The organism is Chryseobacterium limigenitum (assembly GCF_900114875.1).
GTDB classification, from domain to species: domain Bacteria; phylum Bacteroidota; class Bacteroidia; order Flavobacteriales; family Weeksellaceae; genus Chryseobacterium; species Chryseobacterium limigenitum.
In genome coordinates, this window is the sequence record NZ_FPKW01000009.1 from 1 (window position 1) to 55,685 (window position 55,685).

70 protein-coding genes and 2 pseudogenes (1 of these 72 running past the window's edge) are annotated in these 55,685 nt (G+C 35.3%); 46 read left to right on the forward strand and 26 right to left on the reverse strand.

All coding sequences use genetic code 11. From position 1 onward, the window contains the following. A partial coding sequence (locus tag BT156_RS12030) for an ISAs1 family transposase (RefSeq protein ID WP_139255461.1) occupies positions 1-314 on the forward strand: 314 nt, incomplete at its 5' end. Between the two features lie 100 nt (positions 315-414). Then, positions 415-591, forward strand: coding sequence for a histone H1 (locus tag BT156_RS12035; RefSeq protein ID WP_072410396.1), 177 nt, complete (start codon positions 415-417; stop codon positions 589-591). Between the two features lie 57 nt (positions 592-648). On the opposite strand, the gene BT156_RS12040 is transcribed toward BT156_RS12035, so the two are convergent. The 7 genes from BT156_RS12040 to BT156_RS12070 form a co-directional block, all read right to left on the reverse strand. Further along, positions 649-2,175, reverse strand: a complete 1,527-nt coding sequence (locus tag BT156_RS12040) for a recombinase family protein (protein WP_072410397.1) — start codon at positions 2,173-2,175, stop codon at positions 649-651. Positions 2,176-2,595: 420 nt separating this feature from the next. Then, on the reverse strand, positions 2,596-3,447 hold the full coding sequence (locus BT156_RS12045) for a relaxase/mobilization nuclease domain-containing protein (RefSeq protein ID WP_072410398.1): 852 nt from the start codon (positions 3,445-3,447) through the stop codon (positions 2,596-2,598). Between the two features lie 73 nt (positions 3,448-3,520). Continuing rightward, positions 3,521-3,979 (reverse strand): TraB/GumN family protein, encoded by a 459-nt coding sequence (locus BT156_RS12050; protein ID WP_072410400.1) that lies wholly within the window; start codon positions 3,977-3,979, stop codon positions 3,521-3,523. Positions 3,980-3,991: 12 nt separating this feature from the next. Then, positions 3,992-4,624, reverse strand: a complete 633-nt coding sequence (locus tag BT156_RS12055; protein WP_072410402.1) for a hypothetical protein — start codon at positions 4,622-4,624, stop codon at positions 3,992-3,994. A gap of 14 nt (positions 4,625-4,638) precedes the next feature. Next, positions 4,639-4,953, reverse strand: a complete 315-nt coding sequence (locus BT156_RS12060; RefSeq protein ID WP_170857305.1) for a DUF2958 domain-containing protein — start codon at positions 4,951-4,953, stop codon at positions 4,639-4,641. A gap of 35 nt (positions 4,954-4,988) precedes the next feature. Continuing rightward, the gene (locus tag BT156_RS12065; RefSeq protein ID WP_072410406.1) at positions 4,989-5,402 is read right to left on the reverse strand and encodes a hypothetical protein; all 414 of its coding nucleotides are present in this window, start codon (positions 5,400-5,402) and stop codon (positions 4,989-4,991) included. Positions 5,403-5,414: 12 nt separating this feature from the next. Continuing rightward, positions 5,415-6,830 (reverse strand): type IV secretory system conjugative DNA transfer family protein, encoded by a 1,416-nt coding sequence (locus BT156_RS12070; RefSeq protein WP_072410408.1) that lies wholly within the window; start codon positions 6,828-6,830, stop codon positions 5,415-5,417. 386 nt (positions 6,831-7,216) lie between these two features. On the opposite strand from BT156_RS12070, the gene BT156_RS12080 reads away from it, so the two are divergent. The 8 genes from BT156_RS12080 to BT156_RS12120 all read left to right on the forward strand — a co-directional run bounded on the left by BT156_RS12080 (position 7,217) and on the right by BT156_RS12120 (position 15,427). Then, positions 7,217-7,666 (forward strand): hypothetical protein, encoded by a 450-nt coding sequence (locus tag BT156_RS12080; RefSeq protein ID WP_072410412.1) that lies wholly within the window; start codon positions 7,217-7,219, stop codon positions 7,664-7,666. Between the two features lie 2 nt (positions 7,667-7,668). Further along, positions 7,669-9,186, forward strand: coding sequence for a hypothetical protein (locus tag BT156_RS12085; RefSeq protein WP_072410414.1), 1,518 nt, complete (start codon positions 7,669-7,671; stop codon positions 9,184-9,186). Between the two features lie 119 nt (positions 9,187-9,305). Next, positions 9,306-9,692: a hypothetical protein gene (locus tag BT156_RS12090; protein ID WP_139255462.1), complete on the forward strand. Its 387-nt coding sequence runs from the start codon at positions 9,306-9,308 to the stop codon at positions 9,690-9,692. A gap of 540 nt (positions 9,693-10,232) precedes the next feature. After that, a complete protein-coding gene (locus tag BT156_RS12095; RefSeq protein ID WP_083582337.1) occupies positions 10,233-12,329 on the forward strand; it encodes a tetratricopeptide repeat-containing sensor histidine kinase in 2,097 nt (698 codons plus the stop codon). Beyond that, positions 12,326-12,979: a response regulator transcription factor gene (locus BT156_RS12100; RefSeq protein WP_072410420.1), complete on the forward strand. Its 654-nt coding sequence runs from the start codon at positions 12,326-12,328 to the stop codon at positions 12,977-12,979. The genes BT156_RS12095 and BT156_RS12100 overlap by 4 nt, the downstream gene beginning before the upstream one ends. 407 nt (positions 12,980-13,386) lie before the next feature. Continuing rightward, complete coding sequence (locus tag BT156_RS12110; protein WP_072410424.1) at positions 13,387-13,743, forward strand: aminotransferase class IV; 357 nt, start codon at positions 13,387-13,389, stop codon at positions 13,741-13,743. After that, on the forward strand, positions 13,740-14,513 hold the full coding sequence (locus tag BT156_RS12115; RefSeq protein ID WP_139255463.1) for a hypothetical protein: 774 nt from the start codon (positions 13,740-13,742) through the stop codon (positions 14,511-14,513). The genes BT156_RS12110 and BT156_RS12115 overlap by 4 nt, the downstream gene beginning before the upstream one ends. A gap of 2 nt (positions 14,514-14,515) precedes the next feature. Next, positions 14,516-15,427, forward strand: a complete 912-nt coding sequence (locus BT156_RS12120; protein ID WP_072410428.1) for a hypothetical protein — start codon at positions 14,516-14,518, stop codon at positions 15,425-15,427. Between the two features lie 30 nt (positions 15,428-15,457). Here BT156_RS12120 and BT156_RS12125 read toward each other — a convergent pair whose 3' ends face one another. The 3 genes from BT156_RS12125 to BT156_RS12130 all read right to left on the reverse strand — a co-directional run bounded on the left by BT156_RS12125 (position 15,458) and on the right by BT156_RS12130 (position 16,800). Next, positions 15,458-15,700, reverse strand: coding sequence for a hypothetical protein (locus tag BT156_RS12125; protein ID WP_072410430.1), 243 nt, complete (start codon positions 15,698-15,700; stop codon positions 15,458-15,460). 170 nt (positions 15,701-15,870) lie between these two features. Next, the gene (locus BT156_RS22090; RefSeq protein ID WP_170857306.1) at positions 15,871-16,023 is read right to left on the reverse strand and encodes a hypothetical protein; all 153 of its coding nucleotides are present in this window, start codon (positions 16,021-16,023) and stop codon (positions 15,871-15,873) included. Between the two features lie 249 nt (positions 16,024-16,272). Continuing rightward, the gene (locus tag BT156_RS12130) at positions 16,273-16,800 is read right to left on the reverse strand and encodes a hypothetical protein (protein WP_072410432.1); all 528 of its coding nucleotides are present in this window, start codon (positions 16,798-16,800) and stop codon (positions 16,273-16,275) included. A 348-nt stretch (positions 16,801-17,148) separates the two neighbouring features. On the opposite strand from BT156_RS12130, the gene BT156_RS12135 reads away from it, so the two are divergent. From BT156_RS12135 to BT156_RS22095, 6 genes are all read left to right on the forward strand, one after another. Then, positions 17,149-17,550, forward strand: a complete 402-nt coding sequence (locus tag BT156_RS12135) for a hypothetical protein (RefSeq protein WP_072410434.1) — start codon at positions 17,149-17,151, stop codon at positions 17,548-17,550. Further along, the gene (locus BT156_RS12140; protein WP_072410436.1) at positions 17,543-18,313 is read left to right on the forward strand and encodes a hypothetical protein; all 771 of its coding nucleotides are present in this window, start codon (positions 17,543-17,545) and stop codon (positions 18,311-18,313) included. The genes BT156_RS12135 and BT156_RS12140 overlap by 8 nt, the downstream gene beginning before the upstream one ends. Before the next feature lie 95 nt (positions 18,314-18,408). Continuing rightward, on the forward strand, positions 18,409-18,777 hold the full coding sequence (locus BT156_RS12145; RefSeq protein WP_072410438.1) for a hypothetical protein: 369 nt from the start codon (positions 18,409-18,411) through the stop codon (positions 18,775-18,777). A 10-nt stretch (positions 18,778-18,787) separates the two neighbouring features. After that, the gene (locus BT156_RS12150) at positions 18,788-20,806 is read left to right on the forward strand and encodes an AAA family ATPase (RefSeq protein ID WP_072410440.1); all 2,019 of its coding nucleotides are present in this window, start codon (positions 18,788-18,790) and stop codon (positions 20,804-20,806) included. Continuing rightward, the gene (locus tag BT156_RS12155; RefSeq protein ID WP_072410442.1) at positions 20,803-21,108 is read left to right on the forward strand and encodes a hypothetical protein; all 306 of its coding nucleotides are present in this window, start codon (positions 20,803-20,805) and stop codon (positions 21,106-21,108) included. The genes BT156_RS12150 and BT156_RS12155 overlap by 4 nt, the downstream gene beginning before the upstream one ends. 19 nt (positions 21,109-21,127) lie before the next feature. Further along, positions 21,128-21,289: a hypothetical protein gene (locus tag BT156_RS22095; RefSeq protein WP_170857307.1), complete on the forward strand. Its 162-nt coding sequence runs from the start codon at positions 21,128-21,130 to the stop codon at positions 21,287-21,289. A 60-nt stretch (positions 21,290-21,349) separates the two neighbouring features. On the opposite strand, the gene BT156_RS12160 is transcribed toward BT156_RS22095, so the two are convergent. Then, positions 21,350-21,556 (reverse strand): hypothetical protein, encoded by a 207-nt coding sequence (locus BT156_RS12160; RefSeq protein ID WP_072410444.1) that lies wholly within the window; start codon positions 21,554-21,556, stop codon positions 21,350-21,352. A gap of 292 nt (positions 21,557-21,848) precedes the next feature. On the opposite strand from BT156_RS12160, the gene BT156_RS22100 reads away from it, so the two are divergent. The 3 genes from BT156_RS22100 to BT156_RS12170 all read left to right on the forward strand — a co-directional run bounded on the left by BT156_RS22100 (position 21,849) and on the right by BT156_RS12170 (position 22,586). Then, positions 21,849-21,986 (forward strand): hypothetical protein, encoded by a 138-nt coding sequence (locus tag BT156_RS22100; RefSeq protein WP_170857308.1) that lies wholly within the window; start codon positions 21,849-21,851, stop codon positions 21,984-21,986. A gap of 12 nt (positions 21,987-21,998) precedes the next feature. Continuing rightward, entirely contained in the window at positions 21,999-22,184 is a 186-nt protein-coding gene (locus BT156_RS12165) for a hypothetical protein (RefSeq protein ID WP_072410446.1), read from the forward strand. 171 nt (positions 22,185-22,355) lie between these two features. Continuing rightward, positions 22,356-22,586, forward strand: a complete 231-nt coding sequence (locus tag BT156_RS12170) for an Ogr/Delta-like zinc finger protein (RefSeq protein WP_072410448.1) — start codon at positions 22,356-22,358, stop codon at positions 22,584-22,586. A 996-nt stretch (positions 22,587-23,582) separates the two neighbouring features. Here the strand turns inward: BT156_RS12170 and BT156_RS22105 are convergent. The 4 genes from BT156_RS22105 to BT156_RS12200 all read right to left on the reverse strand — a co-directional run bounded on the left by BT156_RS22105 (position 23,583) and on the right by BT156_RS12200 (position 27,134). Continuing rightward, the gene (locus tag BT156_RS22105; protein ID WP_170857309.1) at positions 23,583-23,723 is read right to left on the reverse strand and encodes a hypothetical protein; all 141 of its coding nucleotides are present in this window, start codon (positions 23,721-23,723) and stop codon (positions 23,583-23,585) included. Positions 23,724-25,136: 1,413 nt separating this feature from the next. Next, positions 25,137-25,331: a hypothetical protein gene (locus BT156_RS12185; protein WP_072410455.1), complete on the reverse strand. Its 195-nt coding sequence runs from the start codon at positions 25,329-25,331 to the stop codon at positions 25,137-25,139. 828 nt (positions 25,332-26,159) lie between these two features. Continuing rightward, positions 26,160-26,360 carry a hypothetical protein gene (locus BT156_RS21905; RefSeq protein ID WP_139255464.1) on the reverse strand — a complete coding sequence of 67 codons (201 nt, stop codon included), beginning with the start codon at positions 26,358-26,360 and terminating at the stop codon, positions 26,160-26,162. Between the two features lie 261 nt (positions 26,361-26,621). Further along, positions 26,622-27,134 (reverse strand): tail fiber domain-containing protein, encoded by a 513-nt coding sequence (locus BT156_RS12200; RefSeq protein ID WP_072410459.1) that lies wholly within the window; start codon positions 27,132-27,134, stop codon positions 26,622-26,624. On the opposite strand from BT156_RS12200, the gene BT156_RS12205 reads away from it, so the two are divergent. Then, a complete protein-coding gene (locus BT156_RS12205; RefSeq protein WP_170857310.1) occupies positions 27,118-27,399 on the forward strand; it encodes a hypothetical protein in 282 nt (93 codons plus the stop codon). The two genes, BT156_RS12200 and BT156_RS12205, sit on opposite strands and share 17 nt — an antisense overlap. A gap of 110 nt (positions 27,400-27,509) precedes the next feature. Here the strand turns inward: BT156_RS12205 and BT156_RS12210 are convergent, their stop codons facing one another. The 3 genes from BT156_RS12210 to BT156_RS12225 all read right to left on the reverse strand — a co-directional run bounded on the left by BT156_RS12210 (position 27,510) and on the right by BT156_RS12225 (position 30,363). After that, positions 27,510-27,995, reverse strand: coding sequence for a hypothetical protein (locus BT156_RS12210; RefSeq protein ID WP_139255465.1), 486 nt, complete (start codon positions 27,993-27,995; stop codon positions 27,510-27,512). Positions 27,996-28,521: 526 nt separating this feature from the next. Then, on the reverse strand, positions 28,522-29,256 hold the full coding sequence (locus BT156_RS12220) for an SEL1-like repeat protein (RefSeq protein ID WP_072410463.1): 735 nt from the start codon (positions 29,254-29,256) through the stop codon (positions 28,522-28,524). Between the two features lie 162 nt (positions 29,257-29,418). Further along, positions 29,419-30,363, reverse strand: coding sequence for a T9SS type A sorting domain-containing protein (locus BT156_RS12225; RefSeq protein ID WP_170857311.1), 945 nt, complete (start codon positions 30,361-30,363; stop codon positions 29,419-29,421). 462 nt (positions 30,364-30,825) lie between these two features. On the opposite strand from BT156_RS12225, the gene BT156_RS12230 reads away from it, so the two are divergent. Both BT156_RS12230 and BT156_RS12235 read left to right on the forward strand, forming a co-directional pair. Next, a complete protein-coding gene (locus tag BT156_RS12230; protein ID WP_139255466.1) occupies positions 30,826-31,551 on the forward strand; it encodes a sensor histidine kinase in 726 nt (241 codons plus the stop codon). After that, positions 31,548-32,282, forward strand: a complete 735-nt coding sequence (locus BT156_RS12235; RefSeq protein ID WP_072410467.1) for a LytR/AlgR family response regulator transcription factor — start codon at positions 31,548-31,550, stop codon at positions 32,280-32,282. Before BT156_RS12230 ends, BT156_RS12235 begins: the two co-directional genes overlap by 4 nt. A 28-nt stretch (positions 32,283-32,310) precedes the next feature. Here the strand turns inward: BT156_RS12235 and BT156_RS22110 are convergent, their stop codons facing one another. Further along, entirely contained in the window at positions 32,311-32,451 is a 141-nt protein-coding gene (locus BT156_RS22110) for a hypothetical protein (RefSeq protein WP_170857312.1), read from the reverse strand. Positions 32,452-32,543: 92 nt separating this feature from the next. Between BT156_RS22110 and BT156_RS22115 the strand changes: the two genes are divergently transcribed. After that, the gene (locus BT156_RS22115; RefSeq protein WP_170857313.1) at positions 32,544-32,693 is read left to right on the forward strand and encodes a hypothetical protein; all 150 of its coding nucleotides are present in this window, start codon (positions 32,544-32,546) and stop codon (positions 32,691-32,693) included. Between the two features lie 133 nt (positions 32,694-32,826). Continuing rightward, positions 32,827-32,949 carry a hypothetical protein gene (locus BT156_RS22485; protein ID WP_262484308.1) on the forward strand — a complete coding sequence of 41 codons (123 nt, stop codon included), beginning with the start codon at positions 32,827-32,829 and terminating at the stop codon, positions 32,947-32,949. A 3-nt stretch (positions 32,950-32,952) separates the two neighbouring features. Here BT156_RS22485 and BT156_RS12245 read toward each other — a convergent pair whose 3' ends face one another. From BT156_RS12245 to BT156_RS22610, 4 genes are all read right to left on the reverse strand, one after another. Then, positions 32,953-33,168 carry a hypothetical protein gene (locus BT156_RS12245; RefSeq protein ID WP_139255467.1) on the reverse strand — a complete coding sequence of 72 codons (216 nt, stop codon included), beginning with the start codon at positions 33,166-33,168 and terminating at the stop codon, positions 32,953-32,955. A gap of 194 nt (positions 33,169-33,362) precedes the next feature. Further along, positions 33,363-33,872 carry a TraM recognition domain-containing protein gene (locus tag BT156_RS22605; RefSeq protein ID WP_083582338.1) on the reverse strand — a complete coding sequence of 170 codons (510 nt, stop codon included), beginning with the start codon at positions 33,870-33,872 and terminating at the stop codon, positions 33,363-33,365. Positions 33,873-33,971: 99 nt separating this feature from the next. After that, positions 33,972-34,151, reverse strand: a complete 180-nt coding sequence (locus tag BT156_RS12255; RefSeq protein WP_072410475.1) for a hypothetical protein — start codon at positions 34,149-34,151, stop codon at positions 33,972-33,974. Positions 34,152-34,352: 201 nt separating this feature from the next. Continuing rightward, positions 34,353-34,517, reverse strand: a complete 165-nt coding sequence (locus BT156_RS22610) for a hypothetical protein (RefSeq protein WP_139255468.1) — start codon at positions 34,515-34,517, stop codon at positions 34,353-34,355. A 703-nt stretch (positions 34,518-35,220) separates the two neighbouring features. On the opposite strand from BT156_RS22610, the gene BT156_RS12265 reads away from it, so the two are divergent. The 15 genes and pseudogenes from BT156_RS12265 (at position 35,221) to BT156_RS12335 (ending at position 43,503) form a co-directional block, all read left to right on the forward strand. Next, positions 35,221-35,466: a hypothetical protein gene (locus BT156_RS12265; protein WP_072410477.1), complete on the forward strand. Its 246-nt coding sequence runs from the start codon at positions 35,221-35,223 to the stop codon at positions 35,464-35,466. Continuing rightward, positions 35,466-36,074, forward strand: a complete 609-nt coding sequence (locus BT156_RS12270) for a hypothetical protein (protein WP_072410479.1) — start codon at positions 35,466-35,468, stop codon at positions 36,072-36,074. Before BT156_RS12265 ends, BT156_RS12270 begins: the two co-directional genes overlap by 1 nt. Positions 36,075-36,127: 53 nt before the next feature. Next, positions 36,128-36,712 (forward strand): hypothetical protein, encoded by a 585-nt coding sequence (locus tag BT156_RS12275; RefSeq protein WP_139255469.1) that lies wholly within the window; start codon positions 36,128-36,130, stop codon positions 36,710-36,712. Positions 36,713-36,743: 31 nt separating this feature from the next. After that, entirely contained in the window at positions 36,744-37,181 is a 438-nt protein-coding gene (locus tag BT156_RS12280) for a hypothetical protein (protein ID WP_072410483.1), read from the forward strand. A gap of 68 nt (positions 37,182-37,249) precedes the next feature. Next, positions 37,250-37,474 (forward strand): hypothetical protein, encoded by a 225-nt coding sequence (locus BT156_RS12285; protein WP_139255470.1) that lies wholly within the window; start codon positions 37,250-37,252, stop codon positions 37,472-37,474. A gap of 28 nt (positions 37,475-37,502) precedes the next feature. Continuing rightward, complete coding sequence (locus BT156_RS12290; protein ID WP_072410487.1) at positions 37,503-37,715, forward strand: hypothetical protein; 213 nt, start codon at positions 37,503-37,505, stop codon at positions 37,713-37,715. A gap of 262 nt (positions 37,716-37,977) precedes the next feature. Then, positions 37,978-38,523, forward strand: coding sequence for a hypothetical protein (locus tag BT156_RS12300; RefSeq protein WP_072410490.1), 546 nt, complete (start codon positions 37,978-37,980; stop codon positions 38,521-38,523). Between the two features lie 298 nt (positions 38,524-38,821). After that, positions 38,822-39,025, forward strand: coding sequence for a DNA adenine methylase (locus BT156_RS21770; RefSeq protein ID WP_083582339.1), 204 nt, complete (start codon positions 38,822-38,824; stop codon positions 39,023-39,025). Between the two features lie 18 nt (positions 39,026-39,043). Beyond that, positions 39,044-39,241, forward strand: a pseudogene (locus tag BT156_RS21915) (DNA adenine methylase); the annotation flags it as partial. A gap of 528 nt (positions 39,242-39,769) precedes the next feature. After that, positions 39,770-40,720 (forward strand): annotated as a pseudogene (locus BT156_RS22370) (DNA cytosine methyltransferase); the annotation flags it as partial. Between the two features lie 196 nt (positions 40,721-40,916). Then, complete coding sequence (locus BT156_RS12315; RefSeq protein WP_072410492.1) at positions 40,917-41,495, forward strand: hypothetical protein; 579 nt, start codon at positions 40,917-40,919, stop codon at positions 41,493-41,495. Positions 41,496-41,630: 135 nt separating this feature from the next. Further along, positions 41,631-41,822, forward strand: coding sequence for a hypothetical protein (locus BT156_RS12320; RefSeq protein ID WP_072410493.1), 192 nt, complete (start codon positions 41,631-41,633; stop codon positions 41,820-41,822). A gap of 100 nt (positions 41,823-41,922) precedes the next feature. After that, the gene (locus BT156_RS12325) at positions 41,923-42,306 is read left to right on the forward strand and encodes a recombinase family protein (protein ID WP_072410494.1); all 384 of its coding nucleotides are present in this window, start codon (positions 41,923-41,925) and stop codon (positions 42,304-42,306) included. A 240-nt stretch (positions 42,307-42,546) separates the two neighbouring features. Then, positions 42,547-42,729, forward strand: coding sequence for a hypothetical protein (locus tag BT156_RS12330; protein ID WP_072410495.1), 183 nt, complete (start codon positions 42,547-42,549; stop codon positions 42,727-42,729). 393 nt (positions 42,730-43,122) lie between these two features. Next, positions 43,123-43,503 carry a hypothetical protein gene (locus BT156_RS12335; RefSeq protein WP_072410496.1) on the forward strand — a complete coding sequence of 127 codons (381 nt, stop codon included), beginning with the start codon at positions 43,123-43,125 and terminating at the stop codon, positions 43,501-43,503. A gap of 466 nt (positions 43,504-43,969) precedes the next feature. Here the strand turns inward: BT156_RS12335 and BT156_RS12340 are convergent, their stop codons facing one another. Beyond that, positions 43,970-44,302, reverse strand: a complete 333-nt coding sequence (locus BT156_RS12340) for a hypothetical protein (protein ID WP_072410497.1) — start codon at positions 44,300-44,302, stop codon at positions 43,970-43,972. 133 nt (positions 44,303-44,435) lie between these two features. Here BT156_RS12340 and BT156_RS12345 point away from each other — a divergent pair, with 133 nt between their 5' ends. Beyond that, on the forward strand, positions 44,436-44,834 hold the full coding sequence (locus BT156_RS12345) for a hypothetical protein (RefSeq protein ID WP_072410498.1): 399 nt from the start codon (positions 44,436-44,438) through the stop codon (positions 44,832-44,834). 142 nt (positions 44,835-44,976) lie between these two features. On the opposite strand, the gene BT156_RS12350 is transcribed toward BT156_RS12345, so the two are convergent. Together BT156_RS12350 and BT156_RS22120 are read right to left on the reverse strand one after the other, a co-directional pair. Next, the gene (locus BT156_RS12350) at positions 44,977-47,154 is read right to left on the reverse strand and encodes a prolyl oligopeptidase family serine peptidase (protein ID WP_072410499.1); all 2,178 of its coding nucleotides are present in this window, start codon (positions 47,152-47,154) and stop codon (positions 44,977-44,979) included. A 4-nt stretch (positions 47,155-47,158) separates the two neighbouring features. Then, entirely contained in the window at positions 47,159-47,329 is a 171-nt protein-coding gene (locus tag BT156_RS22120; protein WP_170857315.1) for a hypothetical protein, read from the reverse strand. Positions 47,330-47,531: 202 nt separating this feature from the next. Here BT156_RS22120 and BT156_RS12355 point away from each other — a divergent pair, with 202 nt between their 5' ends. From BT156_RS12355 to BT156_RS12380, 6 genes are all read left to right on the forward strand, one after another. Then, positions 47,532-49,295 carry a helix-turn-helix domain-containing protein gene (locus BT156_RS12355; RefSeq protein ID WP_170857316.1) on the forward strand — a complete coding sequence of 588 codons (1,764 nt, stop codon included), beginning with the start codon at positions 47,532-47,534 and terminating at the stop codon, positions 49,293-49,295. A 204-nt stretch (positions 49,296-49,499) separates the two neighbouring features. Further along, complete coding sequence (locus BT156_RS22125) at positions 49,500-49,649, forward strand: hypothetical protein (RefSeq protein WP_170857317.1); 150 nt, start codon at positions 49,500-49,502, stop codon at positions 49,647-49,649. Between the two features lie 101 nt (positions 49,650-49,750). After that, positions 49,751-51,982, forward strand: a complete 2,232-nt coding sequence (locus tag BT156_RS12365; protein WP_072410502.1) for a lantibiotic dehydratase family protein — start codon at positions 49,751-49,753, stop codon at positions 51,980-51,982. A 31-nt stretch (positions 51,983-52,013) separates the two neighbouring features. Then, positions 52,014-52,817, forward strand: a complete 804-nt coding sequence (locus BT156_RS12370; protein WP_170857318.1) for a thiopeptide-type bacteriocin biosynthesis protein — start codon at positions 52,014-52,016, stop codon at positions 52,815-52,817. Continuing rightward, positions 52,811-53,896: an HlyD family secretion protein gene (locus BT156_RS12375; RefSeq protein ID WP_072410504.1), complete on the forward strand. Its 1,086-nt coding sequence runs from the start codon at positions 52,811-52,813 to the stop codon at positions 53,894-53,896. Before BT156_RS12370 ends, BT156_RS12375 begins: the two co-directional genes overlap by 7 nt. A 1-nt stretch (position 53,897) precedes the next feature. Further along, positions 53,898-55,685: the 5' portion of a peptidase domain-containing ABC transporter gene (locus BT156_RS12380; protein ID WP_072410505.1), read on the forward strand. It continues 369 nt past the right edge of the window; only the first 1,788 of its 2,157 coding nucleotides appear in the window; its start codon is at positions 53,898-53,900; its stop codon lies beyond the right edge, outside the window.

Here is a 55,685-nt window from a genome sequence, read left to right on the forward strand (position 1 = left end):
GTAAAAATAAAGAAACAAAAGATAAACGATATTACATTAGTAGTCAATTGAATACGCCTGAAATATTTTTAAAACATACCAGAAATCATTGGCTAATTGAAAATAAATTACATTGGAGTTTAGATGTGATTTTAAAAGAAGATGAAAGCCGTAAACGGAACAATAATATAGCCGAAAACTTCTCAATTATACTAAAATTAGTGTTAAAATTATTGCAAGAAAAACAACTTAAAAACAAGAAAATAAGCATCAAAAGAATGAGAAAAATGGCAGCTTGGAATTTAGATTATCTCATTGAAATGCTAAATTTTTAATGCGTTTGGTCTGGGTTCAAAATTGTATTGCATTTGATACCGGAATTCACATTATCTTTTATATTTGCAATTCTATTTTAATTAATAATTCAATTACACAATGAAAGAACTTATCGAAAAGATCAACGCAGAATTTGAAGCTTTCTCTAATGAAGCTGAGCTACAATCAGAAAAAGGAAACAAAGCGGCCGGAACAAGAGCAAGAAAATCAGCTTTGGAGTTGAGCAAGCTGTTCAAAGAATTCAGAAAAATTTCCGTTGAGGAAAGTAAAAAATAAAAATGTAATCCATTTTTTCTCTTGATGTTAAATCCTTGTTATTAATAGCAAGGATTTTTAATGCACAATAAGTTCCTCCTCAACCTGTTGTATATCCATTATTCTGAGCAGTCTCAACCTCCTTTCTCTAAAAAGAATCATTTCAATGGTATCTTCAATTACCGGTGTAGAAAAATAATTTTCGTGATATACTAGTTTTTCACAGAATAGAGCCTGAACAATTTTCTTTTTAATTTCTGCGGAACCCTCACGATAAATGGTATCGATACCTTGTAAGAAAGAAACACCTTCCCGAAGATGTTTATCGAAGTAACGTTCTTTAACCTGAAGTGCCTTGAGTACTGATTTTATCTCCATCAAACGATTATCAATTCTCTGTTTCATCGAATTGAAAGTAGGAGCATCGATCTGGCGTTCAAAGAATGAGTCCTCTGCCATTTCAATACGTTTTTGTAGATTATCCCGTTCCCGATGAAGCGAATTGATGGTGGTTTGCTTATCCTCATATTGTTCAGAAAATTTTTCTGCCAATATTGATTTGTACACCGTTTCCTGATCCTCTTCAATCCTCATTTCTGATAAAAGTTGCTCAAAAAGAGCATTCACATTTCTGGCTTTCTCTCTTGCCCCACAATAACGTGTACAGTGATAATAGTAAAAAGTATTCCTGCCACCACGACCTTTACTCCCGCTTCCCGTGAGTGTTTTTCCGCATTTGGGACATATCAGAAAACCTCGAAGGGGTAGGGCTTCATCAATTTCGGTAATAGTTCTGAATTTTGGCTTGTATTTACCTTTCAGTATCAATTGAACCCTTTCAAAAGTCTCTGAATCTACAAGTGCGGGATGCAATCCTTCCACCAGCATTTCATCCTCTTTTTTCGTAGCTTTTATCAGAATCTTTCCCATATAGGCTGGGTTCTTTAACAAACAGAAAAAACCGTTTCGGGATATTTTCAGTTTCTTACTGTATTTTTCCCGAACCTCTTCTGCCGAATACAATCCTGTTCCGTAATCCCTGAATATTGCTTCTACAATAGGAGCCGTGACAGGATCAGGCATAAGTGTTGCTTTTCCTTCCGAATTCCGGGTATTTAAGTACCCTTTTGGAGCTGTGGTAGTATAAGCACCTTCTTTATTGGCTTTACGCACGCCGTCCTTGACTCTGAGGCTTATCTTCAAATTTTCCACCTCCGGAATTGTTAAATAAATCGCAAGGAGGACTTTAGAATCGGGTTGGGTAAGATCAAGAGGCTGATCAATAGAATTCACTTCGATGTCTATTTCCCGCAATTTTCTGATCATACTGTATGAAGCCTCTGTATTTCGTGAAAATCGATCCCATTTGGTAAACAAAAGCGCATCGACTTTGTTTTTATTGGATTGAATAAACCGAAGCATTTTCTGAAACTCCGGTCTTGCGGAAAAGTTTTTTGCGGAGTGGTCTTCCTCATAGTGAGCAATAATTCTCAAACCTTTTTGCATACAATAATTTTCGAGCTGCTCTTTCTGATGGCGAAGACTATAGCCATGATTTTTTTGTTCAGCTGTAGAAACCCTTGTGTAAATAATAACGTTTTCCATCAGTGTATTTTATTTTTTATTTTGAGATTTTTTTCTTTATGAATCAGAAATTCTATCTCCGAAAACTGCCAAAGCTTCATCCGAATTTCGCCCATCATTTTCTCCGAAAAAACGGGCTGTTTTTTCGCTTCATTTTGGGCTGTATTTCGGGGTGGAACTTTCATGAAACTTAACACTTTATTTGGGCATTAAAAAGTAACTTTTCAAACTTTAAGAGAACTTTAGCTTATGGAAAATAGTGGGGTGGAATAGGGCAATACTCTTGGGAATCCTGCCTGTCCGGCTACGGACTGCAGGATTGCAATATGACGGTCAGCACTTCGTTGCTTCCCCTCATATTGCCCTCCTGTTGGGGGAAATCCCCCAAGCCCCCTTCTTGTTTATTGTTAATTTTTTGTCTGATTTTGGGCGTTGTTATTCTTACCATTTTCGTTCTTTTTCTTTGCTTTTTTCTCTTGTTTTTTGGAGCCATTCCGTACGCCGGTTTTGGGTTGGATTTTGCTCTAATGACTGTAACAATTCGGGGGTATAACCGAGGCGTGAAAACCTGAATTTTCGCTTACCTTCGACACCTATAATTTTCCCGTTTCGGGAATAGAGTTTTATGTTCTTTGATTCTAATTTTTGATAAAAATCTTTTTCTGAGGATGCAGTTGTAAAAACTTCTTCAAGTAGTTTCAAAAGATTTTGCTTTTCCGAAACCTCGCCATTGGCTTCCAAAAATTTTTCAGCTTCTTTGATGTGTTGCTTTTGAGGGGATCGTGATTTTTCGTGGTTTATTTTTGAAAGCAAGAGTTCGGGGAATACTTCCTGTTGGTATTTTTCCATTTCGAGCTTTACCTTATTTTTAAAATCTTCCTTGGAAATACGGATGGATTTTCCTGTTTTATATTCCACGCCACTAAAAACAATGTGTAAATGCGTATGGTCTTTTTCATTTTTATGAACGGTAGCTATGGCAATGGATTTTGGAGCACGCAAAGAAAGATATTTGAGTGTGATCTGATGAAGTTTGTCGTTGGTCAATCGTTCAGAGTCTCTTGGATGAAATGACAGTATATCCATATATAGGACTACGGAATTTTTGCGTTTGGTCATTCTAAATGCTTCATTGGACAGGAATTGCCGGCTTAATTCTTCTACAGATAGATTTTTACCTTTAATGAATTTCGTAAGTTCAAATCCGTTATCTTTCTCGTTTTCACGAAAGATATAGTTCAAGACCGTTGTAAAAGTTCGGGTAGTTTTATAAGATTTACTTTTGATAATCATTATTTCAGGTAACAGGGTTTTAGATTTTAGGTTGCAGACTTTTGCATTGATACATGAACAAACCGATGAATTGTTACATTGATTCAAGCTTTTGCTGTAATTGCTCAAGCTGTTGTTCCAGTTTTCCAATTTGATTGTTGTCTACAAAACGCCTTTGGTAGATCAAACTTTCGAGGTAATCAATGAGGTTGAAAAGCTGCTGTTCTATTTGGGTTAGGTCTTTTTTCTGATTATTCTGCGGATTAAGCGTAGTCAGATTATTATCAAGATAAGCCACTATCAATTTTTTGATATAGTCACTTACCGACTGTTGAGGCTCTAATTTTCGCTTGAGCAGCTCCAACTCTTCTTTGGAAAGTATGACGATAATTTCTTTGAACTTTTCTCTCTGTAACTGCTTGAGCCGTGTGTTATAACATCGCCTGTACGTTGTCTTTGCCTGAATAATCTCTTCATTATCAGGGTTTTTGTTTCTGAAGAGGTCGTCCAGATAATCGTGCAAAGTTTTATATGTCCACGGTTCGGGTTGCATGAGATTTTACAATTACGGTTCTAAGTCTTTATCTTTGGAGATATTTCTGTTCTGCTCTTTATTGCATTCAGAAATAAACTTTTCGGCATCGGGAAGCCTATCGAGTGAAAACGTTTTTATAATTTTAACCGGACGGATTCGATCTTTAGGATTATGTAGGTGAAAAAATCTATCCTTTTGACTAATTCCGGATTCATTCAATCCACCATACACTTCGAGGGTGTTTTTATCCAAGTCCACGACATATGCCCACTGACACCATATGCTGTCCGCTGCAAATTTTTCAGAATCAATCAATACGATTTCAGATTCGTTTTGATACTCCAGTAATTTATCCAGTATTGCTCCGCCAAGATTTCGGGAATCCAGGGGATATTTCTTGTCATAAAGCTCTGTCTGATCCATATTTACCCATCCTTCTCTTGCACCGATAGATTTTGAAAATTCAGATTTTTCTTTGATATCCTGATCGTTTTCAAACCGTATTTTTGGTAGAATTTCTTTGAGTTTTTCTATATTTTCTTTTTCATTTAAAAAAGAAAGGATTGTGAGACCGTTGCCCTCAGGAAAGCCGTCCCACTGCCCATAGTTTGCAATTTTGGTTTCGTTGTTGTATATAACCATCGTAAGATTTCGTGTTCCCATAATTATATTTTTTGTTAATAATGTTCCAAATCAATATCTTGTTCCTTAATCAGTTCTTTGAAACGGATTTCTTTGAAAAATCGGTCACGTTCAACGTGTAGTCCAAAAGGAAGTTGTAGACTTTCTAGTTCGGTAATTGAAAATGTTCCCCACTCATCGAATGCTAGACCCGTAACGTAGCCGAAGCAAATAGAATTCTCAACATCTAATTCCGTGGCATACCAAGTAGCAGAATGTGAAGGAGCAAAAAACTTAGCAATAATTAAAGGATTTGAGCTTTGTGATTGGTCACCAACCTCAGCAAAGCGTTTTTCGAGTTCTTTTGTCATTAATTTCATTGTGATTGTATTTGGGTTATTAAAAATTATCGTTCGTGTTCTAAATTGTTATTCTGTTGTTTATTTTTTGATGTTTCCAGCAATTGTTCTTTTTTGAATTCCAAAAACTTCTTTTCAACCACCAACCAGCTGAAACAGATTTCTCCTAGCTGCTTTTTTGAAAGTCCCAATTTTTGGTATCCTTTATTCCACAGGAGTTCCGCCGCCTCATCGCGTGTCATTGAAATTGCTTCTTCTTTTATTTTATCCCAGATATAGGGGAAGGAAAGCAGTAATGAATTCTTGTTGCAGTTCGAGGAGAATGAGTCCAATTTTTCCATTAATATTTCGCACTGCTTTTCAGAGTATTTCAGCCGTAATCTTCTCTTAAAATCTTGTCTTGTATTGGATGTCAGATAATCCAGCAGGATTATTCTTACTTCATATTGTTCGCTTTGCATTTTGTAGTCGTATTATCGGTAAGGAGTAAGGTCTATGTAGCTTACGGTAAAGTTTTCTACAGGCTGAGGATTTTGGGAACGCATATTTAATTTCCTGACCAGTTCAGGCTGTTTATATGCCGGAGTAACTGAAACTTTCAAAGGTTTGTCTCCTGACGGAATAACCAGTATTTGATCCTTCATCTCACGTACTTCCGAGGCTGCCATGAGCGGTCTTTGTTTTGAGTGTCCGGTTTCTTTGTCATATTCGTAACTTCCGAGAATACGTTCCAATTGGTAAGATTCTTCTCCAAGCCCGCCGTAGTAGCATTTTACGTTACAATTGTTGAGAATGTTTTTAGAATTTTCGCCATACTTGCTTAACAATGCTTCGGACTGGAGAATGATTTGTTGTGGAATTTTAAATTTTCGGGCGTTGGAGATAATGGCAGAATAGTCACTTATCGCCGTTAAAGTGTCGAATTCGTCAAGAATACAAAAGATATCTAGTTCGTTATTTGATGGAAGGTTATTGAAGCTATAACGATAAAAGGATTGGAATAGCATAGAAACGATAGGAGCGTAAAATTTTGTATCGCCCACAGGGACTTGTACAAACAATGCATGAGGCTGATGTCTAAAATTCTCAAAACGAATGGTTGTTCTTGAAGTGATATCGCAAAGTGTAGGATCTTCTCCTACAAAAGACAGCGCAGCAAGAGCTGAAGCTACGATTGATTTTCTCGTATTTTCAGAGGTCCCGGCAAGTGCGCGGAATTTTCTGAAAACGCCTTCAGTTCCTTTGGTAGCGACTAAGTTTTCAATGGTATTCGGGCTGGCTTGGTATTCTAAAATCAAGCGGTAGACGTTAGCGAGATTCAAGTATTCTGAAGGCTCAGATTCTGTCAGATATTGAATAAACAGAACAATGCAATCCTCTGCCGATATGGTAAAGAAATCCTCTTTTTCGTGAGTGGTGGCAGAAACTAAAGTCTTTGCCACCTTTCTCATTTGGGTCAGATTATTTTTGCATCCATCCAAAACATTGAAATAAACTCCCGTTTTCTTACCAAAATCCAGAACAGAACAGCGATAGCCAACTGATTCTAAGTAAGATATTGTTTGGCTCAGCTCTCCACTGGGATCGTTGACAATAATCGAAAATTTTCCTTTGGCATTTAATAGAAACGGAAATACGGAAACCTGACTTTTCCCTTTGCCGCTGGGTGCTACCACGAGATAATTTTCTCGGCTCTTGGCGATGGAAATGAAGTTCTTCCCATCAATGCAGAATCCTTTTTCGTGAGGCGAAATGAGCGAGGAAGGCTTACCGAACGATGCTTTTAAGCTGTGGTCTTTTTCCCAAACGTTTTCTACGAACTGTTTCCCTATCGGAGAACTTTCGCTGATCTGCTTTTTAATTTGTTTTAAAAGGAAATTTTTAATCATTGTAAGCGGTTTAAAATTTCATCGATAAGACTGATAAAGAATTCACAGATGGTGTTCACGAACTTGAAGCCCGAGTAAATGACGGCTAAGACGAATCTTAGGATTGAGACGATCAATTTTCCGATAACGCTCATGAGTAATTGAAATGTTGGATTCATAATGATTTGATTTTATAATTTTTACTATTTTTATTGTTTATATGTGGGAAAACCACATTGTTTATTTTGGGAATCTTTTTACTTTTGACCTGTTCCGAAGTGATCCACATAAAAGCATTGTATTTTTCTTCAGAACAAAATTCCTATTATTCAATGAGAGCGTGGTTTCATTCATCGGGAATTATACCGGAAATGTATGTCCGGATTTTACAGAACAATAGTAAGACTATGGAAAAATTATTATATCAGAAAGTATTTGAATCAGCTGCGTCTATAATAAAATCAGCTGAGGAATTAGGGCAGCTTTCTTCATTTGTAGCTAAGGCTATCACTGAAAAATACGCCCATTTAAAGCACGATGTAGTTAGCTCCAAAACAATCAAGCGGGGATTTCAGGAATTTTTACCGCCTGAGCTTTTGAAACAGTTTAACAAGGAGGATAAGGCAGAAGATGAAACTAAGGAAAGAAAAAAATATACCCCCGATTTAAAAACTTTGAACCTGTTGGCAAAGTATTTAGAATATGAGAGTTTCGCTGATTTTTCCTCTATAAACAAAAACAAGAAAGAATCAGAAGAACCGGAAGATAAAAGCTCCAAAATTACTTATAACAACAATCAGCAAGGTGAAGGCAATACCAATATTTGGAATATGAATGCCGATACTGTATATTTATAACTATGTGCAAACACCGCTATCAGGATTACGAATCACTACCTGCAGACAAGCAAAACTGCTCTTTTAACAAAATCGTTGATCATCTGCCATTCGATAAAGACGGATTATGTATTTTCCACAGTACCGACATTGAATGGAAGGGAGATCAAGATTTTGTACAATGGCTGATGGTATTGAAAAACACTTTGACAGAGAAAAATAGCGATCTCAAATTTCAGGATTTTTACTTTATAGCCGGAAAAGGAAAACATCAGATTGATTATTTGGAATTATTATCGGATGCAGAAATTGAAAACGGAATTTTTCATCAGATGATATTTGCCGAAAACATAACTATAAAAGGAGATTTGAGTTTTACGCACTGTATGTTTTCTTCTGCATTTCATTTTTCCAACTGCCATTTTGAAGGAACAATCACCTTTATGCATGCAAGTATGAGTGAAGATACCCAGGTTCCCATTATGATGTTCAAGGAATGTAACTTCAATCAGACGTTTCATTATGTGCATAATCCTGCCGTTTATATGGATTTCTCATTTCGGAATTGTGTCATCGACTCTGTTGAGTTTACAGAATTCAGTAATTTAAAGACATTAGGACTATTTGAATTTGTGGAATGTACCGTTGATATATTCAATATGAAAGACTGCATCATTTACAATCCCGAATTTACAAATACAACATTCCACAGTGCAGAAATCGAAAATGTGTCTTTTCGTGATGAAACTGTTTTTAATGCCATAAAAGTCAAAAGCCATTTGCATTTTATCGGAGGAGAAGACCACAGTATCTTTGATGGGGTCACCCATTTTGATGTTGATTTTGAAAATTTGCAGGGAAACATTTATTTTGCAAATGCCAATATTTCGACCTTTCTGAAAGAAGATAGAGAAAGATTGTTGGATTATGAAAAGAGAGAGAACGGAAAAGTTCAAATCGGTGCAGGATGTATCAAATACAGGATGTTATCACCTGATTACACTTATCAGTTAAAAGGTTCTCACCAACATTTAATAACCGATATAGGACATTCATTTTCAACATTTTTCACTAAGTATAACGGATTTAATCTTGGTGTTGAAGTAAAGAATAAGACTACAAGAAGTATAACCCTGTATTATTTTACTGATGACGATATTGATAAGAAAACCTTCATCCGGACATTGGAAGAGACTTCGGGACGGATGTTTGGAGTTGTTCCGACCCACATCAGAAAAGAAAATGCTTCCCGTCAGGATGCCTTAATCAATTATCAGATTGACCTGACACGGTCGATCACCAAGATTGCCTATCTGATGCAGAAACAGGACTGGAAAATGAGTGAGAGCGAAACTTTTTTCAGGTCATTATATCTTAACCCTACTATTCAGTTGAATGAGCAGGCGGTTCACGCTTTCCTAAAAAGTATTGATGTGAACGATTTTCTGAAAGCAGTACAAAACTTATCCGTAACGGTAAACCAAATAGGGAACGACAATAAATTTGTTGGTTTTATAAATACAAAAAATATCGTTGAATAAGTTACTCTTGACAATTCACACAAAATCATTATAGTGCTGCTGCACCATAAAAATTATGGTGTGGCAATTCGGTAGCCGTTCTGTACCGAAGAAATTCCTAAAATAAAATGAAAACAAAAATGAGTGTTAACACCTTCATCTTCGGAGGTGTTAAAGAGTTATTGGACTCAACGGGAGAAATCTATCCGAAACCTAAATTTATAGTCTGTATTGATGTGAACAGGGTTATCCGCTCTCTTATAAGAGAAGGAGCAGTTCCTGTCAACAGGTCTGTAACGGTAAATCCTGAAACAGTAAAGTCTTTGGAGTTTCTCATTGAGAAAGATGAAAATGGTACAATGAAGAGAGAATCTGTACAAATCGGTAAAATCAATATCGAGAGATCTAAAGGTTGTGAACTTTGGTATGACAACAGTACCGAAGGATGGACCGTAAAAAAGGAAGTTTTGGAAGACCTGCTTCTGCTGAGAATGTATGCAGAGAACAGTGTAACGGTAAGTTACTGATGTTGTGAATGTTTTTAAATTGATGTGTATTTACACATCAATTTTTCAAAACCAAAAAAATTTCTGTCAAAACCTCATCAACTTTTCAAAACCCCTTACATTTTTTTAAATTTCAGATATAAGTTGAATACATTTTGATTTAATCTGACAGTAAAAAGCTAAACACTTTTTCAGTGTCCTCATATTCACTTTTAGGAATTTTCATTCTTTGATTCCGGACACAAAGTTCCACATCATTTCCATTTAAAGTCAATGACGCCCTTATTAATATTCCGTCACTTTGTAATAGAAATTTCCACCGGCTGACGAGCCGGATTTAAGATCTTAAAAAGTATGAAAAATATTGTAAAAAAGCCGGCCTTGAGAAAGCCACCTGAATTACAATAGCCGACATACTTCTCACAGTCAGGCCTGACACTTTTAAATATTGTTAAATTTTAAAATGTGTCAAAATGAGAAAGACCATTACGATACTGAGTGCAGTATCATTATTATTACTAAGTCTGGTATCCTGTGAAGAGGAAGAGCAAAACCAGCAGAATGATCATCCGATCGAGTATGTATTATCACTGGATAGTGATACAGGTGATAAAGGAAGTAGCAATCCCCCACCCAAGGATTGATTCAGAAGATTTGAAAGTTACGTTAAATTATTATAACGATAAACCGGAGACTGCAATAAATGCAGTCTCTTTTTATATTTATGATTTTTCATATCTTTATACAACAATGATGAAATTCTTTACTTTACTTTTTATTTTCGTTAGTTTCTTTGGATTTTCTCAAAATAAGGGAGAATTGCTCAATAATTATGAAAATCATTTTGGGCAGATGGAAAAAAATTATGAAAATAAAAAAGAAGATTCTTTACTTTTCCATTGCCGTAAAGCTATATTTTATGCAAAAGAACTTAAAGATCCGGCTTTAGAAGGTAAGGTTTATATCTATGTCGGAAGTTATTACTATGACCAAAATGAAAGCAGCAGTCTGGCGTACGAAAATTATCATAGAGCCTACGAATTGTATTCTAAAGCGAAAGACACACTGAGAATCGCCAAAACCCTTTTTAGGATGGCAATTTTGGAGAAAAATGTCCAAAACCATACAAAAGCTAAAGAAAGTCTGTTTCGATCTTTGGAATTATTAAAAGAACAAAAACCTGATTTTTTACACGGTATTTATAATGATCTGGGCATTATTTACGATCATTTGGGAAACCTTAACCAATCGATACTATACTATAAAAAATCGTTAGCTCTTCGTTTGGAATCAGGAAATAAAGAACTGACCATACAAAGTCTTAATAACATAGCAACTACTTACAAGGATCATAAGGACTATCGAAATGCTGAAAAATATTTTGTTCAGGCATTTAAGCATCCACAATCTGAATTAGAAAAATACCCTGAAGAATACGCTCGTATTATTGATAATAGAGCCCACTTGCATTTTTTACAAAATAAAAATTCAGAAGTATTGGCTGAATATTCTAAAGCATTGAAATTAAGGGAATCAGTTCAAAACCATGAGGGAGCCGTCATGAGCCACCTGCATTTGGCAGAATATTACCGTTATCATCATGATTACAAAATGTCAGATGCCTTTGCCGAAAAAGCATTTAAAAGTTCCTATCAAATGGGAACTTTTCGTAATTCATTATTAGCATTGAAGATTCTGCGTGACAATGCCGAAAGTTCCGGCAACAGTTCCAAAGCATTAGACTACGGCAACCAGTACATCCAACTTCAGCAAAAAGTATACGACAAAGAAATGCAGACCGAAGAAAAATTTGCCGATATCCGTTATGCCTCCGGTCAAAAAGAAAAAGAAAATAAAAGCCTTCGTTTACAAAATAAAGAGCAGCAGTTACTTACGGAGAAAAGAAAGAAATATCTCTACATTGCCATCGGGTTATTTGGAGTCATTGCCTTGGCAGGAACAGGATATATTCAATATTCCAGAATGGAGCAGAAGCAGAAAGAGCAAAATGCAGAAAAGGAAATTATGGAATTATTGATCAGGCAACAGGAAGTCTCGGAAAAAGCCAAGTACCTTGAGCAGGAAAGAATCTCTAACGACCTGCACGACAGCATTGCCGGAAAATTATCCGGACTGATGTTAAAACTGGATACCATTGCCGTTTCATCACCTTTAGAGATAAAGAAGAAACTAGACCCTGCGGTAGAAAATGTAGATGCCATTCTTCAGGAACTCCACAGTATTGTCCATGATATGAATGAACAGCAGGTTACCGAGGTTTCTTATCCTTTACTTATCAGAGAACTTGCCGGTAGCCAACTTACAGAAAAAACAGCATTTTCATTTTTTATTGATGAATCCATCAATTGGGATACTATATCCAATCGGATCAAACTTGCTTTCTATTATATTATCCAGCAAGGGGTGCGGAATATCACCGAACATTCAGAAGCTACTAAATCTATCATAGAAATCCGGTCAAAAGAAAATACCGTTTTCCTTACCATTTCGGATAACGGAATAGGGATGGACAATGCCACCACAGGAATGGGGCTTCCCGGAATGAAGAAACGTACAGAAGAATTGGGAGGAATAGTAGAACTTCAGTCCGTAAGAAATAAAGGAACCACGATCACTATAAAAATTCCCATTACATGAAACAGCAATATCGTATTTTACTGGTAGATGACCATTTGATTACCCTTGAAGCCTATCGGGGTGTATTGGAACTGATGTCACAGGAATTTATTTTTACAGAAGCTCAAAGTATAGACGAAGCCTTGGAGAAAGCTGAAAGACAACCTCAGTTGCTCCCTTTTGATATGGCGTTTGTGGACATTCATCTTCCGAGAAGTGAATCTAAGAAAATCGAATCCGGTGAAGGGCTAGCATTGGAACTTAAAAAGAAATTTACTGAATTGAAGATTGTTATTCCTACCCAATACAATCAGCCGGAACGTATCAGATATATTATAGACAAAGTAAATCCTGATGCCTTACTTCTTAAAGAAGAATTCAGAAGTGCCCAGATATGCCGTGCGGTTGAAATCGTTTTATCAGGCGGAACCTATTACAGCAGTAAAGTGGAATTACTGCTCAGAAAAGACCATCTGCAATTTGACGATTACGACTTGAAAATACTGAGCTGTATTGCACGGGGTGTTAAGATTAAAGATATAGAAAATCATGTTCCGTTATCGTCACGGGCAATAGAAGACCGCAAAAGTATGTTGATGATCAAACTGGGAGTACCTCCGAGAAATAATGAACAACTCATTGCCATAGCCCGTGAAAAGGGTTTGATTTAAACTTTCTTTCCAAAAAATATCCAACCGCTTCTCTACAGAGAGGCGGTTTTGCTTTTGAAAAAAAACAAAAAAACGTGGGAAAACCACATTGGCGGGATTGGAGAACGTTCTATTTTTGAAAAAAGATTTGCTACTACGATTACTGTATTAAACAAAAAAGTTGTTGGAAAATGTCGAAACATTCTTTACAACAAGAGATAATGTAATAATAATCGCAAGAAATGCTATGAATCACATGAATTTTAAAAAAGAGTCCTATTTATGGATTGTTATAATCGTAATTTTTCTCTACACATGGATAGAAACGGAAAATATATTTTCTGCATTTCTGTTAGCAGGAATTGTACTTGGGGCTGTTTATCTGATTTATATTCTTTTGAGAAAATTTTTTAAATAAAAATACTATTATGGGATTTATGCAACTTCCTGATAAGGAGAATTTAAGGTATTATGAACGTCGGATGACACATTCTTTTCAAATGACCCTGAAGAAAGTAACCTCTTCCGGAACCTATACCTTTGCACAGGATACCTTTTCGTTTTCCAAAAAATTTACTGTAACAAAGAGTATTAATAGTGTTTTGGGACAGCAGGGACAGTTCGGAAATGTTCTCAAGGTAATGGTCACTCCAGTATCTTTTTTACTCGACATTGTTATTCTTCTTTTGGGCATTATGCTGGGAAGCATGCTCATTTCGATAATCTATATCATCTTGTTTTTGCTAATTATTTATCTAATCATCACTTCATTCTTTAAAAAATGAGAACAACTCTACTATTATTTATAGTGACGTTTTTGATGCTTTCCTGTAAAGAACAGAAGCAAGAGCATCCAAAAAAAGGATTGAATCTGTTTTATATTATACTGGACAAATCCAGCAACAGTTATTCTTCCAAAGGAGGAAAAGAAGAGAACTATATCGAAGTGGACTCGGCTTACATCTCCGGTCTTATCGACCATCTTTATAACTATAGCAACCAGAATGAGGACCGCAATGATCTGATCGTATTTTTCAATTCTGTAGATGAAGATTCCCGAGGAAATAAAGAACTCTTTTTAAAATTGACTGCACCTGAAAGAATAGATTTGGAATATAAGCAGGATGCAGGATCGGTAGTCTCCGGACGTCAAGAACACGAAAAAAATATTGATCGTCAAAAAGTTGCTAATGCAAAAGTATGGAGTGACTTTACGGAGAATAAGAAAATTTTACTTAGTAAACTCACTCCTTTGCTTCAAAAAAGTAACCAGTCAAAAGGGAGCGATTGTTCCGGTGCTTTGCAGGTGGCGGACGAAAAACTCAGAAATTATTTTATGGATAAAAACCAGTATGAGAAAATAAAGAATAAAATCATCATTACTTATTCCGATCTGGTCAACTTTCCACGAAATGATACCCAGATAAAAATTTCCCACAAAGTGCTTCGACCTGGTTATACAAGCTCTGTACCTTATCTTTCTGATGAAAAATTGATTAATATAACCACAGAACAGGAATTTAACGAATATTTAAAAACCCTTTTAAACCAATAAACATGGCAGAAAAAAATAATATTACGTATAAAAACAATCAGAGTTTCGGATTTGTAGAAGTCCACAGACGGTATGAAAAAATTAAAGAAGCCCTTCTAAGAGTTTCCAACATTGAATATGCCTTGCAGTCCCCGTCAACCTTACTAAGTTTAGAGGAAGATATTCAGGATTTTGAGGAAATGGAAATCCATATCAACACCAGACGGGAGTCTTTAAAAAAAGGAATATCCTCAATCAGTATCCTCAAGTGGACATTGATCATTTTCGAATCATTCGGATCTTTCCTTATGCTGGGCATCATCTCTCATGGGTTCAATCTAAAAGATACTTTTGGAGATTATTATTTTATCTGGAATATTATTGAAGTTTTAGGAGCCGTATTATTTTCTTTTGCCATCATTAATTTTGCAATGAACTGTACAATAAAGAAAAAGGAAGACGATAAAATACAATGGAACAAATTAAGCATGGCTTTGTTGGCTGTTTTCGGGCTTCCTTTTTTCAATCTTTTAATGATTTATGGGATTAATCTGGAAATTGAAAATAAAACAATATACCTAATATCCTCATTTTTCACTTCTTTTTTCGGAATCCTCTTATTGATGCGAAATAGTGATGTTACACAAGACAAAAGTGAATATCTGAAAAAATTAGAAACCTACAGAGATCTTTTACAGGAAAGAAAGCAGAAAATTGCATTATGCAGGAAATACCATTTGGAGATTGTAAAGCTGAACAATCAGTATGACGACATTTTGGATGAAGAAAACCTTAAAGAGAATACCCATCCTCTTTACAAAAGTCTTACCCAATTCTTAACTCATTCGGTAGACTTTGATGAGTGGATGACTGGGTACATTGAAGAGCAAAAGCAAAAAAATAAATCAAAAAAACATCCGTTTCCGTCTTTATAAACGTAAAAGGATGTTTTGTGCCGATTGCTGCTAATTGAACATAATTTTGAAATGAAGATATCCGGCAAGGGCTGTTAATTCAGGTTTGTCTTGTGGAATCTCGTTAATTTCCTTAAAGAAGTTTTCCAAAGAATTATTTTCTTTCAAACGATTAACCACTTCCTGTAAGTATTCAAGATCATGTGAAGACAATTTCTGTTTTTGGAAAACAGGATCATGTTTGCTTAATAAACTGACATCAAGACTTGTTTTGATAAAATCTTTCTCTAGCACATCGGATATCTCTGATTCTACCGAATATTGAGCTCAATTCGATGCATTTTTCTGATGGTTTTGATTGAAATTATTTTTTTCCATGATAATAGGATAGGATATAAAATACCATATAATACTACTCTTATTTTTCTTTTTGTCAAGATTTATTTGATTTTTTTCAGGCTTTTTTACTTACAGGACAATAAAACAGTTCTGTGCTGATCCCATAATTGTTTCACAAGCTCTAAGTTTTTACCTTTGAGTCTGATCTCTCCTGTTTCCCCTGCCAATCTGTTGATTGCCTGCTCAATACTGTTGCTGGAAGTGGCAATGGCAGACATTCTGTCAATAAAATCCTTGAATCAATCCATCGAATCGCTAAATAGCAGGTATTTTGCAAATGTTGTGCACAGCTGAGTAAATTTTGTATATCACGGTTCTTTAATGGCTGCATATTGATGCTTTGCATCGGTAGCTGCACCATATTTTTTGAGCAGCAGATTATACAATCTGTTTCTTGCTCCTATATATTGGGTTGCATAATTTTTACTTTGTGAATAGATATCCTGTTTTCAGGGTGCTTTTCAGGTTCACACTCCAAAAACAAAATCCCGGTCTTCTGCTCCAAGCATTGCTTCATTGGCGGTATTGATGCGGGCGAAGAATTCTGTTTTCATGCTTCGGACATCATCACTTAACCCTTCCATCCTCTGTTGCTGGCTGTATCCCATTTCTTTCATAGAAAACCGGTATCCCAGATATCCCACCATATGATCGATTTCATGGCAGAGAAAATACATAAATAACTTTTTGGGAGCATTATTTTCCATCGCAATGGTAAAAGAAAGCTTTCCATTCTTTAAAATGGGTTGGCATTCTCCATACACATTCGATCTGTTCCTGTTTTGCGGAGATATTCGTTGTCTTCCTATTTTATAGATGGTGTTAATTTTTCCGGCATCATAAGGTTGTATTCCTATCTCCTGAAGTATTTTTTGCTTTATCATTCCACCCACGGGAAGAAGATGAACTGCTTTAGCAGAATATTCTTTCACGGAGTCTATAAATTTTTTTCTGTTGATAGACTCTCCGTTTTCGAGCGGAATAAAATCTATCATTCACGCATGAGGAGTTCCTAATTTATCATTGTTTGACAGCTCTCAGTTTCAAAGAACCTGAATCAGATTTTCCGGTGTAGAATTCTCAACCGGAACAGATGTCGGATGAGTTTGTGGTTCTTTCAAATGATTCGGTTTATTCATACAGTGTAGTTATGTAATAAAAGGCAATACTATTATAACGCTATTTTTCTGTTTGTCAATTTTCACCCCACTTTTTAACATTCATTGTCTGTTCTGGAAAAGAAACTAAAAAACGTGGGAAAACCACATTGGCGGGATTACAGAACGCTCTACTTTTGGAATTGTAACCACTGTTGCTTTTTTGTAACAGATAAAAATTAATTTATGGAAATATTACCCTTACAATTTGTCAGCCCAAAAGTTTTGAATGAACTCGGGCAAGCACGAGTGCTAGATCGTGAAACGTGGTTTTATGATGAAACCGATGAAGAGCTCGAACTGGATACGGAAAAATGGTTTATCAGTTCAGGATCAGAACAAGCCAAGATTGACCGATGGGAAGTTAATCAAACCTCGCACCGTATGCGTTTAAAAACAGGTTCTGCCTCTGATGGATTTGAATCTCTGGATTATCCTTTTGCCGTATCCATGATTGGGCAGATTGGAAATAAACAAAATTTGCAGGACTATTTAGCCAGTCTTCAAGAAATTTATCTGGTGGAATTCCGTGAGGAAACCCACATTGCGATTATTAACACGACTAAAAAAGATCAGGAAGATGAGTGAGAGAATTCAACAACAGATCCAAATACGTTTAAAAGCATTTGACGATGTATTTCATAATGTGATTATTACATTGGAGCGACTGGAGCGATTCCTTCTTGCAGAAGAATTATATGAGGGATTGGATATTACTGCTGTACGCAGTGAACGGGATTTTCATGATGACGAAAAAAATCCTCCTACTATAAAACTTTTGTATGGAGAAACACAATTGCAGTGTTCAGCACTCTTCTATCAAACCAAATTCGATGACGAAGAGCTGTTTCATAAAACGGTTTCCTATTTTCTTAAAGACCTTTTGATGTGGTATGGAGGCAGAAAAGAAAATATTCCTTACGATGATGTAGACCGGTTCTTTATCCCTGTTGTAAGCGCATTAGACAGGCAGGTTCATGATGTTAGGCAAGTAATGCAGACGGTTCATAAATATGTGAGAGATATTGAAAACGACATCTCGCAATTTAGTGAAGAAGAAAAAGAAAAATCTGTTCATGAAGGTTTTGGAGCATGGCTCAGAGCTCAGGATATTGTGGAGAAACACTACGCAGCATTTATGGAAAAAGGAGATGATGTGGTTTTTACCGTTCATCAGAGAGGAACGGTTGAAGAAGGATTGCAAAGGCTTTACAATGCTTTCATCGAGATTTATACCGAGAAAACGCCTCTTTTGTTTTTGGAAAGCACACGGAAGAAATATCTTTGGGATATTCATTTTGATCCGGTAGTTCACTTATCTAATCAAATTTTTAAGAATAGAAAAGCGTAGAAATTTCCGAATAAAATTAAAATCGCTGGAAATATAAATATTTTCACAATCACTTTCCGATAATTATTGATTAATAATCTCAAAAAAATAATACAATGGCATTAAGAAAAACAATACAAAACGGCTATACCTATTATGAATTACATATAAGCTGTCCGGTCTGCAAAAGTAAAGGAGAGCACACTCCTCAAACCTATTGGACACATCATCAATGTGGTGGAATTATCTTTATGGGTGAAAATGCTTATTACCTTTGCGAAAATTGTAATAGAGAGACCCATGTGAAAGACTGGAAATATGGTTGTCCCAATCCCAATCATGGTTCCGGATCGGAATCAGGATATGAATTCATAGGGACTACATCTGGTGAACTTGCTTCGGTAGTAGCAGTAGCAGGCCAGATGGTTACTCAGGCAGGAATTGCATGGTTACAGGCATTTTTGACCAATATGGGCGAATTTTAAAACTCTTGTCATGAATACTTGTTTAACATTTATTACAGGAGAATTGGTTCGAAAATTTCCAAAATTGACTGACGCACTTTGGGTCAGTGAATCCTGCTATAACTCTCTTATTCCCAAAGGATATAAAGGGGCAGCGTATGTCACAATTATCTGCAATGAACCATTGAAAGAATTTATCCTATACTGCAAACTAGAAATGCTCTCCTCCAGACTTGATGAAAACAAATTTTTTATATTGCCATCTTTGATTTCAAAAAAAGAATATTTTGATGAAAACACTCTGGTTGAGATAAAATGTTTAGATATCCATCAGCTAAAAGAAGCTCAGTCCATCCTGTTCAAACTACCGGAAGATCTTGTCATGACATGGTCAGAAGATGAAAGTGAATTTGCCATACAGCAATACAAAACTAAAAACAGACTGGTACATTATGCACAAAGTATACAGCTTCAAACGGGAACACAGAAGTCTTGTTTTGCCAATATAAGCAAAATATTTCCTATTACAGAAAGAGACGAGGCGCTCAGGGTAACCGAAAATACGACCATTACATTGGAAGGCTTACCGGAACACCAACAAAAAGTCATTGATTTTGAAATGATAGGAGGACTTGATTCTATTATTCAAAACATTAGGGAAATTATCCAAATTCCATTAACTTATCCCCATATACTAGATACATTTAAAATACAGCCTCCGAAAGGTTTACTATTGTATGGTCCTCCTGGCAATGGAAAAACAATGATCGCCAAAGCTATTGCGTATTCTTTAGGTGCAAAATTTGTTTCCATTGAAGGTCCCGAATTGAATTCCAAGTATGTGGGAGTTGCAGAACAAAGGCTTCGTGAAAAGTTTGAAGAAGCTTCAGGATATAAAAATAGTGTACTCTTCATCGATGAAATAGATTCCATTGCCCGAAAACGTGATCATGAAAGTTCGGAAAGCCATCAGATTGACACAGTGGCAACACTTTTAAACCTGATGGATGGGATACGTTCGGCTAAAGGATTATTTGTGATAGGAGCCACTAATCGAATTGATAGTGTAGACAATGCATTAAGGAGACCCGGACGTTTCGAGCTGGAATACGAGATCGGACTACCTGACCAAACGGCAAGACTGGATATTCTCAAAAAGAATATACCGCTAAATAATTCGTCTGTGTTGGACAATTCTGTCAACGACTCTTTTATGGTTTACCTTAGTGAAGTGACCAATGGGTATTCAGGTGCCGATCTGGTTTCGCTCTATAGATTATCGGTCATCAAAGCAATCAGAAGAAACCTAATCATTGATTCTACCAATGGTAGAATTGAAGTGGATGAAAACAATCATCCTATCCGTTTGCAACCAACAGACTTTCAGCAAACCCTTAAAGAAATAACCCCGACCCCTCTTCGTGGAATCAATACAAGTAAAAGTTTCATTCCTTGGGACGAATTGATTGTTTCTGATGAATTGCGTCAAAGAATGGAAGTTATCCACCAATGGACAGAGAAAGCGTCAAAGTCTTACTTTACACAACGTCTGCCTTTTATGAATTTTCTTCTAATAGGAGAGGAAGGAAGCGGGAAAAGGACAATTACACAATCATTTTCCCATCAGTTTCGATATGAATTTATTGTATTTGACGCAATGGATTATATCTCTCTTGCACTTTCCGAAACAATCATTGATTTGGAAAATAAACTTCAAAGATGCAGACAGATTGCACCTTCAATTTTTTTCGTAAAAAATGTAGAGCATCATCCCCAATCTGAGTTATTACTCACTAAGTTAAAAGCAACACTCAGCGGAAATGGAAACAGACAACCTATCTTAGCCATAATCGCCACAACAAAAGATGCCGGACAATTCAGGAACACAGGCTTTGAATCTAGTGTTGAAATTTCCAATACAGGAGCTGAAGATTTAAAGATCTTAGCTCAAAAGTATGAAATGGATTCTTCAGCTTTGGATGGTTGGGAAGGATTGCCTATAGGGAGTGTTGTTAGAAAAATTGAAGAATTAGTGATTAAATCCTTATGAAAATAGAGCTATATATGTATTGTCCCAGTTGTCTTTTGGAAGGTTATAATACCTCTCAACAGTATTGGAGACACTCATGGCCATGTGGCGGAGTATTAACATTAGATGAGTTTGCTCACGTAAGCTGCAAAAAATGTCATCGCGGAGGTAAGCTGTCTGATATGAAATTAAAATGTGAGGAAAACAGACATACCTGTAAAATAGCAACAATGGAGGGATATGCTGCAGCTATTTCCACGTCTTCTCACTTTGTAAACGGAGGAGGAATTGCATGGCTTCAAAATGTATTGGTTAACGTTTAATTTATAAAATATGGGACAAATGAGTTTTAAAAAAGGCTATTTCTTCTGGATCGCTTCTGCTCTTATTTTTTTGTTTGTATGGGCAGGGACTGAAGAATTTTTTTCTGCTTTGATTATGACGGCTGTCATTATTGGAGTATTGTATCTTTTATTTATTCTGCTGGCAAAATTTTTTAATTAACCAGATAAAAAAATCCTTCCTGAACAAATTGTTCATGGAAGGGTTTTCATTTTATCATGTTTATACGCTGGAGTTATTGCTCATTATCCTTGCGTATATAAAGCTGATCACTTCTGCAAGATCCGTTCTATCCAAAGGTAATTCTCCAATCACTTTTTTAAAATTACTGAAACTGCGATCTTCTAATAATTGAGTTTTAACATTTTCGAGATACTCCGTATCAGAAGTATTGAAATTGTGATTTTTTGTAAATGACGAAAGATCCAATGAATTTTCATCATTTTCAATTTTTACATCTCATTGGTCAGAAAGTGCCTGAGCCAGATCTTGTGACTTGTTAGCATTGTTTTGGACTGATTCGGATGGGTTTCTACTTTCCGACATAGAGTTGAATGTGTTCATGATTTTTGCGATAAGAATTAAAACGCAATAGAATGATAACCTTATTTTTTCTTTTGTCAAATTTACTGCGACTTTTTTGATAGCCACCAATAACTCTTGCAATTCGTAAAAAACTCAGTAGTATCTCCGGATTTCTTTATCTTATAATTTGTTTATCATGAATACACTTCAAACTACCTTGAAACACCGGATGCAACAATTGGGATATGATCAGTTCCCGGATTTTTACAATTCAACTACAATTGTTTTTAACCACGCAGGAAAAAACTGTATCCATACCTTCAATTATTTATGACAGGAATATCCTTTGGAAAAATATCTGGAATTAAACGATCTGTGTGTAGAATTCAATGAAGTATTTGATCCCGAAAAACAGGATATTATTACAGATAATCAAAAAGATTGGCTCGAATCTCATGATTTTTTACCAGTTATTGACAATGAGTTTACCAATGAACAGCTTAGAATTGATTTTTATCCTGAATTGAAATGATATCCTGTAAAAGACAAAGCGGGCAATCACTATCTTCTGGCAAGTGTGCAGTTGTATAATTCAGAGGGATTTTCCTGATTTAAACTGTTTAAATATTTTCAGCCTGCTTTCAGTTTTTCCATGCCGGAGTTTTATATTGAAAAATGAATGTAAAAAACGTGGAAAAACCACATGGACATCGTTATAATATTCTTCAATTTTGAAAGAAATAAAATAAATGGTATGGCAAAAGGAAAAATCTGTCCGTATTGTGGTCATTATATGTATGCTCGGGAAGAAATATACATTAGTGGCGGTACATGGGTGATCTATCACTGTATTAATCAGAAATGTAAAAGAATTAAAGAGGAATTTGAAGAAAGTGGTCCGCCAGTAAAAAAGGATGATGGCAAGCAAAAGTAAATGAAGTTAATTTTGGATTATAATAGGTTTATATATAGGTTGTTATAATGTGTTTAAAGACCTATTAAGTGAGATTAATAAAAAATCCCGTATAATTACAATATGATACGGGATTATCTTTTATTTGAAAAATATACAGTATCATTAACTTATTTTGTAGAATTAGTCTTTAGTAGTACTCTTCAGTAAAGTACAACGGTAATTACTTCTACCATGTTCGCTCTATTAGGTGTTTTGGAGATTACTCTTTGCAGAGAGGCTATTGGAAATTAAAAATCTTTGAGGATAAGTAAAGTTTTATACTGTACATTTTCAAAAACAAAGAGTCCGTCTCACGACTAGTGAAAACGGACTCTTTGTTTTTAATTAAGTGTTTATTTTATATTACCAAGTAAGACCGGGAGGTTTAGGAAGTATATAGTTACAATAAGGAAGACCATTTACTCATCATCGTTGTACTAATACATTAGATCCTATGTTGCTCATAGTTCTTGCCGTACTACCATTAGTAGATGCTAAATCTGTACCGCTAGCGTTGAGTCCTCTAAATACTTTCCAGCTATTTGTACCTCACCACCCATATATAAACCCATCTCTATATGATGTAAATGAGCTTGCTGCTAACATAGCATCTCATCCAAACATACTACTAGAATTTACATATTCTGCTATTGCAACCGGACTTGCACACTGGACGGGACTCGTAGGACAGTAGTATTTACCTACAGTCTGAGTAGTTGCATTACATGTTTTTTGAACAGTTGCTTCTTGCGGTGGGTGATCAGATGGTTTTAGCACCCAAGATTGGAATCATGCCCGGTTGTTGTTTCACCATGACCATACATGAGCATTATACTTAAGATTTACGTGATGAATATATCGTTGGTTACTGGTTGATGGACCAATAAGATATACAGAATCTGATGATGAAGTAGCAGCAGCATAAAGTGCAGCTCAATTGATATTTCTACAAAGCTTAGTATAGTAATAGGTATTTCAACCTTGACTCGTAAGATTTTGATTGTTGAAGAGATAGTAAGAAGGTTCACCTATAGCATAGACTGCACTTCTTTGGTTAGTCCAGCCATCTCCATCCCAACTTCCCATACCTTCAGCATTGAGGACATTATAAGGCACTTTACCACTATAGAAATCAAATACCTTCTTGCTACAGATACCGATATATCATCCATTGTTATTGAAGATTTTTACTTCGTCTCATGAAAGTCCGATTGATCAGGTTGCTGGTGTATACGCAGTTGGAAACCATGTTGGAGTAACTCGATCAGGACATTGACTAGCTGTTGTACATGATACAGAAGAATTTGTATTACACGTTCCTATGGTTCATGGTACATAACTTAGACAGGTACCACCATATCCTAAGGTATCACCTGTTCCTGTACATGATTCTCCATAATGAGCTTCACATATCTCTGCTTGTGAAGGACAAGTAGCAGATTGAGAAGTAACAGGTTTTGGTTGAGGGCAGAAGCTATCTGCTACAGCTGTACCACTACTATTTTTACAAACTACAGTACGCGTTTGTTGATTATTTGCACATACTCACCAATTGCTGACATCCCACGAATAAGTCTCAGGAGCTGAACAGTTTGCAGTTTGTGTAAGAGGAGGTTTCGGTTGAGGACATAAACTATCATCAACTACATTCCCATTATTATCTTTACAAACAACAGTACGAGTCTGTTGGTTGTTTGAACATACTCACCAGTCACCAATATCCCACGAATAAGTTAGATTTTGTATACAAGCAGACCCATTTCGGTTGTAACCAATATTACATTGGAAGGTACAGATACCAGAATTAGTATTATGAGTCCAAGAATAAACTGGTGGTGTCCATCCATCAACATTACTTCGTGTTTGTGTCCAAGATGTAGCACCATTACTTGTTGCGTTAGCAATAGTAAGGTCTGGACAACTTGCTGTTTGCGTATTTGCCACACAAGCAGAACCATTTCGGTTATATCCTGTTTCACAGACGAATCTACATTCAGAAGTAGACGCTATAGTATCATACACTGAATTCGTACCGGGCAACCAGGCAGCTCAGCTAGAGGCTTGAGTTTGTACAATTATACTCGTAGTGTTGTATATAGTGTGTGCCGGTATTGCCTCACACGAAGCGTTTCTTGTAATAGGATATGGATCAGGTGTTGTAGTAGTACAGACCTGACAGTTAACGTTGAATCCTCTTGTTGCTTTATTCCATGCTACAAATTGAGAAGCAGGATTATTAGGATAAATCCATCATCGGTTAAGATCAGCAGCATCTGCTTGCATTCCATTATTTGCATTCTGTTGATTGTGCAATAATGTGAGAGGATTGATAAAATTCCAATCTGTGGCATTACATCCATAGAATTTACCCGCTTCACCACTTGCCTGAATATCTCTAAATTGGATAAATTGTGCTTCCGGAGTAACTCCATCAGATGTTTTAGCAAGATTGAAGATATCTACTTTTAGGTATTGAGTGGCAGATATGAGACCAGTGAAGGTATATCCGGATCATTCAATATATTTTACTCACCCGGTAGTAGTAGCAACAGTATCAGGCAGGCTATGGTAATCAAAATTGAGTGCAATTGCTTTGATATTTTCAGTAGGTGCAATATTTGTATCCAATCCGGCATGGATACCAGTAGGAGCATAGTTTACACAAGTTGTAGTTGACTGATAAGGAGCAGAACAAGCTATATTATTACCTCCATAAAGTCCCATACAAGACCAAGTAAAGCTTGCAGGGTTTCAACCAGGACCTGAGACAGGAAGAGGTACTCCTACTTGACAAAGACTGGCACCAGAAGGAGCAGCTGAAGTAGGTATACCATTAGCAGTTCCACACATAGCGTGTACAGGAGCAATATTTGCACTACACGAAGCATTCGATCAACCATTTGCTCCATTACACGACCAAGACCAAGGACCATTTCCAGATACTGTGCTTGCTGTCCCTGATTGACAAAGGTTGTTTGTAGGAGCAGCAGAGTATGAGCCATTGTTTGCTGATCCACAGACTCCATTCGTTGGAGATGCAGCAATATTTGCACTACATTGAGCTACAGTATTGTCTGATCCAGTACATTGCCAAGACCAAGGTCACACTCATGTAACTGGAGATGGTGTATTTCCTTTTCAACAAAGTTGAGCTGGCATAGTAGGAGCAGCAGTGAGTGTTTGTCCATTAGCATTTCCACAGGCTCATGGAAATCCAAGAGGCTCACATTGACATACTTGTGGTGTAGTTATCCATCCACATTGTACAAGACTAGGATCGGTATCTCTACAGTATCCTGTTTGTATAATGTACTTCATTCCCGGACCAGGATCCGGATTTTGACCAACTACACCACAATTAATATGAGGTACTAGAGGGCCACTGGGATTTGGAGTAGAAGTTGGCACTGCGACTTCATATCCACACATGGTATTCCACCCGGGACTACTTGAATTCCAATCAGATATATTAACTCCTCATGGCATCGCATAAGAACCGGCATTTGATGCACAGATCCCTGATCAACACTGAGCATCATTAGTACAAGCAGTTCATTGATTACATGAATTTGTAGGAGTGCTTACAGGAGCTGAACAACTTACAGAATTTACTGAACTCGGTGAAGAAGATGTGTCGCAAGTCCATGTTGCTATCCCATTATTGACACTGACAATACCATTCTGATATCCCAAATCGAAATAGGAACCATCACATAGATAAGCTGATGTATTCATTTCTTCTGTAACATACATGGAATTACTTCCATAATAATATGTCCCGCCAGAAGGTCTTGGAATTTCATTGAGATCTAATCCATTAGCGAATGCTGTACATGCCGGTATATGACAATCATAAGAGGCTGGATTATCTGGGTCTTCAATAGGACATTTTGCATACGTCTCTGATCCGTTTGTTAGTAATCACATCCCAGCTATGACAACCGTTGCATAGAACATCGTAAATAAAAGTTTTTTCATCGTGTGTGGTGTGTAAGATAAAAGTGAAATTAAGTATTATTTAGCTTGTTCGAGAGCTTGGATTCTTGCTTCAAGAGCATCAATTTGTGATTGTTGATCTACATATTTATTAAACAAGTCTTTGATTGCTTCAATAATTGGAGCTACGAGGTTTCCATAAGATACTGATTTGTATCCTTCAGCGTCAGTCTGAACAAGTTCCGGGAATACTTTTTCTACTTCTTGTGCGATCACTCCGATGTCATTTTTTTCTGAGAGTTTGTTGTAATATCTATATCCGTTAAGAGAAAGCACTTTTTCAAGCGGTGTCTCAAGATGAGCAATATTTGATTTGTATCTTGCATCTGAGTTGTAGTAGTAAGCATTTGCTCTAGTACTACCATTGACGAAGAGTTTATCGGTTGATGATGGTGCAAAGGTATTAGGATACCCCACAGCAATATAGCTTGTCGCTTTTACCGTTCCTTGAAGAGTTGTATCTCCATAGACATTGAGTACATTTTGATTTCTTGATAATGTATTTTTTCTAATATTGACGACATTGTTCACTCCATCTGCAGAGAAGAATGGTGTAGTAGCTACAGGTCACGTACATCCTCTGCCGGTACATCCTGTATCAACAGGAACAAGAGTTCCACCAAGTTCTCCTTCTAATACCGGTGTTGCAATAGCAATATCAGATCTTCCTTGGATAGAAAGTGATTGGGTTACGTTCGTATTACCTACGACATCAAGGGTATATTGTGGAGTAGCAGTATTGATACCGACTTTTGTCGTAGATCATTTTGCACTGAAGACAAAGTTTGTTGGTTGAGAATCACGATTAAATATCTTTTGAGATTCAAATACAATATTACCATTATTTACTCTATTATCTAAACTGGTAAAATTATCTGTATTGTCAAGATTGGCTTTGAGATTTGCTCATTCATTACTGTTTTGTCCATCTACTTTTCTAATGAAATTCCCACCACGTGATTCAATAGAACCTGCAACTACCATTGCTGCATCATCTTTTGCTGCTTCTCTATATTCAGTTGTACCAATTCTTAAAAAATTGGACTTATTCACTCCAGCAGCCTCTCCATCTTCATTGGCAAAGAAACTGTCTTGTGAGTTGTCAGGATTTCTTTTGAAAACTTCATCACCAAGATCATCCGGAAGCCAAGGCGAGATGTCGGTCGTGATACTTACATTACCTTTTGCATCTGTCATCAGTAGACAGTATATATCTTTTCCTGATTCAATAGCTTTTAGGTTGTTTTGAGCTGCTTCCAGTCTTGCTTCAGCTTGTCTTATTTGTTGGTCATCCCCTTCTGCTTCAGCTCTTTTTAGTGCCTCTTCAGCTTTTTTAACTTCAACAGCAGCTTTTTCACGAGCTTCTTGACTGTCACATCTGAGTGCAGTCATGATTACAGCATTATTCATGACTGCATTGTTGCTGACGGTAAGATTTGTAGTACTAATACCACCACCACCTTGTATATTGTTTGGTGAGAGGACATTGATCGTTCCATCTGTACCATTGAGTTGGATAGTAGATCTATTGTCTCTATCTACTCCTGTTGGAGAGAGGAAGATGTTCTTGATGGTAATATAAGCATTATCCATGTTGGTCGGGATAGTCAGCGACTGTGCGTAACTACCTGCTCAGGCAAATAATGCACTTGCTCCCAAAGTAAGTCCCAATGCAAGGGCTGAACGTTTTGAACTAAAGAATGATGAGTGTTTCATGTGTGGTATATTCATAAGATAAAGAACGAAAGGAAAACCTTTGCTCTGATTATAGTGAATATTGATTACTTCACAATAAATATAAATTTTCTGACTATCTTGGTGTTGTGATTTTGAATTTTTGTGAGATAGATTGTATTTTGTCGGTTGCCTGAAAAACACCAACCTTTTAATATACAATCCCATGTTGAGAAAATAAGTGTTATTTATTCATCTTATCACAACAATACTTATTTCCAAACAGCTCACATCCTTTTTTATAGTAATAGTATGCTTTCGTTCTGTTGAGCTCCCCTCCTTTACCCGTTTCATAAAGCCATCCTAAAGTAGAATAATATGAACTGCTGCTAAAATCATTTTCATTTTCATCAATTACAGCTAATAATTCAAAAGCTTTTTTGTTGTCTGTAACGCCGCAATATCCTTTCGTTAAACCTGCAGCATAAGCAATTTTTGCTCCTATATGACCTTTTTGATAGGCTTTGAAATATAAATCCTTTGCCCTGCACAAATCTTTTTTAATGTATATACCGTCTCGATAAAACACAGCCAGATTGTATGCTCCATTTCTGTTGCCAGACTCGGAAGCCGAGAGGTAATTTTCAAATGCCTTTTTTAAATCTACTGTATTACCACAAAGCCCTTTTTCAAAAATATAAGCTAATGTGACAGATGATTGGGAGTTGTTAAACTTTTGAATTCCTTTTTCAAAAATCTGTTTTGCCTTGCAATACTGACTCGTTCCATAGTAAGAGTATCCTAAATTATATAATCTGGTAGCATTGAATTCATCCGAATTGAACCCGGTATAAATTTTCAAAGCAGATCCATAGTTTTTCTGCTCATAATAACGGTCAGCGTCTTCCAATGAATTTTGACAGAATACAGCACTATTTATCAATACGAAAGAAATAAAACACAATAATTTTTTGAACATAAAGATTTTTACTTACTCGAAACGGCTTTCAGCAAATTTCCGCCTTACTCTTTTCGCTTTTTCTGCATGGGTTTTCAGGATGAGCCCTTTTTCAGACATATAAAAAAACCACTTCTTTCAATGATCAGTAGAAAAATTGAAGAAGTGGTTGATAGTATTCTGTTATTTTTTGATGACTTTGTGAGTTATTATTTTACCATCAATGCTCATCTGTAATATATAGAGTCCGGTTGGTAAGTTCTGCACATTGATGCCTCCTTGGGCATCTTTACCTTCAAGGACTAGTTCTCCCGCTGTATTTACGATACGGTATTCATCAATTTTAGTTGTAGGATTGTCGAGTTTGATGAAAATCTTATCAGTTGTAGGATTTGGATAGATACTTGTTTTGATGGCATCGATTTCACTCGTACTAAGTGGTGTAGAGATCCAATCAATTATATTTCTTTGCGACCATCCTGTTGGTCCGTTGAGCGTATCTTCCCACTCCCAATTATTATTGAGGACTTTATAAGAATCTTTTTGAATGAGAAGTGTAATTCCCGTACTCGCATTTATAATTTCAGGTGTATTAAAGATTGCTATATCTCCAATCTGAAATCCTGCTGCTTGTGCAGATGTCCCAAAGGGAAGAGTATAAGTTGTCAACTTTGCATCTATTGATCCATCTGCATTGGTATCAGCGTGTGCTCTCTTCATCATTCCGGAGAAGTTAATTCCCAATGAATTACTTACAGCAGAAATATTCTTTTGAAGAGATTGAGCTTGATTCCAGCTGATGGTGTTTCCTCCTACAATTTCATTAGCTACAGTAGTTGATGTTGATCCTCCTATTTCTGTAGTGTTTACAAAAGTTCCACTTCCTCCATTATTTCTCCAAAATGAAGGGCGACCTCCATAACTATCAGATGTAGCAAGGTCAATATTCTTTGGTCCTGTAAAATTATGGGATGGGCTATTGCTTTCGTTACCATTGGCAAAGGTAATGGTTTTGTAAACCTGCTCGCCTGTTCCGTTCACTGTCTGATCAAGAGCCATCTGTGCTTTGGTAGCAACAACCGATCCTGCAAGCATCACTCCTGTAGCTAAGTTTTTGAGTGTATTCATCTTTTTGTGTATCATACAAAATAAAATTTCCTGATTCTGCATTATTACTATATCACTTTTTTTGCAAAATGCAAGGGAAAGTGATGATTCTCTTGCATCAGTATCTGTTTTTACTATAACCTCCGTGTACCGCTTTGTGGTTATTGCGGTACAATAGTAAAAAGTACGCAAGTGCTTACCCCGGAGAAATCAAAAATTTTTCCGGGCTTTTTTATGTTTAAAAAAAATTATTTCGTTTTCCAAAATATTAGGCATTTTTAAAAGCACATCATCAGATTTTTGATCCTCGATATTTCTTAAAATAAAATCGTCTGCAAACTTTGGAAAAAATAATAAGGTAAAAAAGGGACGGATTCATGAGAACCTTCCAGTATTTCATGAGATACCGGAAACAGGCATGAAATCGCCAAAATAAAGCACGGAAAGAGCAGGAAAGACTACCACGTCTGAAACGGAAGGATTATGTTTGCTGTAATGACAGAAGCCAATAAAACAGACGAATTTTCTCCACTTCCAAGAGGTTGTACCTGCTTAGGTGCTGTCTGTGAAAGCCATCTGTTTTCTGCTCATTTTCTGCTCAATGTTTTGAACCATATCGGTTCGGAACTGCACGGTTCTTCCACAGCCTACCGGATCATTGAAGATCTGGGAACTTCTCTGCGGTTGATTTTTAATGCAGTATCCTGTGGCGGGTCTTCTCATGGGGTTCATGCATTTGAAGATGAAATGAAGCTCGTCAGAAATACCATCACCATTCATAAAAGGATGTATCTGGAAGACCTGGAGCTGAATATTTCGGGAGAAGACTGCATTTCCGACAATCTTCCTATTCCTTTAGGATTATTACAAATCCCTGTTGAAAATGCCTTACTGCACGGACTGCGTAATAAACAGAAACCACCTTACAGGCTCGATATCTCCTTTGAAAAAGAACAACCGGAAAATAAGGAAGATGAATTCTGTTATATGATAAAGATTGAAGATAATGGGGTCGGCAGAATTCCTGCTCCAAAAAACAGTTCCGGTTCCTTGATAAAATCAGACTCTGCAAAATGGGGATTGAAATACCTTTCCTCGGTGGCCGGTCATTTTGAACATATTCATTTTGAAATTACCGATAAGCCCAATCATGGCGGAACGGGAATTCATTGGTACATCAGGCAATCCTCTAAAAATACTAAGCTATGATGTCGTCTCTGTATACCTATATAGTAGTGGAAGACGACAGAAAAGCAAGTTCTGAGATTATTCGCAGAATGAATGCTTTTCCCGATTGGAAATGTCTTGGAAGCTTTACTCATTATGCAGAAGCATTGAAACTGATCCGACAGGAACGGCCTCATGTTTTATTTTTAGACTGGGAATTAGGGGACGGAACATCGATTGATATTTTACAGGGCATCAAAGATCTTACGGATTATCAACCCTATCTTATTTTTATTACTGCTCATCTGACCCACCGGATTCCTGAGAGCTTAATTCATTTTAAAGTACATCATTATTTGGGAAAACCCATTTGGGGAAAACTGGATATATATTTAAAAGATTATTTACAGCAAGCGATACTTCATATTGAAATCCACAGAAAAGAATTGTTTGTATGGCTAACAACCATTGAAAAAATAAGGGTGAAAATCAATCCTAAGGAACTCATCTGCATCCAGCAGGCAGAAAACCCGAGAAACAAAATTTTGTGTCTTTCCAAAATCCAATCCTATGAAATCCGTGCTACATGGATGTTTTGTGAACAGCTTCTGAAAGATTCCGGAGCCAATTATTTTGTGGTTAAACAGAGGGAGGTGATTGTTAATATGGATTGTATTGAAAAAATAGAAAAGAAATCGGCATTGCGTCTTAAAGATAATATTGTGGTCAAAATCAATAAGGATAAATTTCGGGAATTGAAAAATTACATTTAAATACACATTCCCAATTAACAGATTAGAGCTATTCAAACAGTTTCACCTGAGTTCCATCAAACAACTCCCAATCTTCAAACACTTCTCGCTTCAATTCATCCAATGTTTTAAAAAGGAAATGAGGCTTTGCTTCGTGGGTAAAACGTTCATCCTCCAACAATCTCTTCATAACCATTGCTTTATTGCTAACTGATTCAAATATACACAGCACACGAGAGCCGTATTCCAATCCAAACATATTGCTTGGTTGCCCTTCCGCCAATGTCAGCAAGTGTTGGAAAAGCGATTTATGGACACGTTTGGTATCTTCTCATCTGTAGACTTCAACAGCAAAAAGCTCTTTTCTTTTGGGCGTCTGGAGCATACATAAGGCATCCGCAATCAGATATTCATTATTACGGATGGGAATAGCCGATTCAGCTCTAAACCCTTTTTTCTTTCCGGTTCACAGCTTATCAAAATAGGTTTTAAAAAACAGAAGCTCCATATTCTGTTTTACTGCCCGTTCGTACATCGAAATATGCACATCAACAGTTGATATTCTGTGGAAGTAATCCTGAAGGAATATGATGGTATTCCTTTTGGGAAACCTTACCGGAACTTCTGGGCCGAAACGTTCCCTGATAAGCTCTGCTCCATGAGAGGTCAGATGATGAATGCTTTCTAATTTTCAAAATTTCGGATGGGTACCGAAAGCAATAGAATTAACCAATGGATTTCTTCGGGACCTGAGCTCTGCAATCTGTTTATTGAGATTAGCCCTGTCAGACATAATCCCCAATTTCAAAAGTTGCCCTGTCGTTACGAATTTAAATTCTCCTAAAGCCAACAAAATTTTACCCTGAGACGGGCTCAATGTCAGGAAAAACAATCTTTTCGTGTTCATTAAAATAGCCATAAAAAATAAAAAGGCGATAAAACGCCTTGGATTTTTATAACAAGACCGATTAAGGATGAAACTTAGGATTATAATTATGAGCGGACTCTCTTGTATTTTGGTATGTAATTTTGTTTTTATAGCCTTTTGATTCATTGAAAAGGCTGTGTCTCGGGCATTTTTTCTTTTGATGTTGAACTATTTCAGTTTTGTTTTTTGGATGGGGTGGGGTCAATGTCTCTGTATAAACCACTCTCCGAAATCATTTTCTTTTTCAGTTCTTTGAGCTGCCCGACATTCATAAAATATCTTTTCGGGCTTTTGAGAAGATAGTCAGGAACTTTAATCTGCTTTGCAGGATAATGGCTGTTTTTAACAAAGAAATGATAAGGAGGAAGATACTGGAGTCCGGCATACGCAATTCCCAAATCGTTTGCGTGTGCTTTCAGGGCAGGAAAACCATTACTGCCAACTATTTTAACACCTGTATTATTAAGGATCAAATCTTTGAGCGTTGATAATTGTGTAATGCTTTGGGTGAGAGCGATGAGGTAGAGATTGTATTTTCTTGTTTCGGACAGGATAATCGAATACGAATCTGCGGTGGCAAAAGAACCAAACTCATCAACAAAGAGATAACACGGTTTCCTGTTTTGCTCTTTCTGAAAAGCTCTCTGTAACGCAATACTGACAATTGTTGCAGAAATAAATATACCTAATGCCTTGCTGGCATCAGTTCAAAGTTTTCCTTTTGAGAGATTAAAAAGCATAATTTTTCAGTTCATTGCTTTTTTGATATCAACAGTAGCAGGTCAGTTCATCATCAGGTAAAAGCTGTAATTATTTTGCAGGTTTTGGATTCTCGTATAGATCGCCAGCTTGGTTGCACTGTATTTACCATTAAGAAAAGCAGTTTGAAAGAATTGTCTGTACACGGGATTTTCGGATTGTCTTCCGAGTTCCACCCGCTCCTCATTTTGAGTATCGTCCATAAATGTTTGTAGGTCTGCTAATCCGCATTCTCATTTTTGAAATAAAACAGCCAGACAGGGTTTGAGTATGGTCTCCATCTGAAGTGTCAGTCCTGCTTCAGAGATCATTTCAGATAATGCTTTGGCAAATTGCTGGGACATCAGATCTGTTAAAACAGGGTCTATGACCCTCCGCCGAAATGGATTGATGCAGGGAATTTTTCACTGTTCCCGATGCGGGTCGATATAGAGAATACGTTCTGATTTAAGATTCAGACGAAATGCCAAGATTTGTTCCGAAACATCGCCATGCGGATCTAACAAGATCATCGAATACTGCTCTTTACGATGAGAATGGTACTGGAGAGAATATCGCAGAACCTTCATTAATTCACTTTTGCCCGATCCTGTTTTTCACGTAACGACGGTGTGTTTTTTTAGTGACTGCATCAGATAAGGAACAGGAACGGGCTTTGGTTTAAAAAATAGAGTCTGACACGGTTGTCGATAAAGTCCATAAGACGTTTGAATGAGTTCATTATGGTAAGGTAAGAAATAAAGAAAAGCGGAGGTGGTACATATCTTTTTCTTCTCCGAATGCAAGTCCTTCTGCGAACGGTTTCTATAAATGTCAATAGGATGACCCATACCGTTTTAACTACCTTTTTGAATACCTTTTTAACAACCTCTAAAGCAAATGCGATAATGCCCTTTCCAGCAAGGGAAACTCTGCGGTTTCTGATGCAACAATATCATCATTTATCCCTATTTCATCATTCTTTTTTCTCATCTCTAAAATAAAAAGAAGTAAAGCCAAACTTCGACACTTTTCCTTGCAAGTCAATCAAAAATCCGTACAAGCACCATCGCCGGCAAAACATACCAAAACCCATAAAACAAAAAAGTCAAACAAAACAAAAGTTGGAAGATGGACACCTTTTACAGAAGAGACAAGACCCAAGAGAAAGGAATCTCCTGACTAATGGTTCAAGGATTAACTGTACAGGAGGGCAATTGATACTCATCAATTGCCGGTTCATCAACCGACCCCAACAATCCACTATTTATTAACCCTAAAAACAAAAACAAAATGGAAAACAAAATCGGAAAAACGCTTAACCTCGAATTGGTCGGGGTCGACGGGAATGCTCATGCCATCATGGGAGTCTTCTCAAGGCAGGCGAGACGTGAAAAGTGGTCTCAGGAAGAGATCCAATCAGTACTCGATGAGGCAATGGAAGGAGATTACGATCATCTTCTCGCTACGATTATGACGTACTGCGAACCGCAGGACAGTCCTGAAGATGATTCTAACCCTGAAAATGAAGACTACTAATGGGAACAAGAAACTTAACTGTTGTGGTTCACAACAAAGAAGCGAAAATTGCCAGTTATGGACAATTCGATGGCTATCCGGATTCACTCGGTCTCAAACTGATAAAATTCTATAGCAATCCTGAGAACACCAAAAATCTCAAAGAAATCCTACCCAAAGTACGTCTTTGGAATGATAAAGACCAAAAGCTACAGGACGAATTTCTGGAATCTATCGGTTGTACCAACGGAATTCTTAATGAAAAGCAGAAAGAAGCGTTCAAAAAACGTTACCCTTTCCGCTATCGTGAACGCTACGGAAAATTAACAGAAGGACAAATTTTGGAAGTATTGCTGGAGTTTGCTCATCTTGATGAACTGACAACCATCGATGCTTATGATTTTGCATCCGACAGTCTGTTCTGTGAATGGGCGTATGTGATTGACTACGATAAAAATACTTTTGAAGTTTACAAAGGTCTCAACACCTCTGGGATTTCAGAAGAAGACCGCTTCTACAGTCTTTATGACGGAGAAAACGATTATTATCCAGTCAAGATTATTGCAACATTTCCGTTGAATAACCTTCCCGATGAAAACGAGTTCTTGCTCCAATGCTTAAAGCAATAAGCAGTAGGCTTTAAGCTCTAATTTCTACAATCTAATCCCTAAAATCTAAAAAAATGAACAAAAACAAAAACCGCCTTTTGGTGTTGTGCTTTATGAAAATGCTACAGCAAAGAATCGAAAAAGACCAAGTGGAAAACATCAGTCCCGTATTCGGCAGTATCTTAAGTAAAGATGAACTTCAAAAAATCTTTAAGTGGCTGTACCCGGATAGAGTACTTGAATCGTATGACTTTGAAACGATGGACAAACAAGATTTGCTTGAAGCCATCGCTGATGATATTCATATTCTAACTTATTTCATCGAAAGATGGAACAAAGAACTGGAAGAAAAAATCACTCCGCAGAAAGTCTACGATGTACTTTGCCAGCTCCAAATCGAAACGCATTATTTAATGACCAAGATTTTGGCTGATTGGGATGAATATGACCACAGCAACTTTAAGGCATTGTGCCGAAAGGCGGGAACTCCTCAACCTTTGTATGCCGTATTCGAATCTTCTGTACAAGAAGAAGATAAATACATCACGCTTCCGCTTTCCCAATATTACCAAACGCATTGGGAAGCTCAGGAAAAAGTAGAATTACTGATGAGCGAAGAAGGTTTTCCTGAAACTCAGCTCCAAATCCTAAGCCTGTAAACTTTTTATCCTAATTATTTATAAAACAAAAATGAAACAAAACATCTTAGAATTTTATTCTAATCTGGATAAAGCCAGAGACAGGGCGTTATGGCTTGAGTTTGAGCATAGGAATGTAAATAAGCAATTTGTGGTGTTTGATGGTCCGGAAGATAACAATAACTATTTCGTAGCCGATATTCAGACAGCTCAAGAGATGGAAATCAAGCATCAGTATTACTCGCTTCCTGAAAATTATCAGCATTGGACGTATGGCGATTTGAAAGGAATTGTGGGTGACCCGGAAATCTTGTCTCATTGGGAGGAGATCATTGGTAAATTTCAAGTGATGGAGGGCGAACTGCTCAAATTCATTCTGAAATATCAGATTCCATTGGAAAAAATCATCCGTCACGAACTTGGTTGCAGAGGATTTGACGACAATAATTGGGTTGGATTTCAGGAATCCGAAAAATACTGGATGAAGTAAAAACTTTTATCAATTGTCATTCATTATTAATCAATCTTATGAAAATAGACCCTAAAAAAGTTCCGGTGATGAAAAATCACTGCAAAACCTGTCCATTTAAACCAAATAAAAAGGGACAATGGCAGGATGTAAAATTAGCCAATGATGTCATTGCAAGAACTTTACTTCAAGCCCATCAGATCTGCCACGGAACGGAAGGCGAAAACAGAAAGCCAACCCACCGTTGCAAAGGAGCTTTCGAGCATAATCTCGAAATCTACAAAAGAATGGGACTTGATGATTTAGTAGAATAAAAATCTAAAAAACACTACCTAAAACAAAATGGAAAACAAAAAAACAGTAAAGCAAATCATGATTATTAATGCTGAAATGCATCAAAATTATCTTGAATCTTTTGTAGAAGAACCTATGGAATTTGTAGACTTTGTGAATTTCGGTCTTGGAACGCTCTTCAATGAAGAGAAAAAAATTGAGCAGATTATTCCCAATGAAAATGCCACTCAGTTTGTCATTATTTATACGATAACCATATGAACAGGCAGGATCATTGTGTATTTGTCCTTACCGTTTTTATCATCGTACAGAAAACAAGTTGTATGGATATCGTTCATTTTCAGCCAAAATCCTTTTATCAAAGTTACCGAAAGGCTGATCAAGTAAGACAATCTCTTATCCGAAGCGGAAAGCTATCTGAAAACAATTCCTTTATTGAAGGAGAATGCTTTATGGTGGTTTGCGCAAATTAACACGAAAACAAAATCCTTAAACAAAATGTCTAACAGTTAAACCCAACATTATGAAAGAAAACAAAACTGCATTGTTGAAAATATTTTCAACGGTGCTAAAGGACAGAGTCAAATCTGAACCTCAGTATCAATCGATCAGTACGGAAATGCTCAAGTTCTTTTCCCGAAAAGAATTGATTGAAATTATTACCCACAATTATGAAGGCGAAGTTCCATCGGAATTCAACTTTGTAGAAATGGAGAATAATGAACTTTTACAGCTTATCGGAGATGATTTCAAAATTATCTCGTACGTGATGAGCCGATGGAGCAAGGAAGTGTCACAACTTCCTACGCTGCAGGAATGGATGCATTCCAAAGTTCATCCGGATTCTGAAAAAGAAGAAAACTTGGAATCAAAATCAGAAGAAACTGCATCAGAAAATTTGGAGAATCCTCCAACAACTGAAACGATTTCTAAACATAAAGATTCTGCTTCTGAAAATTCTGAAAAAGAAATTTCGGAATCTCCGAAACCTTCGGATGTATCATTTGAAGCTAATAAATTGGAAGAAAAACCATCTTCCAAAAAACCCGAAAAGGCAAAGAATACTTAAGCCTTTTCAAATAATTAATAATGGCTTGTTATCTACGAGCCATTTTCATTCGAAAATTTAGTCTTTACAATATTTTATCTTCTATTAATCTTAAAACAAAATGATTAAAACAAATCAAAACAAGCCTAAAGTTTTACTAAAAACACCGATCAGCTACTATTGAGGGAAGCAAAACATGTTGAAACACATTCTTCCCTTAGTTCCGGAACACAAGATTTACATCGAACCCTACTTCGGATGAGGATCATTATTCCGGGCAAAAGAACCTGCAAAATGTGAAGTGATCAACGATGTGAATATGAATCTGGTTAACTTCTATCAGGTTTTAAAGAATAAAGGAAAACAGCTCGAAGCAAAAATCAAGGATACCCTTCACAGCAGAGAAACCTACAAAAAAGCCTTGTTGATTTATGACTGTCCGCGATTGTTTGCCGATGATCCTGTTATTAAAGCATGGGCAATGTATGTCGTTACTAACCAAGGCTTCCTGCATCGTGTCTGATCATGGGGTTTTGACAAGGAGAAAAGATCTTCCCAAGTCTTCAAAAATAAAGTGGATTTATTTGGAGCCAACCTTATTGAAAGAATCCGTTATACGCAGATAGAGCAAAATGATGCCTACAAAGTTATTATGAGCAGGGATTCCGAAGAAGCATTTATCTATTGTGACCCGCCTTATATCAATACGAATATGGGACACTATTCAAAAACGTACTGAGAAGAAGATTTTAAACGTGATCTTGAGGTGTTGGCAAACATTAAGGGGAAGTTCCTGTTGTCGAATTACCCTTGAGAAATTCTCGACTCTTACATCAAAAAATATAACCGGTATGTGAAAACGTTTGACAAACCGTTGTCCGCAAGCCACAACAATAATGCCTGAAAATCAAAAAGAAAAACGGAGGTTTTAGTGGCAAATTATCCTATATAAAATCCCTAAACCCCCAAAGGGTGCTTTGTAGCCGACAACCATCAACTGTCAACCAAATTTACCAATTTCTCAATCTTTTAATTGCTTAAAACAAAAATGAAATGAAAACCTGAAAACCAAAATACAATCATCAAAGAAAAAACGTCGCAATGCGTAAGATCAAGCCAAGAATGAAACAGAGAGTTTTTAAAAACGAAGAAATCCCAATCCATAAAATCAGAAAAGATTACGAAAAATTTACAGTATGACCGAAATTTAAACCGTGATTATCCGCCACCTCATAATCTGAAAGTCTTTTGAACTTTTGTTGGCGGTGGCGGATCTACAATGGGATATAAATTGGCGGGATTTCAACATTTGGGTGGTGTAGAAATAGATGGCAGGATGGCAAAAATCTACCAAACCAATCACTCTCCTGCATATTTTTATCACGAAGACATCAGGGATTTTAACCTCAGAAATGATCTGTCAAAAGAATTGTACAATTTGGATATTCTGGACGGCTCTCCACCTTGCAGCACCTTTTCCATGTCGTGACACCGTGAAGAGACCCGGTGAAAAGAAAAAACATTCAAAGAAGGGCAGAAAAAGCAGGTGTTGGACGAACTGGTGTTTGTATTCTGTGACACGGTAGAGAAACTGATGCCTAAAGTCGTTATTATGGAAAATGTTCCGGGACTGATTGCGTGAAGAGCAAAGAAATATGCCATTGAAATCTACGACAGGCTTAGCCTGCTTTGATATCAGGTGCAAGTCTTCAGACTCAATTCCGCCACAATGGGAGTCCCACAGGCTCGTGAACGTATTTTCTTTATTGCAAGAAGGAAAAGTTTAGAACTCCCGGATTTAGTTTTAAATTTTAACGAACCAAGTGTTTACTTTGGAGAAATCGTCGACAAAAACTCCACAACTCATAAACGCTTATGGAAATCCATACAACTCAGGCGACCGTATATTGAAAAAGGCGATCAAAACTTAAAATTTGCCGATGCCAAATATAGAAACCTGAATACTTATAATGCCTTTTTCAGCACCTACATCCTTTATGATGATGTAGTTGCACCAACATTGACTTCCGGCGGAACAACTCTTTATTATGATGAAATCCGTAATCTCAACGATACTGAATACATCCGCATGAGCAGTTTTCCTACAGATTATGACTTTCACGGAGTAGATGTCCGTTATGTCTGTGGAATGAGTGTACCGCCTCTGATGACGGCGAGAATTGCTCTTGAGATCAGAAAGCAGTGGTTTTGTATATAATCATTGAGGCTAAATTCAAAATAACAACAAGTCGGTGGTCATTAAAGATAGAGCGAAACCCCTGTAGAAAAGGAGTTGTTTTCCTAATATTTATTGCATTGAATTGTTTGAGATTTGTAAAGTAATATTAATAATAAAAAATCAGACAGGGTAGCTGAAAACTGAATAGAGTAGGCAAAAAATTAAAATCAACAAAATGGAAAAAGAACAAAAAACAGAAAACTTATTACAGGAATTTTTAAGAAAAATTGAGAGTTTACCTGTTGAAATTACAGAGAATTTATTGAAATATTCAAATGATGAAGATGAAAAAAACATCATTAATACGTTTGCACCAACTCTCAAAAATCAATTTAAAGAGTTGTCATTGTTTATTAATGAGCAAAGTATGAAAGGAACAAGACAGGGCAATTCAGATGTTGAACAATTTCTTAAAATTGCATCACCCAATCAAATGATGAGCAATATGAAAATTGCTTTACCTAGTATTGGCTCAATTGTGGGGAAACTTGGTATTGATGGTATTGTGAAAGAGATAAAAAAAATTATCAAAGAAATTTTAGGACTTTTTGGAATTAATCTGCCAAAATGGATTGATGGATTGTTAACGCTTATCGATGAAATATTGAACATAATATTTGGAGGTGGCTCTGCAAAAATGAGAATAGCAATGTCTCAGATAGAACAACATTATCTTGCAGAATTAACACAATTGGCAAAGTTGAAAAAAGCTACCAAAGAGCTAAGTAATGATGAAGAAAATGATGAATTGTAAATACAACTTCTACAACATCAATATTAAAAATTACATTGAAAATTGATGTGTTAATCGGTTTCTTTGTAAAGTAGAAATATATAATGTACAACTCGTTTAATAAATCACCTATTTATTTTCTAAAGCAAATATTAAATGAACCAAAAAAAACCTGACTGCAGGAAATTACAAAATACTCCACCAGAAGGGACTATCGGGCAAAGTACTTCATACACAATTTCAGGAAAAAGTTCAGAAAGAAATAATGATGAAGTGTCTATGGGACAGGTTTTATCCGAATTATTACGAATGATCGAACAGATCGAAAAAGAATGTGAGGGCAGGTAATCTGCTCTCATTTTTTGTTTTGTTCGATTTGCAGTTGAATATTTTTATTTTTTGATTAAACTGTCATTGTATCGAACTTTTATATTCCTAAAACAAATGAATGTTAAAAAGTAAAAAAGCTCCTAAAAGAAACCCTTCGCTCAACAGAGATGAACTCAAATACGTGATCTATTGCAGAAAATCAAGGGAAGAAAGCGGTGACGGGCAAAAGCAGAGTCTGCTGGATCAGTTAAAAGTCTGCATGGATTATGCGAAACAGAAAAACATCCGCATCGAAAACCACAATGAGCTCACCGACAAGTTCTTTCGTGATGAGAGTTATCACAGACGGGAAAGCGGCTGTAAAGGAACCTATGAAGAATCCGTCCTACAAGAGGCGAAAGGATTTTTCTATATCGTGGAACAGAAATCAGCCAAAACACCCAATAACAGACCGCAACGAACCCAGCTGATAGAATTGGTCAGGAAAGGGAAAATTAAATGAATACTCAGTTATGCACCGGACAGACACGCCAGAAATTTAGTAGAGAGTGGGGAACTGGTTCAACTTATCGACCAGCAGTATCTTGATGTACAATACACCAACTTTACTTTTGAAAATAATGAGAACGGAAGAATGATCCTTGGGATCAATTTTGTAATCTCCTATAACTATTCCGATGTATTGAGCAGAAACGTCAACCGCTGAAATAAAGGAACCATTGAAAGAGGACAGGCAAAAGGTATGTACAAATACGGTTATTTCATCAACGAGGAAAAATATCATGAACCGGACGAGCAGTATTTTGAAGTACGAAAAGAAGCTTTCAGAAGAAAGATCTATGAAAATCAAACCGATGAAACCATTTGGAAATATATCGTTTCTTCGGGATTCAAAAGGAGATACAAAAATGCGAATAGGGAATGAGAGCTCAACAAAAAAGGACTCTATAAAATTCGGCTAGACCCTTTCTATTACGGAATTCTCATCAGCGGAAACGATGAAACAGACCTTCGTGACGGAGCCAATCCGTACTATCAGCCACTAATCACCGAGGAAGAACACATGATTCTACTGGACAGGCATCTCAAAGCCAATCCTGTTTCGTTGAGAGCCTATAAAACAACCGAAGAATATGATGAAATCAAACCTTTTCCCAACAAATTTATTCTGTATGAATGACAGGGACTGACCTTTGAACTTCCCAATCCCAAAAGATTCCGCACCGCACTGGCGAAACTGAAAGTCAGCAATCCTGATGCTTCATTAAAAGATATTGTAAAACCCAATCAGATCAAATACAAACTGGCAGGAGTAAAAATGAATGAAAAACAGCTTTCCTTCGATGCTGAAATGCTGATAAGCTATGTTTCGGAGTATTTGAGGCACTGCTTTAAGGTGAATAAAAAATCTTATGAAATTTACAGGGAATACCAACTCAGGGATTTCGATATCAATATGAAGAAAATCAATGAAAAGAGAAGAATCCTCCAAAACCAGTATAATCACACCAGTTCACTGATGGAAAATTATGCAAGAAATTTTAACAGACAAAACAATCCTGATGAATTACAAAAAAAAGTATATCATGGGGATATACAGAAATATCAGGATCAGTTGGACTATTTAGAACAGGAACTTGCAAAGGTCTCCATCAACCATAGGAATGCGGTTTTGGAACTGGATGCCTTCGTTCATTGATTGGGTAAGTTAGGTGAAGCCTATGATAAGGCAACGTATGTTCGAAAGAGAAAATTAGTGTCTTGCGTGTTTTCGAACATTATAATAATATCCGAAAAGCAAATTGAATTCAAGGCTAAACCCTGATTGGATGGCTTGTTTACCTTAAATGGCGGGGAGGTTCGGGAGGATTTCGAACGCTTAAAAACCCTTATAAGTACCGTAGATTTCACGATACTAAAGCCCATTATACAGTTTTCGTACTTTGAAAACAAGAGTTTTTTTGATGAGCATTACAAGCTGTCTTCGCAACAGGAAATTTTGTACGGACTTGATGGAATTAATGAATTTTCTATTGTAAAATAAAAGTAAACTTTTGTTTAATGGAATTTTAAAAGAGGGCTCAAATTTAAATCATAATCCATGATAATTATTTTTAAGAATTTGTCAAGTAAAAAATATCAACTTAAATTTTTCGAATCGTTTTTTACCGTTCCAAATCCAATTGATCACCAATGTCTTTAGCTGTTTTTTCCAAAGCATGCCAACTCCTTTCTGTATCTGAAAGAGGTTTATCTGAATTATCCAACTGCATCTGCTCAATTTCTTTGGAATAATCGGTCAGGATTTTCTGAATTTCTTCTTCCTCCAAATCCTCATATTGATACAGGGTTTCCATTCCGTAATCTTTAACATTGGAAAAAAACTCTTTCGGACTGTCATAGGTTAAAATTTCTTTTGCCAAAAACTTTTTAAGACTATCTACGGGTTGGTTTGCTATCGCCTGTAGTTTTTCGATGGTTTCTTTTTCGTTCATCATGTGATGTTTTTAAACAAATATAACAAATACATTCTTTTTAAATAAACTTCCAATAAAAGACAAAATGCAAAAATTCCCTTGCTTTTTTTCGATTTGTAGATATAGTACTGCTCTAACCTAAAAAAGAAAAGTTATGAGTAACACAAAATTTCATTTCGTGAAGTACGAATTCGGAACGATCAATGCAGACAATGATCATGAAGCGTGCCAATTGATTAACAATCCGTTTGTTCCTAAAGAAAGTAAAATCCTCAGCATCATTTCCAAGAAAGTCGGAACTCCGGTTTTCCCGAATCTAGAGCATCAAGAACTGATCGACAGGATCACACACTTGGAAACGGCAATTATTTGGAAAGCAGAACATTTCGAGAAGAAAGCGAAGGAGCTGGAACACAAATCAAGTAAAGAACTTTATGACAGAAGCCTGCTTGAAAAAGCGTTGTACGAAATGATTAAGAATCACAACCGTGACGAAGGTATTTCTTGGTCAACTGTTGAGTATTATCTTAATGCTTTTTGCAAGAAAGGTTAAGAATGAACTCCGATTGGAATGCCAATCGGAGTTTTTTACAACCGTCAAAAATATGTTATTTTCTATATAGTTTCTTTTGAAAAGTAGAAAAATGACATTTGAATTTTTCTTACTTTTTGTTCATATTCAAAAAAACAACACTTTATTTTTTAATTTTTTCATTAGGCTGATAATCAGAATGTCCTAATTGCCAGAAGGCGAAGGCGAAAATATCAGAGAGGTTTGAGTGTCCATGAAGAGCTGTGGTATTGTTTCCATGCCCCCCTTCATAATCTATTTGAAGTAATACTGAATTTTTTGAATCACTATTCGACTGTAGTAGTTTAGCTGCAAATTTTGTAGGCTCCCAAGCAGGTACTCTTGGATCATTTATCCCTCCAGTTATAAATGTTGCAGGATATTTAATTCCTTTTTTGATATGGTAATAAGCATCCATTTCCAGTAAAGCTTTAAAACCTTTAGGTTCCTTTAATGTTCCATATTCATCTGTATTACTGCTAATAGCAAATACATTCCTTAACATATTAGTTGTAGGGGCTTCCAGAATTACAGCTTTGAATAAATCAGGTCTTTCTGTCATAGCTCGTCCTACTGTAATTCCTCCTGCACTTGTCCCCCAAATTGCCACTTTGCTCTTAGAGGTATATTTTTCTTTTATTAAATATTCTGTGCAGTCTATTAAATCTCTCCAAGTATTTGGCTTCGTTTCCTTGTATCCTCCCAAACGCCATTTTTCCCCTTTTTCTCCTCCTCCTCGAACATGAGCAATAGCCATTACTCCTCCCTGATTTACCCATAATAAATAGATTCGGGCAAAAAAAGGATTCCGAGAAGATCCATAAGAACCATACGAATCAATTAAAACTGGATTATTCCCATTTAGTTTTATGTTTTTATTGTATACTAAAGATAGAGGGATTTCTTCACCATCTCTTGCTTTCACGACTACTTCTTCAACTGTTATATCTTTAAATTCAGGATATTCTGTAATCGGGGTTATGTTTTCAGGCAGAAAAGAATCTGTTTTGAGGTCATACTTAAAACGCTGCTCTTCATTTGCCCATCCAGAGCAACTTACCCAAATATCTGAAAAATATTTTCCTTTTGATTGTAAATTTATATTTCCTGATGGAAAAGGAAGTTTGATAGAAATACTTTTACCTTTTTTATATAAGTATAATTTTGCTTCTACTCCATTTTTTGTGGTTGTGTAATAAATACCATCTGTAGTGAATCTATACTGTCCTATAACCTCATCCTGTCTTTCCGGAATAAGGATTTCTGGGTTTTTAAAATTTGGAACTATTGTACTAGTTTTACACAATGTAAAATTTTGAGCATTATATTGAGATAAAAAATACAGATCATCATCTAAAAGTTGTAAAGATCTTACCTTATCATCTTGCGTATAAAGAGTTTTCCATGTTTTTTTACCTTCTAATAAATCTTCTTTAGGAATAATAAATGTTTGCCTATAATAGCTATTGTCAAGCAACATTCCTATGTAATATTTATGATTATAATCTAGGATAATAGGCGATTTTTTCTCATCTATTTTTAGTTCAGGATTATTTTTAGCAGAAAAAATATCTGTTAATTCTTTTGAATTTGTCCCTATTTTGTGTAAAATAGCTTGTGTATTTTTATAGAAATCTTGAGATTTAGGATCATTAGTTGGGAAGTATGTATAAATAAATCCTGAATTATCGTCCAACCACTTTATTCCTCCTATACTAGCAGGTATTGTACTTGTAATGGTTTCAGGATGAATATAATTGCTTTTTACATCGATAATAATGACTTCTGCAAGCTCTTTCCCTTTTTCAGCCATTGCAATAGCTACTTTATCCCCAACTAGATCTGGGCTAATATAATTAATTACAAATTCATGATTCTGTTCACTACTTTTATAATTAGCAGGATCATAAAGTAATTTCTCCATTCCTAAAAATCCTTCCCTACAATAAAGCTTTGCTGTTTTTTCATTACCGCTTTTCTTTAAATAAAAATATTTATCATTATTAGTTATACTTAAATTTGATACAGAATATCCCTGCCTTTTATCAAATTCCATTCTTTTTTCTAAATAAAATTTTCTTTTTGGAATTTGACTAAGAATTGAATTAGTATAATCTGTTTGAGTTTCCATCCATTTCTTTGTTGAAGGAATCTCTAAATTTTCTAAATTTCTGTATTCGTCAACAATTTTCGTCCCAAAATATTCATCTGTTACATGAGTAGATGGAGCAGGATTACTTTTTTGAGCTTTTAACTGAAGTACGTAGAAGGTACTAATAATGATAAATATTAATTGTTTCATTTTTTTAAGCTCTCACTGATACTGTATTCTGGGGCACTAGTGTTGGTGGTTCATCCCCTCCATTAATATTTATTAACTGACTAGTTCCTCCATTCAGTGTTTTCATTTCGCTAACTTTCATTATTTGAAGCTTCTTTAATGATAATTTTTTTTCTAATTTGATTGTCTTTTTCATTAATAAATATGTTTAAAAAATTAACAGCAAATAAAAGGATATTTTTCAAAATAGCAATAGAAATACATCATTGATTTATAAATCCATCATATCTAAAATAATACAAAATACCTATTGTTAGTATTTAATGCATAGTTATTTGGAATTTTCTATGAATTCTTATTTGATGAATAAAAATGTAAATTTGCAGTGTATTTACAAAATGATGAAGTCTATATTCCCACTTTTAATATTATTGTTTAACCATTTGGTTGGCGCTCAAACAAACAAAATTGATAGCTTATATGAATTTAAGTATCCCGAACTGAAGAGTAAGTTTTATGATTATTATGACCATAATCAAGTTCTACAGTCTGAAAAAATAGCAAAATATTATCTCCAAAAAGCTAAAAAAGAAAAAAATGTTCTCGAAATAGCGGAAGGCTATAACCTTACACATTTTAATAAAGACTTTTCCACCGCCTTAAGGTACATTGATAGTTTAGCTGTAATAACAAAAGATATAAATGGAAACTTGTATCCTGCTAGAACCTATTTGATAAAAGGAAATCTATATTACAAGCACGATAATTTAAAAGCAGCGTTGGATAATTATATTTTGGGGCTTAAATACGCAAAAGAACAAAATGATGAAAAACAGACTGCCTATGCCAATATGAATATTGCTTACATCAATAGCTATATAGGCAAAAATAAGGAAGCTGCAAAAATATTCAGATATTATCTGTATAATAGAAATAATATAACTGATGATTATCAGCACAATCAAATGCGTATAGCACTCATAAGCTGCTATCTTGAGATTAATAAGTTGGATTCTGCAAATATTTTAATTCGAGAAGGACAAGCGTCTGCCAGTGCCAATAACAATAATTATGACCTTAGTTTATACTCTTTTTTATCAGGAACAAATGATCTTAAACTGAAAAAATATGACACTGCTATTACAAAACTGTCCAAAGTCTATGATGATTTAACAAAAATTAATAAAAACAATGCTAATTTTGCACTTTATAGCTTAGGTAAAGCTTATGATGGCTTAAAAAACAAGGAAAAAGTTGTAGAAACATACATTAAGCTAGATTCTAACATACAAAAAACGGATATTACCTTTCCCGAACTTCGAGACGTTTATGCCTATCTCATAGATTATTACAAAGAAAAAAATGATAAAGAAAAACAACTTTATTATATTGACCGTTTTTTAAAAATAGATAAGAAACTTGATGAACAGTTCCGGTATTTGTCAACAGAGTTGCCAAAAAAATATGATACTCCGAATCTTTTACTAGAAAAGGAAAATATAATTAATGAATTAAAAAGCAAAAAACTCCTATTTTATACTACAATAGGAATAATGGCACTGCTACTTTTAACATTACTTTTTCTATACTGCAAATCAAGAAAAGCAGAAATAATACACCGAAAAACTGCTCAAGATCTTATCAATTCTATTGAAGAACGTCATAAAATACACCCTGAAACTGAAGTAAGCGAAGTTATAAATGAAGAGCCGCCGGTACAGCAAGAACCAAAAGTAGTCAAAAATATTCCTGATGAGGTTGTACAAGCAATTTTTAAAGAACTACAAGATTTTGAAAAAAATGAACATTTCCTTAAAAAAGGAATAACATTATCCAGCCTTGCCCAATCTATAAATACTAACACCGCTTATTTATCTGAAGTAATTAATAGTCATAAAGAAAAGAATTTCACAGCTTATCTTAACGAGTTACGTATTGATTATGCTTTAGAACGGCTCATAGAAGATAAAAGGTTCAGATCTTATAAACTGGCTGTTATTGCAGATGAACTTGGATACAACAATGCTCAGGCATTTACGGCGGCATTTAAGAAAAAGACACAAACCACCCTTTCTACATATATCAAAGAAATTGAAAAACAACAAATATTAAATAAAGTTCAATTATCTCATTTTCAGAATTTTGATGTGATGGATTTATAAATTAATAGTGATGGATTTATAAATTCATAATCCATTTGCTTTTTTGTGTTGTGTTCTTACAGCATCTTTGTGCGGGTAAAAACACAACGATATTTTATTTTTGTATGTGTACAGTACAAAAATTTAAATATAAAGCTGATCAGCAAAAGCCCTATGTCAGGGATTATATGGCAAAGCAAATTATCAAATTTTAAATTTAGTAAAATGAAAACTAAAAAATTGCAACTTAGAAAGGAAAAGGTTTCTAATTTAACCTCACTATCAAACCAGGAAATGGCTAATGTTAATGGAGGAACACATCCTACTACATTACTATTGTTAACAATATTATTAATAGGAGATTCTTCCAAATAATATTAATTACTACTTTTGTAGTAGAAGAGACTGTATTACAATTTGTGAGAACAGTCTCTTTTTCTATTTTTTACAATTTTGCACCATAGTTTACTTTATATATGATTACTAAGGCAAAGTATAGTTATTTTGATACATTTTTATTAAGAACACCTTCTTTCAGTTTTGATTCTCAGGAATTTGCAGAACTGAACGGGAAAACTCTTATCGATTTTTTTACAAATAATCAGCAATTTCGAGAAGCAATTTATATTGCTTCTAAAGATTTGTACCATGAAGTTGATAAATCGATAGCAAATAATACAATTAGTGAAAAATTATTAAATTCTCTGGCGAAATATTTTATACGATCTAAAACTAGGTGCACCCCATTTGGGCTATTTTCTGGATTTTGTACTGGCTCCATTGGTAAAAGCACAAATATCACCTTAGAAAACACTTCTAAATTTGAAAAATATATTAGAGTCGATATGGAGGTCGTCTCTGTTGTTACTGATTATCTTCTTACTTTTAGAGATATTGTAATGAGTGTAAAATTTACTCCTAATAATACTATACACTCAATTGGAAGCATTTCATCATATATAGAATCCCAAACCATAAATAATAACGAAAAAGTATGCTTTAAGTCAACATTTGAAGAAGATACATATATGTCTTCAATTCTTGAATATTGTAAAAACGGTAAATTAATTACTGAAATATCTCAATTTCTATTGAAAGAATACGAAATCGATTCAGAAGAAGCCGAAGATTTTATTTTAGAGCTTATTAAGAATAAAATATTGTGTAGCGAACTAGAAATCTCGACAATAGATACCAATCCTTTTGAAACTTTAATTCATAAGATTAGTAAAATTGACCATATTGAAGATGTTAATATTCAGAATTTTATAAAGAACGGAGAAGCTTTAATTGACTTTTTCTTAAAGAAAGGCAAAAATATAAGTATTGACGATATAGAACTCTTTAAAACGGCTTTTAACTCATTTAATTTCACCTCAAATAATATATTTCAGATAGATCTTAAAGGTAAAGCAAAAATAAATGAGTTATCAGGAAAAACGATTCAAGATGTTAATAAATCTATTGATATTCTGAATTTATTCTCTCATTATCAAAATAGTGCATTTAAAGAATTTAAGGAGGCTTTTTATAAAAAATATGAAGATGAAGAAGTGCCGCTGCTACGCGTTTTAGATGATGATTCTGGATTTGGGTATCCGGTGCAGCAAAAAAAATTATTATCCGATTTATTAGATGATATATCTTTCCCACCAAATAAAAACACAAACAAATATAAACTCTTTGCTCAAAAAGATATTTTTTTATTGAGAAAGCTAAGTCAGTTTTTTCTCGATACCAAAGCAACCAATGCGCTTGAATTAAATATAGATGATGCGGATCTTTCTTTTTTTGATAATATAGATCAGGATACCCAACCTCTTCCTAATACATTATCTGCTCTTGTGGAACTTTATAAAACACAAGATAATGAAGAAAAGGTATATGTAAATATGTTTTCAGCATCAGCAACCAATTTATTAGGAAGGTTTTCCGCATCTGATAAGAAAGTCAAGGATTGTATCAGAGAAATTTATGAAAAAGAAAAAAGCATGATTGGTAATGATACCATTATTGCTGAAATAGTTCATCTTCCTAAATATAGAGAGGGAAATGTTCTTTTAAGACCTTCATTCGGCACTTATGAAATTCCAATACTATCCCAATCTTTACTTCCTAGTGATCAACAGATTCAATTAAATGATCTTTATTTATCTATGAAAGGGGGACTCCTAGTATTAAGATCTCAAAAACACAATAAATATATACTTCCTAAGCTAAGTAGTGCCCACAATTATATGAATCCACAAAATCTGTCTTTATATCGGTTTTTATCAGATTTTCAGTATCAGGATGAAAAAAAATATATGTTTTTCGATTGGGGTTCGATAAGTGAAGATTTTATTTTTTTGCCCAGAATAGTATATAAAAATATAATTCTTTCTAAAGCATTATGGAATCTCACGAATGGTGATTTAATATCATTACACTCTTATTCTTCCGATGAGGAACTGGAAGAAAAAATTCATTCATGGAGAAAAAAGTACAGAATACCGGAACAATTTGCTTTAAAAGACTTTGATAATAAACTATTTATAGACACAAAAAACATTTTCATGTTCAAAATGTTCTTGAATACAGTTAAAAATTTAAAGAAAATCATTATAGAAGAGACCTTTTATGATAATGAACTTATTGTTAAAGACGAAAAAGGTAATTCATTTACAAACGAGATAATACTTAATTTTTACAAAAAGCATGACAAATAGGATATTTACTATCGGATCTGAATGGTTGTATATGAAAGTATACAGCTCTCCTTTTTTTGCAGATAAAATTCTATTACCTATAGGAGAGTATATCAATACATTAATAGAAAAAAAGATTATTGAAAAGTTTTTCTTTATCAGATATTCAGATCCAGACTTTCATATTAGAATAAGATTGAAATTGTTTGATAAAAGTTTGTTTTCAACCATTATTGCCGAAATGCATGCTATTTTAGATAAGGATATTCAAAATAGAACGGTTGAAATTAGGATGGAAAGCTATAAAAGAGAATTAGAGCGATACAGTCCTGAACTAATAGATGATATAGAAACTTTATTTTTTTATAACAGTCTTTCAATTTTAAATTTATTGAAAAGAATTGAAGACAATGCTTTAGATGATAGCAAACGTTGGCTATTTGGGTTATTTTATATCGACAATCTTTTATCCTTATTTGGGATGTCTATTGAAGAAAAATTAGAATTTGCAAAGCTAAATAATGAATCTTTTGGTAATGAATTCAACAAAAATAAACTTTTGAACAAGCAATTAGATAAAAAATACCGGAGTAAAAAAGAGCTTATTGATACAATCTTTATCAATGAAGCATACAAAGATACCATATATAATGATTCTTTTGCACTGCAACAAATAATTCAGAATATCAATGATAAGAAGGAAAGGAAGGACTTTCATTATATATTGTCCAGTATAATACACATGGATTGTAATCGTTTATTTAGAGATGAACAAAGAAAGCATGAATATGTACTTTATGATTTTTTATACAGATATTATAAAAAGCTTGCATTCGCGAAAAATGAATTATGTTAAAGAAAAATATTATTTATAATAGTATCCTTTTAATTATCCTCCTATTTCTAGGGGCTTTACCTTTTGTTAAAATACCTATTTCTTCATCTTCTCGGGGAATTATTGTTCCTATAAGGGTAAATACTAAACTGAATGCCATCATAAACGGAAAGATTATTAAGAATAATCTTGTAAAAAATAATCAATTTATTAAGCAGGGAGATACATTAATTATTGTAACCACAGAGCAACTGGATACTCAAAAAAGTTTACAAAATAGCCAAAATTCAGATTATTCTGCACAATTACAAGATCTTAACAGACTTGCCAAAGGACAATATTCCGGTTTGCAAACTGGGCAATACCAAAAAGAGCTTTCTGCCATGCAGGAAAAAATAGCACAAGTACAGACTCAGTTATCTTTAGCTCAAAAGGATTTTGACAGAGCGGTAACACTTTATAACCAAGGTGTGATTCCAAAAGCTGAATATGACAAATATTATTATGATTATCAGGGGCTAAAAAGACAAATTTCAGGCATAAGAGAGCAACAAATTGCCCAATGGCAGGCTCAAAAGAGAGAAATGGAAAGACAAATCCGTTCTTTAGGCTCAGAAGTGCAACGAATTAACCAGGAACAAAAAAATTATATTATCACTGCTCCTTCTTCGGGAAGATTAGTGAATTTTTCAGGTGTACAGGAAGGTAATTTTTTGGTTCAGGGACAAAGCATTGGTGAAATATCTCCAGAACAATCGTTGGTTGCAGAATGTGTGGTTTCTCCAAAAGATATAGGATTCATTAATATAGGGCAAAAAGTAAAGTTTCAGGCTGACTCATACAATTATAACCAATGGGGATTATTAGAAGGAAAAGTTATTGATATTGATCGTAATGTTACAGTTAATCAGCAAACAGGTGAAACATATTTTCATGTAGTTTGCAAATTGGATAAAGATTTTTTACAGTTAAAAAATGGATATAAGGGAAAAATTAGCAAAGGAATGACTTTTACTGCCAGATTTTATTTAGTGGAAAGAACATTATGGCAACTGTTATTTGATAGAGTAGATGATTGGTTTAATCCTAATTTAAGCTAAAATGAAGAGAGAGATTCTTATAAGACAACATGATATAAAAGATTGTGGAGCTGCGTGTTTAGCTTCTGTTGCTGCTCATTATGGATTAAAGCTTCCAATTGCCAAAATTCGACAGCTATGTCATACTGATACAAAAGGAACAAATGTATTGGGAATGGTTCAAGGCTTAGAATCATTGGGGTTTAATGCTAAAGGAGTAAGAGGGGATATAGGTGCTCTATATGATATTCCATTGCCTTCAATTGCTCATGTAATGATTAATGGGGAAATACCTCACTTTGTGGTTATCTACAAGATCAACAAGACCAAGATTTTTGTGATGGATCCTGCTAAAGGGGAAATAGATGAATATCTATTGGCTGATTTTGTTAAAATATGGGCAGGCGTTTTGGTTTTACTTGAACCGAATGAATATTTTGACCAAAAAGATGAACGAGTTAGTTTATATAGTAGATTCTGGAATTTAGTTGCTCCACATAAAAGTATTCTTGTTCAAGCATTAGTGGGGGCTTTAGTTTATACTATTTTAGGATTGTCGACCTCTATTTACATTGAAAAAATTACAGACTATGTATTGATAGATGGAAATCGAAGGTTGCTTAATCTACTTTCTGTGGCAATGATTATCATTTTGTTACTTCAAATTTTTATAGGAACGATGAAATCTATCTTAGTATTACAAACTGGGCAAAAAATGGATCGCCACTTGATACTAGGCTATTACAAGCATTTATTAAAGCTTCCTCAACGGTTTTTTGACACCATGAAGGTAGGAGAGATTATTTCAAGAGTGAATGATGCAGTAAAAATAAGGGCATTTATAAACGATGCTGCCATACAGATATTTGTAAATATTTTTATTATCATATTTTCTTTTGCTTTAATGTTTACCTATTATTGGAAATTAGCACTTATAATAGCGTTGGTTATTCCATTTTATCTTTTTGTATATTGGATTATCAATAGACTTAATAGGAAAGTTGAAAGAAGGGTGATGGAAGAAGGGGCTGTATTAGAATCTAATTTAGTAGAATCACTAAATTCTGTGAGAACGATCAAGCAATTTGGAATAGAAACGTTTGCGAACAATAAAACCGACAATCGTTTTACATCCTTACTCAAAAACATTTATAAATCAGTTCTAAATACAATATTTTCAGGCAGTTCATCAGAGTTTTTGTCAAGAATTTTCACGATTATTCTACTTTGGGTAGGTTCAGGGTATGTTATTGATAAAGAAATTACCCCTGGTGAATTATTGTCGTTTTATGCATTAATAGGATACCTGACGGGACCTGTTTCTCAGCTAATTGGAATGAATAAAACCATTCAAAATGCATTGATTGCCGCCGATCGTCTTTTTGAAATTATGGATTTAGAAAGAGAGGAAACCACAGGAAAAATTGAACTGAGTTCGAATCAGATTGGAGATATTCAATTTAAAAATGTCGCTTTTAGCTATGGAAGCCGAGTTGATGTTTTCACCGACTTTAATTGTATCATTAAAAAAGGGCATACAACAGCGGTTATTGGGGAAAGCGGCAGTGGGAAAACAACTCTTTTATCATTAATTCAAAATTTGTATCCTTTAAAAAGTGGAAAAGTATTGATTGGAGACTATGACATTGGCTATGTTTCCAATTTCTCCCTAAGAAATTTAGTATCAGTTGTTCCGCAACAGATTGATTTGTTTGCTGGCAATGTTATTGAAAATATAGCGTTAGGAGAAGATATACCGGATATACAAAGAATAGTTGATATTACTAAAAATCTTGGAATTTTAGAATTT

What these genes read in the sequence shown, in the direction of transcription:
- BT156_RS12035 (WP_072410396.1), top strand. Translation starts at nt 415, where the DNA reads ATGAAAGAACTTATCGAAAAGATCAACGCAGAATTTGAAGCTTTCTCT.
- BT156_RS12040 (WP_072410397.1), bottom strand. Translation starts at nt 2,175, where the DNA reads ATGGAAAACGTTATTATTTACACAAGGGTTTCTACAGCTGAACAAAAA.
- BT156_RS12045 (WP_072410398.1), bottom strand. Translation starts at nt 3,447, where the DNA reads ATGATTATCAAAAGTAAATCTTATAAAACTACCCGAACTTTTACAACG.
- BT156_RS12050 (WP_072410400.1), bottom strand. Translation starts at nt 3,979, where the DNA reads ATGCAACCCGAACCGTGGACATATAAAACTTTGCACGATTATCTGGAC.
- BT156_RS12055 (WP_072410402.1), bottom strand. Translation starts at nt 4,624, where the DNA reads ATGGGAACACGAAATCTTACGATGGTTATATACAACAACGAAACCAAA.
- BT156_RS12060 (WP_170857305.1), bottom strand. Translation starts at nt 4,953, where the DNA reads ATGACAAAAGAACTCGAAAAACGCTTTGCTGAGGTTGGTGACCAATCA.
- BT156_RS12065 (WP_072410406.1), bottom strand. Translation starts at nt 5,402, where the DNA reads ATGCAAAGCGAACAATATGAAGTAAGAATAATCCTGCTGGATTATCTG.
- BT156_RS12070 (WP_072410408.1), bottom strand. Translation starts at nt 6,830, where the DNA reads ATGATTAAAAATTTCCTTTTAAAACAAATTAAAAAGCAGATCAGCGAA.
- BT156_RS12080 (WP_072410412.1), top strand. Translation starts at nt 7,217, where the DNA reads ATGGAAAAATTATTATATCAGAAAGTATTTGAATCAGCTGCGTCTATA.
- BT156_RS12085 (WP_072410414.1), top strand. Translation starts at nt 7,669, where the DNA reads ATGTGCAAACACCGCTATCAGGATTACGAATCACTACCTGCAGACAAG.
- BT156_RS12090 (WP_139255462.1), top strand. Translation starts at nt 9,306, where the DNA reads ATGAGTGTTAACACCTTCATCTTCGGAGGTGTTAAAGAGTTATTGGAC.
- BT156_RS12095 (WP_083582337.1), top strand. Translation starts at nt 10,233, where the DNA reads ATGATCATCCGATCGAGTATGTATTATCACTGGATAGTGATACAGGTG.
- BT156_RS12100 (WP_072410420.1), top strand. Translation starts at nt 12,326, where the DNA reads ATGAAACAGCAATATCGTATTTTACTGGTAGATGACCATTTGATTACC.
- BT156_RS12110 (WP_072410424.1), top strand. Translation starts at nt 13,387, where the DNA reads ATGGGATTTATGCAACTTCCTGATAAGGAGAATTTAAGGTATTATGAA.
- BT156_RS12115 (WP_139255463.1), top strand. Translation starts at nt 13,740, where the DNA reads ATGAGAACAACTCTACTATTATTTATAGTGACGTTTTTGATGCTTTCC.
- BT156_RS12120 (WP_072410428.1), top strand. Translation starts at nt 14,516, where the DNA reads ATGGCAGAAAAAAATAATATTACGTATAAAAACAATCAGAGTTTCGGA.
- BT156_RS22090 (WP_170857306.1), bottom strand. Translation starts at nt 16,023, where the DNA reads ATGTCTGCCATTGCCACTTCCAGCAACAGTATTGAGCAGGCAATCAAC.
- BT156_RS12130 (WP_072410432.1), bottom strand. Translation starts at nt 16,800, where the DNA reads ATGATAGATTTTATTCCGCTCGAAAACGGAGAGTCTATCAACAGAAAA.
- BT156_RS12135 (WP_072410434.1), top strand. Translation starts at nt 17,149, where the DNA reads ATGGAAATATTACCCTTACAATTTGTCAGCCCAAAAGTTTTGAATGAA.
- BT156_RS12140 (WP_072410436.1), top strand. Translation starts at nt 17,543, where the DNA reads ATGAGTGAGAGAATTCAACAACAGATCCAAATACGTTTAAAAGCATTT.
- BT156_RS12145 (WP_072410438.1), top strand. Translation starts at nt 18,409, where the DNA reads ATGGCATTAAGAAAAACAATACAAAACGGCTATACCTATTATGAATTA.
- BT156_RS12150 (WP_072410440.1), top strand. Translation starts at nt 18,788, where the DNA reads ATGAATACTTGTTTAACATTTATTACAGGAGAATTGGTTCGAAAATTT.
- BT156_RS12155 (WP_072410442.1), top strand. Translation starts at nt 20,803, where the DNA reads ATGAAAATAGAGCTATATATGTATTGTCCCAGTTGTCTTTTGGAAGGT.
- BT156_RS22095 (WP_170857307.1), top strand. Translation starts at nt 21,128, where the DNA reads ATGAGTTTTAAAAAAGGCTATTTCTTCTGGATCGCTTCTGCTCTTATT.
- BT156_RS22100 (WP_170857308.1), top strand. Translation starts at nt 21,849, where the DNA reads ATGAATACACTTCAAACTACCTTGAAACACCGGATGCAACAATTGGGA.
- BT156_RS12170 (WP_072410448.1), top strand. Translation starts at nt 22,356, where the DNA reads ATGGACATCGTTATAATATTCTTCAATTTTGAAAGAAATAAAATAAAT.
- BT156_RS12185 (WP_072410455.1), bottom strand. Translation starts at nt 25,331, where the DNA reads ATGGGACTTTATGGAGGTAATAATATAGCTTGTTCTGCTCCTTATCAG.
- BT156_RS21905 (WP_139255464.1), bottom strand. Translation starts at nt 26,360, where the DNA reads ATGTATGTTACAGAAGAAATGAATACATCAGCTTATCTATGTGATGGT.
- BT156_RS12210 (WP_139255465.1), bottom strand. Translation starts at nt 27,995, where the DNA reads ATGACTGCACTCAGATGTGACAGTCAAGAAGCTCGTGAAAAAGCTGCT.
- BT156_RS12220 (WP_072410463.1), bottom strand. Translation starts at nt 29,256, where the DNA reads ATGTTCAAAAAATTATTGTGTTTTATTTCTTTCGTATTGATAAATAGT.
- BT156_RS12225 (WP_170857311.1), bottom strand. Translation starts at nt 30,363, where the DNA reads ATGAATACACTCAAAAACTTAGCTACAGGAGTGATGCTTGCAGGATCG.
- BT156_RS12230 (WP_139255466.1), top strand. Translation starts at nt 30,826, where the DNA reads ATGTTTGCTGTAATGACAGAAGCCAATAAAACAGACGAATTTTCTCCA.
- BT156_RS12235 (WP_072410467.1), top strand. Translation starts at nt 31,548, where the DNA reads ATGATGTCGTCTCTGTATACCTATATAGTAGTGGAAGACGACAGAAAA.
- BT156_RS22110 (WP_170857312.1), bottom strand. Translation starts at nt 32,451, where the DNA reads ATGAAGAGATTGTTGGAGGATGAACGTTTTACCCACGAAGCAAAGCCT.
- BT156_RS22115 (WP_170857313.1), top strand. Translation starts at nt 32,544, where the DNA reads ATGTCAGCAAGTGTTGGAAAAGCGATTTATGGACACGTTTGGTATCTT.
- BT156_RS12245 (WP_139255467.1), bottom strand. Translation starts at nt 33,168, where the DNA reads ATGAACACGAAAAGATTGTTTTTCCTGACATTGAGCCCGTCTCAGGGT.
- BT156_RS12255 (WP_072410475.1), bottom strand. Translation starts at nt 34,151, where the DNA reads ATGGACGATACTCAAAATGAGGAGCGGGTGGAACTCGGAAGACAATCC.
- BT156_RS22610 (WP_139255468.1), bottom strand. Translation starts at nt 34,517, where the DNA reads ATGAAGGTTCTGCGATATTCTCTCCAGTACCATTCTCATCGTAAAGAG.
- BT156_RS12265 (WP_072410477.1), top strand. Translation starts at nt 35,221, where the DNA reads ATGGAAAACAAAATCGGAAAAACGCTTAACCTCGAATTGGTCGGGGTC.
- BT156_RS12270 (WP_072410479.1), top strand. Translation starts at nt 35,466, where the DNA reads ATGGGAACAAGAAACTTAACTGTTGTGGTTCACAACAAAGAAGCGAAA.
- BT156_RS12275 (WP_139255469.1), top strand. Translation starts at nt 36,128, where the DNA reads ATGAACAAAAACAAAAACCGCCTTTTGGTGTTGTGCTTTATGAAAATG.
- BT156_RS12280 (WP_072410483.1), top strand. Translation starts at nt 36,744, where the DNA reads ATGAAACAAAACATCTTAGAATTTTATTCTAATCTGGATAAAGCCAGA.
- BT156_RS12285 (WP_139255470.1), top strand. Translation starts at nt 37,250, where the DNA reads ATGAAAAATCACTGCAAAACCTGTCCATTTAAACCAAATAAAAAGGGA.
- BT156_RS12290 (WP_072410487.1), top strand. Translation starts at nt 37,503, where the DNA reads ATGGAAAACAAAAAAACAGTAAAGCAAATCATGATTATTAATGCTGAA.
- BT156_RS12300 (WP_072410490.1), top strand. Translation starts at nt 37,978, where the DNA reads ATGAAAGAAAACAAAACTGCATTGTTGAAAATATTTTCAACGGTGCTA.
- BT156_RS21770 (WP_083582339.1), top strand. Translation starts at nt 38,822, where the DNA reads ATGAATCTGGTTAACTTCTATCAGGTTTTAAAGAATAAAGGAAAACAG.
- BT156_RS12315 (WP_072410492.1), top strand. Translation starts at nt 40,917, where the DNA reads ATGGAAAAAGAACAAAAAACAGAAAACTTATTACAGGAATTTTTAAGA.
- BT156_RS12320 (WP_072410493.1), top strand. Translation starts at nt 41,631, where the DNA reads ATGAACCAAAAAAAACCTGACTGCAGGAAATTACAAAATACTCCACCA.
- BT156_RS12325 (WP_072410494.1), top strand. Translation starts at nt 41,923, where the DNA reads ATGTTAAAAAGTAAAAAAGCTCCTAAAAGAAACCCTTCGCTCAACAGA.
- BT156_RS12330 (WP_072410495.1), top strand. Translation starts at nt 42,547, where the DNA reads ATGTACAAATACGGTTATTTCATCAACGAGGAAAAATATCATGAACCG.
- BT156_RS12335 (WP_072410496.1), top strand. Translation starts at nt 43,123, where the DNA reads ATGAATGAAAAACAGCTTTCCTTCGATGCTGAAATGCTGATAAGCTAT.
- BT156_RS12340 (WP_072410497.1), bottom strand. Translation starts at nt 44,302, where the DNA reads ATGATGAACGAAAAAGAAACCATCGAAAAACTACAGGCGATAGCAAAC.
- BT156_RS12345 (WP_072410498.1), top strand. Translation starts at nt 44,436, where the DNA reads ATGAGTAACACAAAATTTCATTTCGTGAAGTACGAATTCGGAACGATC.
- BT156_RS12350 (WP_072410499.1), bottom strand. Translation starts at nt 47,154, where the DNA reads ATGAAACAATTAATATTTATCATTATTAGTACCTTCTACGTACTTCAG.
- BT156_RS22120 (WP_170857315.1), bottom strand. Translation starts at nt 47,329, where the DNA reads ATGAAAAAGACAATCAAATTAGAAAAAAAATTATCATTAAAGAAGCTT.
- BT156_RS12355 (WP_170857316.1), top strand. Translation starts at nt 47,532, where the DNA reads ATGATGAAGTCTATATTCCCACTTTTAATATTATTGTTTAACCATTTG.
- BT156_RS22125 (WP_170857317.1), top strand. Translation starts at nt 49,500, where the DNA reads ATGAAAACTAAAAAATTGCAACTTAGAAAGGAAAAGGTTTCTAATTTA.
- BT156_RS12365 (WP_072410502.1), top strand. Translation starts at nt 49,751, where the DNA reads ATGATTACTAAGGCAAAGTATAGTTATTTTGATACATTTTTATTAAGA.
- BT156_RS12370 (WP_170857318.1), top strand. Translation starts at nt 52,014, where the DNA reads ATGAAAGTATACAGCTCTCCTTTTTTTGCAGATAAAATTCTATTACCT.
- BT156_RS12375 (WP_072410504.1), top strand. Translation starts at nt 52,811, where the DNA reads ATGTTAAAGAAAAATATTATTTATAATAGTATCCTTTTAATTATCCTC.